Origin of the sequence: Sphingobacterium sp. UGAL515B_05 (genome assembly GCF_033097525.1) — a bacterium.
GTDB lineage: Bacteria > Bacteroidota > Bacteroidia > Sphingobacteriales > Sphingobacteriaceae > Sphingobacterium.
In genome coordinates, this window is the sequence record NZ_CP109907.1 from 1,730,146 (window position 1) to 1,787,816 (window position 57,671).

The following is a 57,671-nucleotide window of genomic DNA, read 5'->3' on the forward strand; positions in this document are numbered from 1 at the left end:
ATAGGTTTCCATAAGGGTCTTGATTCTATATTATCTTCTAATAATTTCAGTCTTAACAGCTCCCTTGATACACCAGTTTTAGTTTCATCTATAGTAATTGCTGTTAACCAATGATTAGAATAGAAATCATCGCTTGGTTCATTTAGAACACTCACTCCTTCAATACCTGAAAATAAATTCAAATAAAATCTCGTCATATCTCGGCGACTATTAATTCTATCTCGTAAAACTTCCATTTGTCCTCTCCCTATTCCAGCGCAAATATTCGACATACGATAATTAAAGCCTATATGTGAATGTTGATAATGCGGCGCATTGTCTCTTGCTTGAGTAGATAAAAAAACAGCATTGTCCTTATCGTCCTGAGTATGGCAAACCAAAGCGCCTCCTCCTGATGTCGTAATTATTTTATTCCCATTAAAACTCAATACACCGAACGTACCCAAGGTACCACAGCTCCTGCCCTTATAAGTAGAACCCAATGCTTCCGCAGCATCTTCAATAATAGGAATATCAAATTCTTGTGCGATAGTTAATATCTCATCCATCTTTGCGGGCATACCATATAAATGCACTACAATTATTGCTTTTGGTTTCTTACCTTTAAGAATACGATCAGTTACAGCTTCTTTTAAAGCTATTGGGCACATATTCCAAGTGTCCTTTTCCGAATCTACAAAGATAGGGGTAGCTCCTTGATATGCAATTGGATTAGCCGAAGCTGAAAATGTCATGGATTGACAAATTACTTCATCACCATAACCGACCCCGCATTCAATTAGTGCAATATGTAGCGCAGCGGTACCTGATGATAGAGCTGCAACTTTTACGTCTGCATTCAAGAATTTCTCTAAATCTTCTTCAAAACCATTTACATTGGGTCCTAATGGAGCAACCCAATTTTGGTCAAAAGCTTCGTGAATATACTTTAATTCACTCCCTCCCATATGGGGAGATGAAAGCCATATTTTATCTGACATGATATTTTAAATTAATCGTTCATTTTCCTAATTATCTTCCCAGGGTTGCCTACTACAGTGCAACCGTCAGGAATATCCCGAATTATTACAGCACCCGCTCCAATTGTACACCACTTTCCGATTCTTATACCTTGGATAATACACACACCTATGCCAACATGAGTTCCTTCACCAATAGTTACGTTACCTGCTAAAGCAACATTAGGAGATAAATGTACATAATCCTCTATTAAACAATCGTGATCGACTGACGCATTCGTATTGATAATACATTGTTGTCCAATATTAACGTCTACATTAATAGTCGCACCAGCCATAATGACGGTTCCTGCTCCCAATAATGTTCTTTTTGAGACGGTGGACATTTTATGAATTATAATGGGATATTTTGCGTCTATGTTATTATCAACTATTTTTTTTCGAATCCCATTGTCTCCTATTGCTACGACCAATGACTCTGTAGTTGAAGGTAATTCTTTAAAAACCGGATAACCTAATACTGACTTTTTGTTATCATCACAATCGATAAAACCATCAATAACTATTCCACAAGTTTCTGCAATTTCTGCAATTACCTTTCCGTGCCCACTCGCTCCAAATAAATACATAATATCAATCTTAATTTTGTCCATTAAAAGGCTCTATCGTCGCATGTCCTTCAGCAGATATGCCTTCACTTTTAAAAACCTTTTTAAAGGTCATTAGGAAGATTCTCAAATCTGTCAATAAAGAAAGATTGTCAACATACCATACATCCAATTCAAACTTTTTCTCCCACGAAATAGTATTGCGTCCATTAACTTGGGCCCATCCTGTAATCCCAGGCCTTACCTCATGGCGCCGCCGTTGCCTTTCGTTGTATAAAGATAAGTATTGAACTAGAAGTGGTCTTGGGCCAATTATAGCCATATCTCCTTTTAGTACATTGATGAGCTGAGGGATCTCATCCAGTGACGTCTTTCTTACAAGCGAACCGATAGATGTTAATCTCGTTGCATCGGGGAGAAGATTTCCATTTTGATCTTTTTTATCATTCATCGTCTTAAATTTAATGATATTAAAAACACGTCCATTTAATCCCGGCCGTTTCTGAAAGAAAAATGGTTTTCCTCCATTGGAAAAATAAAGCCCTATTGTGATAATGAGAAAAATTGGACTTATAATAATCAAACCGATAAGTGCAATAAGAAAGTCAAAAAGCCTCTTGAAAAAATTTCTATACATCGTCTAATTCTCTATCTTTTAATAAACTTTTATATTCTTTCAATAGTGCATCCCAAACAATCTCTTGCTCGTAACGCTGTATTATCATATTTCTAGAATTTGCTTTCATCTGTGAATAAAATGCTTTATCGGTCACCATGATTTCCATAGCATTTTTAATCGCATCCGCATTCTTAACTGGAATAATTATCCCATTGTTTCCTTCTACAATTATTTCATTACAGCCATTTATATTTGATACAATGGCTGGCAATTCCATTGCTCCGGCTTGCATAACTACATTTGGAAACCCTTCTCTATAGCTAGGGAATACAAGTGCATGGGCAATAGCAAAATAAGGCCGAACATCTTTTTGAAATCCTACAGAAATTATATGAGGATTAATGGCAATTTCCTTTTGAGTATTCTCATTTAATGGATCAAGATCAGGTTCTTGCGGTCCGACTAATAATAATTTTACATCTGATCTTTCTAAAGTTGAAAATGCTTCAATCAGCTCATTTATTCCTTTGTCGCCAACTAAACGGCCTATAAAAACGAAAACAAAATCTTTCTCTTCTATTCCTAGTGTTGATCTCAATTCGGCCGATATGCTAGGATCAACATTTTCTTTTGAAAAGATTGATGTATTAATACCATTTGAAGAACCGTTCCCTAACACTTTAAGCTTCTCTTTAGAAGTATACTGATAACGAAGGATAAAATTGTATAATCCAACTGAATTTGGATAAATTTTTGTAGCGGATTTATAAGTCAATTTTTCAACCCAGTCTAAAACTTTACGCTTTATACCATTTGCTTCCATCAATGGCATACCTGCAACAGTATGTAAACGTATAGGTACGCCAGCCAATTTGGCGCCCAACATACACACGATCCCAGCTTTTGGGGTATGTGAATGTACAATAATAGGATTTTCACTTTTACATAATCTATAGAATTTCCATAAGGAGACTAAATCAGCAATAGGCGAAATTGTCCTTGTCATATTTATCTCTTTTATAGAAATTTTTTCAAGAACTTGAACATCTCTCAGGTCCCTTCCACCTGAAGAAACACCGATTACATCAAATCCATTTCTATTCATAAAAGAAAGTTGTCCCTTTAACAACACCTTAAGTGAAATCGGAACAGTAGTTGCTCGGATTAGTTTATGCATTTAAATGAATATTAATTTTACTTATGAAATTAGTTATCGATCGTTCTTCTAAAAAGGAGTCAAAAATTTCGCGATTTCCTAAAGTATCATTCATTAATGTATTTTCTATATTCATTGCTAGTTCGCTACTATCACCAACAACACAAGTAGAAATTCTAGGAATATCTTCTATCCCACCCGCACATAATGTAGAAATCACTTTCTCATTCTGTGACATCATTTGTAAAAGTACATTAGGGAAGCCCTCTATTATAGAAGATACAACACATGCTTTTGCTTTTCGAAAATATGGATATACGTTACTTTGAAATCCCAATAATTTAACATCATCAAATACGCCTAGATCTACTGCTAACTGCGTTAAATCATCCCTTAAATTTCCCTCTCCGAGAATAACCAATTTCATATTCATTCCCCTATTTTTCAATATTGAGAACGCTTTAATCAAAATATCAAATCCCTTCTCGGGAATCAGACGCCCCGCCGAAACAATAAAATTCGTATCTAATAATGAAGAATCTATTTCTCCATGATATATACTGGCCAAATTTATAGGATTGGGTATTACCACAATATTTATCTTTTCATCCAAATGTGGTAAAGCAGAAATCAATTGATTTTTCATAAATTCAGTTTGACAAATAAGTAGACTTACCTTGCTATAACCAACCTTATATAAAAACCTAAAAAAAGCCAGCTTTCTACCAGAAAATCGCTTAAAAATTGACGTAGATTCTCTAGCTATAAAATTTTCAACCTTTATGAATTTAAACTTAATCATTAAACCTGCAAAGGATGTCAGATGAACATGAGACGTATATACAAAATCGTAGACTTTATTATTATTGGAAATAATATTCCTAAAGAATTTGACTATTCCATTTTTTTCTGCTTTTGCATTTGTAAAAATTAAATTTAGATTACCACGCAAGCGTCGCCAAGCTCCTGTCTTTTCCTGAGTTAGAAATCTTACCTCAACATAAAAATCTCTCTGTAAATAATAATTTGCAACATTCATTAAGTGTTGCTCTGCGCCACCTAACTGATCATTAGGAAGTAAAATAAGAATGCGATTACTCATAAAAAAGGTTTAAAATCATTTTTTACTACCCCAAACACTCTATCTTTATAAGACCCAACATCCATCATATCCTTTTCTGTAACGTAGTCATCAATCATTTTTTGATATAATTCTTTATAATCTCCAATTAATTTAGCCGGAACGCCAGCTACTACAGAGCCTGCCCTTATGGATTTTGTGACAACAGAACCTGCAGCAACAATAACATTGTCCTCAATTTTCACTCCCGGCATTATAATTGAATTAACACCAATGAAAACATTATTACCTATAGATATCTTTGCATATAAATATCTTCTTCCGTTATTATCTCTAGCCAACCAAGCTGAACCATCATGAGTTAAAAATCGAACTCCATCTGTAATTGTTACATTATCTCCAATATCAATAAGAAAAGGTTCGGTGCCCCATTTTGTTGTAATTATCCTACATTTCTTTCCTATTTTAACGCCAACATACTTAGCATACTCCTCCCTACCTTTGAATATTAATATTAGATATGATGATATCTTATGGAATGATGCTCTAATATTCATATTACTTAATATTTATATTTTCTCTAGATGTAGCTCTATATTTAAACTTCTTAAATTCAATCTCATCTATATCCCCAGACGTTTTATTAAATACTACATTATCAAATTTTACGATCGGCCCATTTTTATAATTTCGCCCAAGTTTTATTGGTAATTTTGAGCCAATAATTTTTGCATTTGTAATTTTGATCTCACCAGAAATTTTTCCGGCTGTATTTTTCAAATACAGACCTCCAACAACAATACCACTTTGAGAATTCTCCGTGTAAATATCATTAACATTAATATTTATTGATTTATCAAAATCGCCCTGCAAATTACTTATTCCAATCTGTAACCCAGAAATAATATTATTAATGGATTTATAATTTGAAATACTTATATTACTAATATCTGCTTTATCATTGTTAGGTTCAATATCTATCCCTGACATAGGACTCTTACCATAAGTGTTACTTATTACTGCATTTCGAATACTAATATCTTTTCCAGAAACTATTGTTATACCGTTTCTCCGATTATAATCCAAAACCGGATTTGTAATAGTTATATTAGAAGAATTTAATTTGGTAGAACCAGATATATAAATGCCATCACCCCAACATTTCTGAATTAACGGATTAAAAACTTTAATATTTTTTGAACCAGTTATTCGAATCCCCATGCCCCATTCTCCAACATTATTTAAATGTGTTTGACGATCCCCAATGATTTGAGGATAATACAACTCTATATTTGATACATCTTGAATCAAGATGATAGCATAAGACGATTTTGATGATGATTTTAGCATAATTTTAGAATTATCCTGAAAAATAAGCTTTTGATTAGACTTCAAAATTAATCCCGTATCATTTATTAAAATTGGAAAATTAGGGAATATGATAATCTCATTTTCATCTATTGCCTTTTGAACGAATTTTGTATAATCGTACTTACCTTGCTTATCAAAATTATTTGGAAGGTAATTATCCACTTTAGTAGCTTTACTTTCTAAATAAGAGATATTGTCCCGTTTCTTATTATATATTAAAAATGAACTTTTCGGCTTGGTATAGGTAAAAGAATTTTGAGAAAAAATGCTTAAAGAATAAGTTATCAATATAATTACTATAAAAAACCTTTTTAAAAAGATTATTGAGACATTTTTCATATTACTCGTTTTATGTGTTAATTTTTTGAATTTCTTTACAAAGAATATCTTTAAACGCCTCAGATGATAAAAGATCTTGATAAGTTGATAGACAGTTTTCTTTGTAATCTATGGTCGATTCGCTGACAACATATTTTTCTAGAACTCTAATTAGACTATCTATATTATTATCATCAAAAATAAAACCATTATAACCTTCACGAATGTAAAACCTTGTTCCACAGTCATTGGAGCAAATCGCAGGTACACCATTGGCAATTGACTCCAAGACAGATATGCTGGCTGGCTCATTTGTCGCTGGTAAAATAAATAAATCAGATGCTTGATAATAATTATCCATCAACTCATGTGAGACATTAACTAGTATCTTTGTAAGATGATCAATCCCTCTCTCCTTTATAAAAAGTACAACCTTTTCATAATACTCTTTGTGCGCTTCATTGCTAACTTCTCCAATAATTGTTAAATTTAATTTATATCCCTTTGCAGACAGCTTGGTTATAGCTTCCAACAAAAGAAGTAAATTTTTACGCTTTACAAATTTACCGATAGTTAGCAACCTCAATACATCATTTCTTTCTTTATTTAAAAGTTCAACCTTTTTTTGGGGTATAACGAACGGAACGAACTTTAATTTTTCGGGAATTTTGTATTCCTTATTTACATAACCTTCCAATGGCGATATCCAAATTGATTTAAATAACATATTTACTAAATTAATACTGAAAAGTCTAAATTTAGAATACTCTTGATTTACAATAATTTGAGAATAGATAATAAGCCTAATACCTAAAATTCTTGAACATATCGCAGCAAGTAAAGAAAAATATCGAGAAACATCCCTAACTACAATATAGTCAGGCTTTTCTCTTCTTAAATAATTGAAATAAGAAACAATTTTTGGAAAAGATTTGGGAGAGTTTGCTTTATGATCACCAAAAATGCGAATTAAAAATCTAGAAAGAATACTTTGTTTAAATACAATTGGAATTACTTCCGAATAATTTTCGGTATGTCCTTTAAGAGTTGAATGCACTTCGATAGAGCAGTTCAAATCATATTTCAACGTTTTAACCCATCCTACCATATTTGTATGATATCGGGGAACAATAAAAAACACCTTCATATATTAAAATAAGAGATTACCAATATTTAAATCATCATCTATAAACGAATAGATCGTGAATATGTTGGAAAGCAATTTGCCAATCCCTACCAACGGAAAAATATATCGTAATACATTTAGGCAAAAGGCTAATAAAATCATTATTTTTAAAATTGTTATATATTTCTGATGCTCTTGAAATTTAACTTCAAGCTTTGCAACGATTATTATTAAACTTCCCCAAATAAATGACATTCCTATATAAATGAACCTACCGACACTGGGTACGTTGCTAATTAAATTGAAAAATCCAACAAATGCGAAAGAAAACAAAATTACTCTATAAATATTCCTATCACTCTTTAGTATAACATTATATTTTTTTAGAAGGTATAAAACAAAAATATATAGGCTCAAATTATAAATAGTATTAAACAACCAAATTATTCGCCCACCTTCTTGAACTGATGCATCTGCGTTTAGATAGGCAGAAGTTCTACTTGAAAACATCTCAGGCAAAAAATCTAAAAACTGAAAAAAAAAAGTAAAATCGAAAAAAAAGCTAAATAAACTAAAATAAAATAACGCGAAGACGGAATTCTCGAATCTAATAAATATCAACAAAAATGCAGTTATTATAATCAGAAAAAGAAATGAAAAATGAATAAATGGTAAAACAATCAATAAATACAATCGATTATATTTTTTTTCAAAAATAACTGGAAGCATCATATATATATAGACTTGGGTAGCAAACCAGAAGTCAAAGCCATTTATATACCATACAGGTATAGTAAGTATAAATCCTCCCAATAACCAAGTAAGATCATAACTCGAATTTCTAATAATCTGAATGAAGTAATTTAGGTTTCTGGACTGGAAATAACCAAAACAAAAGCCATAAGCAGCATATAGATAATGATAATCTCGCGTAAATTGAGATACAATAAAGCTTATTAAGTCACTGATGATTTCTATATGATTTCTATTACTTAAAAAATTAGAAAATAAATAGTCAATGGTAACGTTATTATCATACAGATAATAAAATCTACCGACGTAAACTATAGCGTCATTAGTACCAGATTGAAAATTTAAATCAATACAAAATCCAAAAAAAGCACAAAACATCCAAAAAATATTTTTGACACTTGGATTCTTATACTTCTTTAAAGCGATAAAAAGCGAGAGTATGGGGCTTACTAAAAAAAATAGTAAATAATTAAGATATCTAGATTGTCTCATTTCCTATATTAATGAATTTTTGAGAAATTTTGTGAATATCAAATAAATCTAAATCGACCACCGTCTGTTCTAAAAAATTCTTATTCATAAACTGTTCTAGTCTATAGTCCACCTTATTATTCTCCAATACCAAAATTGGGCGGCCTGCAATAGCATAATCAATTAATTTACTAGGGGATTGCACACCGCCATCGTTGTTGATTGAGATTAAAAAATCTAATTGACTAAGTTTATTTATTAATAAATCTCTATTAATAAATCCAGTTAATATAAATCTTTTATCATCCGCTGGAATATAGTCTCTGACCCATTTACTATTTGTATAAATATAAAATTTAAAATCTTTATTAGATTTGCTCAAATATGTAAGTAATTCTTTCGGATCTCTCTTATCTTTATAAAAATTACCCGCATAGGCAAATGATATAGGCGAATTTTCAACATATAGCTCTCTAAACTTCATGTCTTTTGCTACATCAAAACCTTGTGGGATAATATGAAATTTGTTTAAATAAATAGGATCATATGAATTCAAAGAAATGTCAACTGGAACAGTAACATAATCTACCTTCTTGTAAAAAAGATTATCAAGAGATTTAAATATAGATGAATATTTTCTAAATGGATTGTTATAAAAAGGGTCTCCACAGTCAGCGATCCATTTGGTTATTCTATTTTTTCTTTTATCTCGAAGATATGCGATTCCCCAATTTATCGAGTGAGGTTTTGCTATACTAATAATAAAATTTGCAGAAACGATCTTTCTAGCGTTTAGCAAAATGGTAAAGAAAATGAGTGAGTCTGGGAAATTTAACTTTTCAGATTGTCCCAATTTTGTTAGAGCCCCATTTAAGATTTTCAATAAATACTTCCCTGGACTAGAAAATAAATATGAGCTAAAATGATTAATCTTAACACCATTTTCTGCACTAAAGTTTGCATGTTCTTTATTAAAGAATGTTAGAACCTCCACGTCGTGACCATTTGCAGATAGGGCCTTCGCCAATTCTGTAGCCCTAAAAGATCTTGGGCCAAGTTGGGGGAAGAAAGACTTAGTTACGATTAAGATCTTCATTTGTAATTTTTTAAATAAAAATCTGATTTCTCAAATTCACTTTTCGGAATAAATCCATAAAACTCATATTTATCTTTCCAAGGTACGAATTTATCCTTATCTAAATACTTAATTACCTTTGCTGGAACACCTCCTATTACACAAAACCCTTCAGGAAAACTCTTTGTGACAACACTTCCAGCCGCGACTATAGTGCGTGTTCCCAATTCCACCCCCGGTAAGACGACACTATTCATTCCGACCCAACTATATGCCCCTATTACTACAGATTCTTTATTACTTATTCTTTGGTCATATAAATCATGGTTTGAACTTAAAATTCCTACATTAGGAGCTAATTGAACATAATCTCCAATATAAACCTTTCCTGCTCCTTGAATATAGTTTCCAGGTCGACCAATTATACAATTAATACCAACAAAAACGTTTCCAGGATTTGCTACTAAACAATTTTTATGTTTTGGCCAGTAACGATTTTTTCTTAATAAACCAAGTTTATATTTAAGCAAATCGAAATATCCAACCTGAATATTAGATTTGCAAAATTTCTTATAAAGAAGAAAATATGGGATAAGATGGCTTATAGCATTTTTAATCATATCTATCTATATTTTTTCATTAAGGGTTTTACAATTGATAGATAATCTATATTTCTGTATCTGCTCCATAAAATAAAAAAGATGAGATAAAGTAATGACCCTATAATTATTACAGCAAAGTTTTCCAATTTAATAAAGCTGATTAGATATCTAAACAAAAATAGAAAAGATAAAGCTGGGATAGCTAAATCAAATATCAATTTTATTGGAAACAGATCTTTTAATGAAACCTTAAAATATTTGGAAATAAAGACTAATATAGCAATAATTCTACCAATTTGTGATAAACAGGATACTATACTAATTAACACAGGGTTTGTGGTAAAGTGTACACATAAAAAATCAAGAGTAACTAGTATTATGGCACTTATCATATGAACCCTAAAATAATGTTTCTCACCACCGATAGTAAGCATTAATGGTCCGTAAGCTATTAGATTAAAAAAACTTCCGATTAATTTTACCTGAAAGTAAATACTTGATGCTTGATATGCATCACCATATAAAAAAACTACTATTAGATCTGAAAAACAAAAGAAATAAATCAATATTGGATAAACTAACATTGCTGATTTCTTAAAAACTGAATGCCATATTCCTAAAATTTCATTATTCGAGCTACTTTTATTTTCAAAGACTTTCTTTGAAAATATTGGATATAATACTACAGAAGATGCAGAAATTATCATAGAGATAAAGGGCAATTCTATAGAACCATTTGAAAATTCCGCAAAAACCTCATTCCCATAATATCTACTAATAAAAAACTGATCAGTAGAACTGATAATTACCCCCCAAATACTAGCCCCCATAATAGGTAGAGTATAGGAGAAAATATTTTTATATGAAAGATTCGTGTTCCTCTTTGTTAAACCTTTTAAAGGCAAATTTTTGAAGTAAATAGCTACAACAAAGTTAATTAGAGAAGCAAAAACAAACCCAATAATTGCATGCTTAACTGTTCCTTTAAATAGAATTACTGGTAAAACCACACATATCAACATAAACACTTTCGACAAAATATTATAGATTGCTAAAAATTTAGTCTTTCTGTATGTTGATAATATACCGTCTAATCCCATGGTAGGAAGCATTAAAAAAGGTACTATACTAAAAATTTTCAATAAATCATTTAACTCTTCATTACCCAAAAACTTTGAAATATACTCTGATAAAAAATATATAACAAAACCAAAAAGCGCTCCATTTAAGAATAAAATTGAATTCAATTTATTAATAATAGTTTTTGCCTCCTCTTTATCAAATCGAGGCAAGAAATAACTGAAGGCCTTTGGAACTCCTAAGGTAAAAGCGATAGTTAATGAATTGTATACATATATTACTTGTTTATAGGTACCATACTCATCTTTTAAGAAGTAGCGACTCAAGATCATCGAACTAACGATTGTAAATCCGAATGAAGCTAAACTTCCCATCATTATCCAAAACGTTTGGACTGTATTATTTGACTCTTTTGTCATTTATTATTTTAATCAACTATTATGTATTCAACATTAATTTGCATTATTTTAAATTTTCAAATTTTTATAGCACTGTTCAATTTTAAATAGGAAAATAAAATTGAAGACCAAACGATAACTTTTAAAATGTTTATTTTCAATTAATCTGTATTTAGAAATTTGAAAAATTGTATTTTCATTCGGTTTTATCAATAATAGTTGATTCCTATCCAAATTACCTATTATAGATGAACTCCACAAAAATCCAAAACAATTTTATCACTAGAAATACTCATATTCTTAAATTCCTTGTGCGCAACCAGAAATACAATTATATCCGATCGATCGACGGCTTCTTGATAATTTGTTAACTTAAATAAGCTATGTTCACTAATATTTGGTTCTACAATATAATATTCCTCATCATTTGCGTCTTGAAGAATTCGTTGAACAATATATTTGGCAGGTGACTCTCTTAAATCATCGATGTTTGGTTTAAATGCCATGCCCATAAGTGCAATCTTAGGTTCTCTACTGTTTTTAAGTTGAAATTTCTTCCGCTCTTCCCTAACTTTTTCGGCACACCAAAAAGCTTTATGGTTATTAACCTCACGTGCTTTACTAATTATTCTTGATTCCAAAGGAAATTCAGACACAATAAAATATGGATCGACTGCTATACAATGGCCCCCCACCCCGCATCCAGGTTGTAAAATATTAACTCGAGGATGTTTATTTGCCAATTTTATTAACTCCCAAACATTAATGTCCGCTTTATCACAAATTAAAGATAATTCGTTTGCGAAAGCTATTTGTACATCACGTGATGAATTTTCAGTGAGCTTACACATTTCGGCAGTGCGTGCATTTGTAATATGTAGTTCACCTTTGACAAATTTGCTATAAAAAGCTATTGCTTTCTGAGACGACTCCTCATTAATACCACCAATCACACGATCATTATTTACTAACTCATACATTACATTTCCGGGCAAAACCCTCTCTGGGCAATAAGCTAAATAAATCTTACCTTCTAACTCTGGTCTCTTCGAAAAAATAATACTCATCATTTTTTCGGTTGTACCTACTGGCGACGTAGATTCAATGATGTACAAATCGCCTTCCTTTAAAAGAGGTATAATCCCTTCCGTAGCAGCCTGCACATAAGATATATCTGGTTCGTGATCTCCTTTAAAAGGAGTAGGAACAACTATCAAATAGGTATCAGCTAAGATAGCAGTTGTTGAAGCTTTCAAATAACCTTCAGCAACAGCTGAAGCTACCGCCTTATCTAAATCCGGCTCAACAATATGGATCTTTCCAGCATTGATTGTATCTACTACATTTTGAGATATATCAACTCCATGTACAGGAATTTTATTATTTGCAATTAAAGCTGAGGTTGGCAACCCGATATACCCTAAACCTATTGTAACTACTTTGGCATTCATATATTATTGAGATTATTTGGAAGTTATAAAATTAACAATGCGTTGGCAGGCTTTACCGTCTCCATAGGGATTATGTAAAGCTGTCATTTTCAAATATCGATCCCTATCGTTTAATAAAGATTCTGTTTCTTTAACAATTAAATTTTTGTCAGTACCAACTAAAATTACTGTCCCCGCACTAACTGCTTCTGGTCTTTCTGTATTATTACGCATAACTAAAACGGGTTTCCCTATGCTAGGAGCTTCTTCTTGCACTCCTCCCGAATCTGTAATAATCATGTATGACTCATTCATCAGCCACACAAACGTGGGATAGGACAATGGTTCTACTAAGTGAATATTATCTACGTCAGATAATATTTCATATACTGGTTTTTTTACATTTGGATTTAAATGAACCGGATAAATTATTTGAACATTCAGATTATTAATAGCAATTTCTTTTAATGCTTGACAAATATTTATAAATCCCTCTCCATGATTCTCTCTCCGGTGTCCAGTAACTAGAATAAGCTTTTTTGATCTGTCCACTAATTTTTTCAATCTTCCAATTTCTATATTTTCTAGATTTTTAACCCTATCAGTACTTTCAAGTAAGGCATCTATAACTGTATTACCAGTAACCAGAATATCAGATTCGTTCACTCCTTCTCTTAAAAGATTGAGTTTAGCAGCTTCAGTGGGCGCAAAATGATAATCAGCAATCCGCCCAGTTAACTGTCTATTGATTTCCTCAGGAAAAGGAGATCTTTTATTATTAGTACGTAGGCCAGCTTCAACGTGACAAACTTTCGCTCCCCCATAAAAAGACGCTATACTGCCTGCCATTGTTGTACTAGTATCTCCGTGTACGTATACATAATCCGGCTTGTACTCCTCTAGTATTGGCTTTAACCCTAAAATAATATCACATGTTAATCCAAAAAGATTTTGATTAGGTTTCATTAAATCTAAATCATAATCTGGAACAACATTGAAAAATAGTAAAACCTGATCAAGCATTTCTCTATGCTGAGCCGTTACACACACCTTAACATCAACATTGGTATTTTTCTTAAACTCGTTAACTAAAGGAGCCATTTTTATTGCTTCGGGTCTGGTCCCAAAAATTATTAAATTTTTTTGTTTCATTATGAATAGTATTGCTTAAACCAATCAACGAATTGTCTAACCCCATCATCCACGGATGTAGAGCTTTGATACCCTAAATCATTTAATTTTTTTGTGTCAGCCCATGTCTTCGGTACATCACCGTCCTGCATGGGCAACATAATTTTTTCTGCTATTTGCCCTAGGCTATGCTCAAGCGACTTAATAAATTCTAAAAGCGATATAGGAGAACCATTGCCAATGTTAAAAATTTGGTATGGAGGTTTATCTTCTAAAGGAACAGGGTGATCCAAAGCAATTTTTATCCCACTTACAATATCATCAATATACGTAAAGTCACGACTCATGTTTCCATTATTAAATACCTTAATAGACTTTCCAGCAGTGATAGCATTTGCAAATAACATTGGAGCCATATCAGGCCGCCCCCATGGACCATAAACTGTAAAAAAGCGTAGACCAGTTGTTCGAATATTGTACAAATGACTGTACGAATACGCCATCAATTCATTACTTTTCTTAGTAGCAGCATACAAACTGATGGGTTTATCAACGACATCATCTTCTGAAAAAGGGACTTTCTCATTCTCCCCATATACCGATGAACTCGATGCGTAAACCAAATGAGCTATTTTGTTATTACGGCAGCATTCAAGAACATTCAAAAACCCAACAATATTACTATCTATATAAGAAGTGGGGTTTTCGATGCTATAGCGCACACCAGCTTGAGCGGCCAAATTAATAACCGAATCAAATTGATATTTTTCAAATAATACAGGTAAATTTATACGATCTTGCAGGTTTAACTTGACAAATGTGAATCTTCCTTGGTAATTATTTGATTCCAAAATTATATTTTCAGAAGATATATCTACATCATAAACCCCTAGTTGCCTTAGACGATCTAACTTTAAATTAACATCATAATAGTCATTAAGATTATCCAATCCAACGACAACATTTCCGTTGTCTAAAAGTGAACTTACTAAATGAAATCCAATGAATCCCGCAGCTCCGGTAACAAGTATAGTTTTCATATTGCTTTTATTTTACATTGCTACCTATTGAGTAATAGGTAAAGTTTAAAGAATTCATCAATGAACTGTCCAATAAACCGCGCCCATCAAAAACGAAAGATGGACGTTTCATTTTATTTTTAATAAGTTTCCAATCGTAACCTCTAAATTCATCCCATTCCGTTAAAACAGCAATAGCGTGTGCATCTTGTATCATGTCTAAGGGGTCATTAAAAACCTTTAATAACCGCCGATTTTCTTCAATAGAGCGTGTGCCTAAGGAATCTAAATCTCTATAAATCTGCTCAGCTGAAACTTTTGGATCATAAACAACTATACTGGCCTCTTCGTCCAACAAATGATCGGCTACATACATAGCCGGCGACTCGCGAGTATCATTTGTATCTTTTTTAAATGCCCATCCTAAAAAAGCAATTTTCTTCCCGTTCACGGTATTATACATTGTCTGGATAATTTTCTCCGCAAATCGGCTTTTCTGATGATCATTCAAAATAATAACTTGTTCCCAATAATCAGCCACTTCTTTTAGGTTGTATGATCTAGCAATATAAACTAAATTTAGAATATCTTTTTGAAAACATGAGCCTCCAAATCCTACGGAAGATTTTAAAAACTTTGCACCTATGCGGCTGTCTTGACCAATTGCTCTTGAAACCTCGTCGACATTTGCCCCAGTTACTTCACATAATTCCGAAATAGCATTTATTGAGGATACACGTTGGGCTAAAAATGCATTAGCTACTAATTTCGCTAATTCAGAAGACCATAAATTGGTTCTCAAGATTCGTTCCTTCGGTACCCAAGCTTCGTATAAACTAACTAAAGCATTTATCGATTCTGCATCTTCACCACCAATCAAAACACGGTCTGGATTATGAAGATCCGCTATAGCAGTTCCTTCAGCTAAAAACTCTGGATTTGACAGAATATTGAAGTTAACACCATTTCCAGTATTCTCTAATATATTCTTCAATGCTTCAGCCGTCCTTACTGGCAATGTAGATTTTTCAACAACTATTTTATCGCTCTTGGATATAGAAGCGATTTGACGGGCACATAATTCAATATATTTTAAATCAGCCGCCTGCCCTTTTCCTTTACCATATGTTTTTGTAGGTGTATTAACCGATATAAATATCATATCGGCTTCATCAATCGCTTTATTAACATCAGTAGAAAAAAACAAATTTCGCCCACGTGCCTCAGCAACAACAGCGTCTAGCCCAGGCTCGTAAATAGGCAAATTAATTAAATCACTATCATTCCAAGCATCAATGCGTTCCTGATTCAAATCTACTACAGTAACCTGAATGTTTGGATTTTTCTGCGCAATTACTGACATAGTAGGTCCGCCTACGTACCCTGCGCCAATACAGGCTATTTTCCTTATTATCATTATCTGTTATAAACGATTATCAGCTTTATCAGAAATTATTCCCTTAACGTCATAAATAATAGCGTTATCATTTTTAATACGATTAAACTCTATTGTCAAAAATTCGCTATGAGCCACTCCAAGCACGATAGCGTCATATTTATCATTAGGCAACTCAACAAAACTATGAATACCATATTCATGTTTTACTTCCTGAGGATTAGCCCATGGATCAAAAGTAGTTACTTTAACTCCATAATCTTCTAACGCACGAATCACATCCACAATCTTAGTATTGCGAACATCGGGACAATTCTCCTTAAACGTAATCCCAAGCATTAATACTTCGGCACCATTTACATTAATTCCCTTTTTGATCATTGTTTTAACAACCTGAGAAGCTACATACTCACCCATAGAATCATTCAAACGACGGCCGGCCAAAATAATTTCTGGATGGTAGCCATGCTCTTGTGCTTTTTGAGCCAAATAATAAGGATCTACACCAATACAATGCCCGCCGACCAATCCTGGTTTGAATGGTAAGAAGTTCCATTTCGTACCAGCAGCTTCTAAAACGGCATGTGTATCAATATTTAAGATATTAAAAATCTTAGCCAACTCATTGACAAACGCAATATTAATATCACGTTGTGAATTTTCAATCACTTTTGCAGCTTCAGCAACTTTAATACATGGTGCCAAATGTGTTCCTGCGGTAATCACTTCTTTATAAACGGCATCAACTTCCTCCCCGATCTCAGGAGTAGAACCTGATGTCACTTTTAATATTTTCTCAACGGTATGTTGCTTATCACCTGGATTGATGCGCTCGGGTGAATAACCGGCAAAGAAATCTTCGTTAAATTTCAATCCCGAAATTTTCTCCAATACAGGAATACACTCTTCTTCTGTAACACCTGGATATACTGTTGATTCGTAGACCACGATATCTCCTTTCTTTAATACTTTGCCGACTGTCTCTGACGCTTTATATAGCGGTGTTAGGTCAGGGCGATTATTTTTATCTACCGGTGTAGGAACAGTAACCACATAAAAATTTGCATCTTCTATATCGGCCAGTTGGTTTGAGCAGTACAAACCATTTGTATTTGTAGAAAATGGATTTTCATTCACTAAGACTGCCTGAAGAATATCATCTTCGACTTCTAATGTTAGATCTTTCCCTGAACGCAGTTCATCGATACGTTTTTGGTTAATGTCAAAACCCAAAACCGGAAACTTAGTTGCAAATAATCTTGCCAAAGGCAGGCCTACATATCCTAGTCCAATTACAGCTATTTTTTTCATTTCTTTTTTGTCTTTTTAATTGATTAATTCTTATTTCAGATTCTCCCAGTACCACTTCACAGCTTCTTTCAACCCGTTACGGATAACATGAGTTGGCTCGTAGCCTAACAACTGGCGAGCCTTATCAATCGACGCCAGTGAATGTGGGATATCTCCCTGTCTATTTGGCCCATGAACAATCTCCACTTTAGCAATTTCAGCATCGTATGCTGTCAAAAACTCTTTTAGGTAACCAACCAATTGATTCAATGTCGTACGGTCGCCAACAGCCGTGTTATATACCGTGTTAATTGCATCTGGATTGTCGGTAGTCATCGCACGCTCATTCATTTGAATGACGTTGTCGATATAAGTAAAATCGCGTGAGTAATCGCCAGTACCATTGATTACTGGACTTTCGTGGTTCATAAATTTCTTCACAAACAATGGGATAACGGCAGCGTAAGCGCCGTTAGGATCCTGACGGCGGCCAAATACATTGAAGTAGCGAAGCCCAACCGTTTCTAAGCCATAAGTCTTCGAAAAAATATCTGCATATAATTCATTAACGTATTTTGTAATTGCATAGGGAGATAATGGCTTTCCGATAACATCTTCAACTTTGGGAAGACTTTCAGAATCGCCATAAGTGGACGAAGATGCTGCATAGATAAATCGCTTTACTCCAGCATCTCGAGCTGCAACTAACATATTCAAGAAACCTGTCACATTTACTTCATTGGATGTTTGAGGATCTTTAATCGAACGTGGAACTGACCCCAAAGCAGCTTGGTGCAATACATAGTCAACACCTTCAATAGCCTTTTGGCAATCTGCATTATTCCGAATATCACCTTCGATTAAGGTGAAATTTGGATTGCTATCATGCTGTGCGATATTGTGGCGATGGCCTGTAGCAAAATTGTCTAGTACCACAACTTGATGGCTTTTACCTAAAAAATGCTCTACGAGATTTGAGCCTATAAAGCCGGCTCCTCCTGTAATTAATATTTTACTCATCTTTTGACGTAATTATATGGTAGAATGATTTGTATACAAAATAATATAACGCTGTTCTTCAATAGTTTTCTGAAAAGAAAGATTGACCTGCTTTCCCAATTTTTTCCCAACCTTGTCCGCTAACAGCAATAAATATGCCTGATTTATATTTTCACCTAAAACTAATACGTCAATTTTTCCTGAATCTACTCCTCCAGCATAATCCCCAACCAAACTAACTTCTTGAATATCTCCCGCTTGCTGTAGTATATTATCTATAATTTCATCAATTCCCAAATAGGTATGAATTAATTTTTGAAGAGGTGCAAATAAAGAATGTTTTGTGTTGGCTCGGTATAGGATTTTATTTTTTTCTGTACTCTTTTCTAAATACCCTGCTTCGGACAATTGGTTCAGTTCTTTTCGTATGGCATTGGTTGATTCTTGAAACTCATCCGCAAGACCTCTTAAATGTGATTGGTTACTTGCCGATACAAAAAACTTGATCAGTAGCTTCAGTCGCGTCTTGGATGTAATTAAAGAGTCTAGCATGGTATAGTTCAGATTGAGTAACAAAAGTACTCAATCTGATTTTATTTATCAAATTAAATTATTGTTAAACAATGATCAATTGTCTATTCGCCAATTGCATAATAGTCAAAGCCTAATTTTTTCAGTCCAGCGCTATCCAATAATTTCCGCCCATCAAATACAAAGGAAGGCTTCTTCATTTCTTTCTTGATCATCGCCCAATCATATTCCTTAAACTCATCCCATTCTGTTAATACCGTAGCAGCATGAGCCTCGCGTAGAGCTTCATAAGGATCATCAACAACCGTTACCAAACGGCGATTTTCCTCAGCTGAGCGAGTTTTTAAATAATCCAGATCCCTATAAATTTGTTCAGCCGACACTTTTGGATCGTAAACCACAAGATGTGCCTCCTCATCCAACAGATGATCGGCTACATAAATAGCAGCAGATTCCCGCGTATCGTTCGTGTCTTTTTTAAAAGCCCAGCCTAAAAAGGCAATTTTCTTCCCGTTTACGGTATTATACATGGTCTGGATAATCCGTTCTGCAAATCGCGATTTTTGATGGTCGTTTAAAATAATTACCTGTTCCCAGTAATCAGCTACAGCAGCCAGGTTGTAACTTCGTGCGATGTAAACAAGATTGAGAATATCTTTCTGGAAACAAGAACCTCCGAAACCTACCGAAGCCTTCAGAAACTTAGGCCCAATGCGGCTATCATGGCCAATCGCTCGAGACACTTCATCCACATTGGCCCCCGTCACCTCACACAACTCCGAAATCGCATTGATAGACGAAACACGCTGGGCCAAAAAAGCATTTGCAACTAATTTAGATAATTCTGAAGACCATAAATTAGTCGTAAGTATACGTTCTTGTGGAACCCAGGCGGCATATATCTGCACCAGCGCCTGAATAGCATCTTCGTCTTCACCACCAATAAGCACTCTGTCTGGATTGTGTAAATCCGCAACGGCTGTTCCTTCAGCTAAAAATTCCGGATTGGAGAGAATAGCAAAGTTGACGCCGTTCCCTGTATCGTCCAATATACTTTTTAGCGCTGCAGCCGTGCGGACTGGCAAAGTGGATTTCTCGACAATTATTTTATCGCCCTGAGCAACCCGAGCAATCTGCCGCGCACATAATTCAATATATTTTAAATCTGCAGCCTGCCCCTTCCCTTTACCATAGGTTTTTGTGGGCGTATTGACGGATATAAAGATCATGTCCGCCTCATCAATAGCCGCTTCAACATTTGTCGAAAAAAACAAATTCCGCCCGCGAGCTTCCCCTACCACAGCATCAAGACCAGGCTCATAAATTGGAAGCAGGCTAAGATCCTCGTTATTCCACGCATCTATGCGTTGTTGATTCAGGTCAACAACCGTTACCTGAATAGCAGGATTCATCTGCGCAATAACTGACATTGTTGGCCCCCCTACATATCCCGCTCCTATACAAGCAATTTTCTTTATTTTTTTCATTTTTCTATATGCCTAATTTCTATAATTCAATTTTCTTTTAATCAGCAAACCATTATTCTGCTAAAGATAGGAATATGCCCCGAATTTGCGGCCAAAAGAAAGTGACGATAATAAGCTTAACGTAAAATCCACGTGGAACATCATCATGAATAAGAATAAAGAAACCCCGGCAAGCAGGGTTCCTTTGAGTTAAATAGGTATTTAATATGGAATAAAAACACGTAAATTATTTATTGACCAAATCACCCGGCTTTTCGGAATGATTATGATATACGCCCATCATGGGAAGAACAGTACTAAATGCTTTCTTTTCCCCATCCGTATAGTTAATTACACCTCGTATCCTGACTTTATAATTAGTTAGATCAATTTCTTTTGTTTTATCCGATACGATCCGGAAGCGTACAGATACTTCAAAAGAAGTATTTTCACTTTCTTTAAAAGGTAGAAATAAAGCTGCTGCAGCTTTATTTCTACCTTGGAGTCTGTTGATCGGACGTCTTTCACCACAATATTATTGACATCCTCCCGAAATCGCTCGCCCCGAAACACCAGCGCCCCGTGGGTTGCTCGGAAACTACCACTATACTGTCCAGGATGATCCTGAAAACGGTAGTAAACATACATGGATACATCAGTAGGTTTTTTCTTTCTAGAAGAAAAAAACCGAAATAAAGCATACGCTACTGCAATAAACAGAAATATATAAAAATACATCATAATCAACTCGTCATTCTATCTGAATGTCAATATCCTTGCGTTCGTAGATATTCCTCTAAATGCGTATAACAAAAGTAACAAGTAATTGTGGACAGAAACAGAGACCCTAGGGTCTTATTTACAATTAGGAAAATAAAAGCTTATTAGGTTTAATGAAAATAATGCATTTTTGTTTGCCTTATGAAGCCAAATATTATTGTCACCATCTTAATGTTGCTCTGCATAGCAACCATCCGTTTCGGAGGAGATGCGATGATGGCCAATAATCAGGTTGCAGTACAGACTTGCATCGCCAAAAACTCGCCTCTACTCATTGCAAAGGAATCCGCTGAGTATACCAATCCGATATATTACTATCATCATTCCGTCCTTTTTGCTCCCCTCAACCGAATTAAAAGGGAAGTTGATCAAGAAAAAGGCATTTTCTGGCTCAAAAAGGAAATAAGTCTTTCAGACAGCTTAACAACAGGCAATTATGTCTTATCCTTCGACAATTTAACGTATGTCAATCTCACCGTAATCGATTCAAAAGGTGAAATCGTATATAAAAAGAAATCAGGTTTGTTCCGTAAACGCAAGGATCTGGATCCGCGAGATGGCCGTGATCATTTTGTTTTAAACCTGGAAGCGGGAAAACCCTATACCATATTGCTCCGGGTAAAACATAGCAAAGGCTACACACCGCTGTATAATTTCCATTTACAGAAAGAACTGGATTATGTTAAAAAGAAACAACATAGCCGAATTGTCCATGCATTTATGGAAGGTGCCATTATTGTACTCCTACTGTATATGGCATTGGCATGGATAGTATCACGCTACCGACCCTATATCTGGATTTTTCTGTTCTTGCTATCTATTGGTATATATAGCGTTGCGCTTCAAAACATCTTTGTCGATTTTATCTTTTATGACAGTCCCCAACTGGGCTGGAGCATGGTATCGCTCTTTAGCAGATTTGCTGCTATTAGTTTCTATCTGTTGACCATAGATTTTCTTCAATTAAGGAAGCTGCATACCCGTTATTATAAAGTAGCCTGTTACATTATTTTCACGATTGGCATCACGGCACTATTTACATTTGTCAATAATTTTTATTTTGTCAATTATAAACAAAGTAACTGGGTAAATATTACGCTCGGCATTATTCATATGCTTTATTTTTCTAACGTTTTTATTTCACTCTGGAAAAAGATAGACCTGATGCAGCGCTTCTTAGCGTATGGAAGTGTGTTTTTTGTGACCGGTATCACTGCCATGGTCTACTGTGCACTCACTTTTCAAGAGCAGGCCATACAATATGTTTCCATGCTGACGCAGTTTTTTGCCCTGTGCATTACCATGTTGCTATTGATCGGTATACGCTTAAAATTGCGAAAAAATGAACTGGACTATCATCAGTCGACCGAATCAATTGTGCAGGAAAGGACAAATGAACTAAAGAAAGCAAATAATGCACTTTATGAACAGCAAATCCAACTGCTTCAAAAGAATCACTATATTGAGACATTGATCGATGAAGTTAATCATCGGGTAAAAAACAACCTGCAGCTCTTATATAGTCTCGGAAGCCTGTACAAAACAGGTGAAAGCCATGGTGTTCAATATAATCAGGCCATCCAGTCGATGCAAGACCGTATTCACGCCATGATGCTGGTCAACCAGCTACTGGTGTATAATCAGAACAGCCAGCTGAAATTAAAAACGTTGGTTATTGAAACGGTCAATTACCTTAGACAGATGCATGATCCAGAAAAAAAGGTCAGCGTTAACGTCGATATTGAACAAGACTGGTTGATATCCACAAACACGTCGATCCCGCTAGCGTTGATCATCACAGAGCTATTGACAAATAGTTATAAATATGCTTTTCCAGAAGGAAGCACAAGCACTCCAGTCATTAGCCTAAGTATCATCAAGAAAAAACTTGCGACAATGATGCATTTTGAAGATAATGGCATTGGCGCCACCCAAACTGTTTTATCAACTTCTTTCGGAATTGGTCTGGTGAAAGACCTAACCAGGCAGATTAAAGGAACCGTGACCATCCAGCAAGAGCGAGGATTTCAGTATAAATTTGAATTTAACAACATGATATGAGCCTAAAAGTTTTAATTGTAGAAGACGAAATGATTATCGCCCGATTTATCGAATATCAACTTCATTCCCTTTATTCAGGATTGGAATTGCATATTGCGCTCACGGTTGACGAGGCAGATCAATACATGGCGCAAAACTCACCAGATCTAATACTCTGTGATATTCAGCTCAATGATCGACTAGATGGCATTGAGTTAATGGAAAAATATGCCGCAACCAAACTTTTTAGCCTTATTTTTATTACTTCGTATCAATCGAAAAGCAGCATAGACCGCGCAGCAGCACTAAATCCTGAAAATTACATTATTAAACCGTTGGGAGAAAATCGGCTCTATGCTGGCACACACTTGGTTATCCAGCGCCTACAACAACAAAGGGATAAAAACCAAACGGTGGAAAAATTAAAAGCATTGACTCCGGCAGAGTTAAATATCCTTAAGCTGATAGCCCTCCGACATACGACTAAATATATTGCCGAATCACTATTCCTCAGTCCCTACACCATCAAAAACACCAGGCACCGCATCTGCCGGAAGCTTGACCTCCAGGAAGAAAACAATGCGCTCTTATCCTGGGCTATCGAACATCAACATTTGCTGAAATTCTAAGTAAAAAAATAAGGGTTTGTTCCATTACAAACCCTTTCCCATAAAATAAGAATTAATGCAAATTATGTCGTCTGATTCGATTGTTCGTTTGATTGATAAAGCTCTCCTATCTTCAATACTGTACTAAACGTTTTTGGTTTTCTGTTGGCATAATTCAACACACCAGCAATGCGTATCCCTTTACCTTCCAATGCTGCTATTTCACCTTTCTTTCGTTGTAATTTAAACCGCACCGATACATCTGAATCGCCTTTTTTGCTTTCGAAAGGCACAACCACAATCTGTTCCAGATTGACGACTAAAGCGGGATGATCGGGTTTGACCTGTTTGATTACCATATTTTTAAGCTCTTCGTCTTTGGACTTCGTCCGAAATACAAAAACACCACTTTTTGTCCGATAGTCGCCACTGTATTGTCCGGGCCTATCCTGAAACAGGTAGTTGACCTGCATCGAAACAGCTTCTTTAAATAGCTTTTCCCGCTGCCTTGATTGTAGAATAAAATAAATAATAAATAAAACGATAACTGAAACTGATAAAATAAGTACCATAATAAAATAGATAATAGGACTAGGCGTTACACAATCTTATGATTGCATTTAACTATATCTCAAAATTAGGGTAATTGGCGATAGATGGCTAAAATTGACAGGGGACAAATTGGGGACAATCACATACTTAGCTAAAAATCAATCGTATATTGTATTTTTATATTGGGTTTATTGAATAACTTACTTAAGGGCTATACAAATTCGAGTTTTGCATTTCTTCCTGAGAGCAGGAATCAGCTACACGCTAAATTAGCTCGTGTAGCTGATTATATCGATCTGAGCTTACAAGGAAATAGTTTAACTTGTAGCTAGATTGAAATTAGTCGATCAGTTTGGACTGATGACGTTCCAATGTATTATAAATTTTCTTGACATCCTGGGATTTCTCTTTTTGTAATACCAGTATCGCATCTTTTGTATGTACAAGAATACTATCGCGCATCCCCACAAATGCCGTATAGATATCAGTACCGATAACCATATTGCCATTCTCATCAACCGGATGACCCGTCTGTTTCAAATAATCATACATCGACTCAAAGGAACCGAGATCGGACCATTGAAAACTGGTGGCGACAACACGAATTTTCTTGGAGCGCTCCATCACCGCATAATCAATGGAGATTGATGGAATCTCTTTAGATAAGGCCAAATCCAGCTCACCATCCTTGCGATGCTGCCATGCGTTGAATGCTGTTGCATACACTTTTGGTTCAAAGGTCTGTAACTCGGCCAGAAACGTATCCGCTCGAAAACAGAACATCCCAGAATTCCATAAGAAATTGCCGCGTTCAATAAAATCCTCGGCCGTATCTTGATTCGGCTTCTCGCGGAAAGACAAAACTTTATCATCCTTATATTCGATATAGCCATACCCTGTTTCAGGACGTGTCGGCTGAATACCAAACGTAACAATATAACCTTTATTAGCCTTTTCTATCCCAGCTTTGATTGCTTCGGCATAAGCCTCCTCCCCAACAATCACATGATCGGAAGGTGTGACGATCAAAATATCATCCGGCTGTGCTGCAAAGGCAGCGAAAGCAATAGCAGCAGCTGTATTACGGGGTGTAGCCTCGACAATGTCAATATAGTCTATCTTATTGTTTTCCATGACTTCACGGCTCAAACTATGATTATCACAGTTACCTACAACAATCACTTGTCCGCAAAGGGATTGATTACGTTTAACGGTCATTTCAAACAATGAGCCATCCTTAAATAAATCAAGGTATTGCTTGGGATAGCTTTTACGTGAAAGCGGCCACAAACGGCTACCTACTCCACCTGTTAAAATAACATGTATAATATTGCTCATAATAATTAATGTTTCTCCGCCTCTTTATCAGCGACAACCTTTCGTAATCCTGCACTTGAAAAACGATGTGTACGTTTGTTATAATAGATCTCTATATTTTCTTCCACACAATATGAACGCCCCGAAAAATCTTTGTCACGATATTCCTCGCCAATAATACGGATATGAATAGGAAGTGCTTTGATCATATCAATCAAGTCTTGCTCCGTCTCATAGGGGATAATTTCATCGACATAACGACAACCTTCCAATTGTACATACCGCTCGACAATTGTTTGCGTCGGTTTAGCTTTCTCAGGAAATACCTCTGAAGGATCTGTATTTAAACCAACAATCAGGTAATCACAATTTCTTTTTGCTTCTTCAAGCATCATAATATGGCCAGCGTGTAATAAATCGAACACGCCAAAGGTAATTCCAATTTTCATCGTATAATCTTTTCTCTAATGGTTGATTAGATCGTTTAGCTAATTACTATTTATAATGATTAGACTATTTCTAGAGCCGTTCCATCTTGTGAATTGGCGTCTGCAACAATTCTCCGCAAGCCCGAGCTTGAGAAGCGGTGGTCCCTGCTATTGAAATAGAGCTCAATACCTTTTTCCTCACAATAGGTTCTTCCAGTAAAGCTTTTCTCGCGGTATTCATCGCCAACAATTCGCACATCAATATTGAATGAGCGTAAGATATCTTCTAAATCTTGCTCAGTTGCATAAGGAACGATCTGATCGACATATTTACAGCCCTTGAGCTGTATATAACGTTCTACAACAGTCTGAACAGGTTTATTTTTTTCAGGACGGTCAATAGTTGGATCTGTCTGCAGGCCACAGATCAAATAGTCACATTGTCTTTTTGCATCTTCCAACATTTTAATATGCCCAGCATGCAGTAGGTCGAATGCACTGAAAGTAATACCAATTCGCATTCCTTTTTCTGGAATTTTTATCATAGTCGCATTGATTTTAATAGAATAGAAATTTTATTGTATTCATATACCAAAGATAAGATATATCTAATAACAAACAGAGGGAAGATTTGGTTCGAAAATTATATAATTATTGATTTGAGGAGATCTAACGACATTAATTAAGATTCTTAATAAAATTAATAATATGAGTTGCCGCTTTCCCATCACCATATGGATTATGTAATTCACTCATCTTATTATAAAGTACTTTATTACTCAATAAATTATTCGTATTCTCTATTATTTTGATCTTGTCGGTTCCAACTAGGATAACAGTTCCAGCGGCTACGGCTTCAGGGCGTTCGGTTGTATCACGCATAACTAATACTGGCTTACCTAGGCTCGGCGCCTCTTCTTGTACCCCACCTGAATCAGTAATTATTAAGTAAGACTCATTCATCAACCAAACAAATGCTGGGTATGAAAGGGGATCAATTAAATAAACATTATCAACACAGGAAAGCACATCATATACTGGTCTTTTAACATTTGGATTTAAATGAACAGGATATACTAACTGAATATCGGGGTTCTGCAATGCAATTTCCTTTAATGCTGCACAAATATTTATAAACCCCTCTCCGTGATTCTCACGACGATGCCCAGTAACCAGAATTAATCTTTTTGAACGGTCTACAATTCTTTTAAGAAAGTTTATCTCTTCATTATCTAAGTTCCTAACACGGTCAACACTATCAACAAGCGCATCAATCACTGTATTTCCAGTAACCAAAATATTAGATTCTGAAATATTCTCTAACAATAAATTTCTTTTGGATATCTCAGTAGGGGCAAAATGATAATCACAGATTCGTCCTGCTACCTGCCTATTGATTTCCTCAGGAAATGGGGAGCGTCTATTGTTGGTCCGCAGTCCAGCTTCCACATGACAAACTTTCGCCCCAGAATAAAAAGCAGCTATTGATGATGCCATGGTTGTAGTTGTATCGCCATGAACATATACATAGTCAGGATTGAATTCCTTCAAAATATCTTTTAATCCTAAAATAATATCTGCGGTTAAATTATAAAGGTTTTGACCAGGGCTCATTAGATTTAAATCGAAATCAGGCTTTATATCAAAAAAATCTAGTACTTGATCGAGCATTTCACGATGCTGCGCGGTGACACAAACCTTAGTCTCAAATGTTGGATCTGATTTGAATGCTTTTACAAGTGGTGCCATCTTAATGGCTTCAGGCCGTGTACCGAATATAATTAGGTTTTTCTTCATAAAGAATTATATTAAGAATGTAGCTAATGCGATCAATAGCTAATTAAACAAAAAGAACTTTTAATAGATTACACGAGTGATGCAACATTTTCATGTTTGAGATATAATTGCGCACAGGCTCTAGCATCAGAAAGGGCTTCATGGTGGTTAAGTTCAATACCAAGTACTTCACAGCATGCATTCAAACGGGCAGGTTTAAAGCCCTTGCCCTGATATATTTTAAAGGTGCACTCCCATTTTTCCTGCAAACCAAGGTGTTCGTAAGGCAGATTGTAATAATGCATGGTTTTGCGAAGCACTCCACGATCGAACAACTCGTTATGCGCGACCATAATTCGATTATTGATAAGCGGATAAATCTGTGGAAATAAGTCTTTGAAGGTAGGAGATTGCGCAGTATCCCTGGGTCTGATACCATGCACCCGTGTGGTCTGCCACATGTACTGATTTTGAGGAGGCTGTATCAATGAATAAAATTCTTCAACAATAACTCCCTGCTCTACAACAACCAAACCTACAGCGCAGGCTGAATTTTGATTCGCTGTAGCTGTTTCGAAATCTATTGCTGTAAAACTTAATCCTGATTGCATAATCACTCTTCCTAAAGTTGCGGTAAAATTACTACTTTTTTCATTTTACCCAAACTCCGCGTGCTAAATCAGACGCCACGTTGCATTAAGGTGCCGGCAACCTCTTTTTGTGGCATTTCAATTACTTTTGTTTCTGGTGTCAACTTAACTTGGGGTAGAAGAGCTTTTTTCCTTCTTCTATGTGCTTTAAGCTGCTTTAACCGACGGTGACGAATGGCATAACGCTCCTCTCCTTTGATATAATAATTATTGAAAATAAATTGCTTCCACACAAGATAAAATGCACTCAATATAGATAACGCAACAATAGCAAAGGACCACTGAATGGATGCTCCAAATTGCACAATATAAATAACGGTAGCGCCAAGACCCAATTGAACCAGTCCATACCCTAGAGAAACAAATAGACTATTATATCCAACTTCGTTACTTAGCATATGTAACAAAAAAGTGCGGTGTGGCTCGAAAATATGGTAACCTTGATAGACGCGGCGTGCTACAGACCAACCTATTTCTATACCGTAGACAGCGAGGAAAAGAATATAGCTAAATTCACCTGTTTTTAAGATAAGCTTTCCTAAAGCAAACAACAACATAAAGGATAAAACCGCCGGTCCCACATCGCCCGCAAAGCAAGCCGCTTTTTTACGGAAATTAAAAAATCCGAAAACGACAACCCCAGTAAAGTATAGATCAAGAAATCTTGTTCGATATAGTTTATTTTGGTATTCACATAAAGTAAAAGTCCGCCCATAACCAATGTACAGCTAGCCGTCATGCCATTGATACCGTCCATAAAATTATAAGCATTAATAACACCTATGGTAAAAACAAATGCTAAAACAAGGTAATACCATGGATAGTTAAGCACACCAAACTGATATCCCATCAGTAGCACAGATGCCAAGTGTACTGCTAATCTAGCCGCGGGATGTACTCCACGAATATCGTCCAAGAAAGATATATAAGTTAATAGCGAAAGCCCCAGAAAAAACCATGGATATTCGAAATCATGGCTAACAAAATATAGCATTGAAGCAACATAAAAAATAATTCCTGCGCCTCGAATGGTCACCTTGGTATGTGAGGAACGCTCGTTAGGCTTATCTATGATGTTAAACTTATCTGCAATCTTCAAATAAAGTAGCTCTAGAACAAAAAGTATTATCAGCGTAAAGATATAAATCATAAAATATAATTAGTGAGTCAAATAAAGCTGTGCAAATATAATAATATTAAGTTTCATTTAACGAACGTTAACCGTATTATAAACGCTACACTTTTGTGTGCTTTTTTTTAATTTTTATATAATACCAAATATAATACCAAGTTTCTAACCAAATAAAGTTTTAATTTATCTTAGTCAAAACACTACTAATAAAGGATATATATTATGATAGAACATAGCCCTCACTCCTAAAGATTAATCTATTTCTCGATAATATAATTCACCTGATTCTCCAGATAATTCTTACGATCTAGCATATAACGATTTCTCAAGATATTTGTCTTAATTGACTTATAAAACTCTTGATCATCAATCAATCTGCGTATTGCAACGGCTATGCTTTCTGAATTATTTTCCCTAAGAACAACTCCATTTAAGTCATTAAAAACAAGATCGTTACAACCCCTAGAATTTGCTGTAATAACTGGAATGCCCATTGCTAGCGCTTCTATTATACAAACAGGCATCCCCTCTTTTTCACTCGGGAAAACAAATAAATCAGTAATACTTAAAAATTTTTCAACATCACTTCTAAATCCTAGATTGATGATATTTTTGCACCCTTCCATTTTTATTGTCTCCTCTTTAGACAAACCTGTACCATGAGCTGGGTCCTCACCACCTATCAACAACAGCTTAATGTTTTTATATTTATCTTCCTCAGTTAACTTTAAGATGGCCGCGACAAGTTTACCGAATCCTTTAAAAAAAACAAACCGGCCTGTAAACGAGATCACCATATCCTGATTAGAAATATTCAAGGAGGCACGGATTTCACCTTTCATTTCTGCGGAAAATCTATCTGGATCAAATCTTTCTAGATCGCACCCTAACCCCGCTGTCGATAAGAGGTTAATATCTCTATTTGGAAATTCTAGTTTAAGCGCATCCTTATCCGATTGATTTAAAACCCAAACATCGTCTATACGACGAACACATCTTTTCTCAATGAACTTATACATCCAATGCTTAAAAATACCACTCACCGCAGGGTAGCCAAGTCCATGAAACATCCCAGCCGTATGATACTGAAGTCGCCCTGTGAATGTTGCAGTGAACATACCAGTCGTAAAATGAATAAAGACAAAAGAAGGTGATATTTCTTTCAATATCTTTTTAATTTTATTAGATATCGAAATATGTTTTAAAATATTGAATCCCCTAGGAAAATCTACAAAAAAGAACTTAACCCCCTCATTTCGATAATTATACTTATCATCTATATTAATCACTTTATCAGATGAACAAATTACACTTACATCAATGGATTTACGACACAATTCGACTGATAACTCCCCTAAAAAATTGTTAAAACCACCATAATCTGTGATTATAAATACCATTTTCATAAAAACCTCTCTAAATAAAACTATTCAGTTTACCTACTACTCCGCGCCACCTTCCGACCGGATATCTCAATTTAAGTTGCAAAAGTGGATAAAAAAAAGTCATATTTTTACTATTAAAACCTCCATAAAGTTAACTAACCCACTATAAGTCAAAGTTTAATATATCGTTTTATAAAAAAAAATTGAAGTATAGTGTGGACAATATAGCTGATCAGATAGGCTATACTAAGACCCCATGCCCCTTGTTTAAGTACTAGAATAAATAAATAGGCAGAAACAATCAAAACTAATCCCCAGATTAGATTAAACATAAAACCCAACCACATTTTTCCTTGACTGGCTATTGCTTGGCCTACAACATTATTAACCGCTACAAATCCTGTCGTTATAAACATTACAATCATTGGCATTAGCGCATCATCATATTGCCTCCCATAAAAATGAATAATTAAAGGAGATGCAAAAACGAAAACTATTACTAGCAATATACTTAGATATATATTTATTTTAAGATTTTTCTCGAAAATAAGATTATACTCAGATTTACTGTGAGCACTCGAGGCCAACAATGGCAATACAATTTGAGCTAACGCAGAAGGTATAAATAATACCGTATTCCGCCATTGATTTGCTATATCAAAATTAGCCATCTGCTCATATCCTTTTAATTGATTCACAAGCAAATAATTACAAAACCACACCACAGGACCAACTACCAGACCAGCCAAAATTGCTGGGAGGCTGAACTTCCACAAAACGGAAAATTCATCGAAGTTTTGTCTTTCAAATAGATTAACTCTAAATTTTGAATAAAACACCTTTTTTAATGTAATATAATTTAACAGAAAGAGAATGACGAAATTGGATCCAAATGCAACCACTACTGCTTCCAAACTATAATACTTTGAAGAAAAGATTAACGCTAAGGAGGAAATAATTCCGGCAACCACGTTATTAATTGATGCCTTTTTGAATTGTTCTAGTCCAGCGAGAATTCCATTTTGGATCCCATTCAAAGAAGAGAAAAACAAAATAAATGAGCTAATTCTAATTTCTTTGGAAAGCACTTCGGCATTAATTTCTAAGGCAATGTCGTCTGCAAAAACAAATATTAATATTGAAATTAAAACACTAATAATCAATGCAGATAGATTAGACAAGCCGACTATTTTCTCTACTTTTGTCTTATCAATATCTTTATACTGAGAAATATATTTGGTTGCCGTTAAACCTAATTCTAGACCGGTAAACATAACAAAAGTAAGTATTGTTGATTTTATTATCCCAAAATACCCATATTCCTCCTTTCCCAAAAAACGAGTCATCAAAATCGTTGCGAGTAATAAAACTGATTTCGACAATACATTGCCCGCAAGGATCCAAAAACTATGACTAAATATTCGTTTATTTAATTCAGATGACAATGCACCGGTAAGTTTATCTTTTATTCTCATGTACTTTATTCTTTTAATAATATTCGCCTCTATTTTGTAACCCCACAACTATTTGTGATACACAAAACTTTTAAACAATAGGCCTTAATACATATTAGCAAATCGTCCCCTCAAAAAACACTCTTGCTATATTATATCAAGAGAATAAGCTATTTAAAAATCGATAAACTACCAAGAATAGGGGCATTTGCCAACCCGTCCTCTTATTCCATCAATAATTCCGAAAAAGCTATATTTAAGATATTTTAGTTTTTCTTTAGACAAACACATAAAAACCACAAACCGCATAAAATTAAATGTAATCTCACGTAACTTGTAACCAGAATCGATAGATTTATTTCTAAGCATAAAAATACTATTTCTGTAAAGATAATATCTTCGCAATGGACTATGAACCGATATTTTCCTCCCAAATACAGATGTACGACTATCCCCTATATTATGCTCCATCTTTGCTAAAGGTGAAGCATATATTGTATACCCCTTTGACTTTGCCCTAAAAGCCCATTCAACATCAATATAATCGATAAATAATCTTTCATCCATATTACCAACCTCATCAATAACTTTATGCGAAATTAGACTTCCCGATGCAATTACAAATGTAGCTTCTACAGCCTCCGAAGAAGGAATTACCCGTTCAATAAATGGTCCCCAATATCTTGTTATTGGATAATTCTCACCAGTTTTTTTATTATAATAACTTGCTCCAACAACACCAACTTTAATACCGGACGCAATTAAACCGGCTTCCGAAGCAAGTAGATTAGTAACAAAACTAGATTCTAGAATTGAATCTTGATCCAGTAATAAGAAATGTGTATCTCCGATATTTTTAGATAGTGCTATTCCTTGATTCTGAGCTGCAGCCAGACCAACATTCGCTGTATTGAAGTGAGTCAATATGCGTAAAGAGCCTTGTATTTTTATCGAAGCTAACAAAGATTGTATCTCGTCAATATTAAAAGAACCATTATCAACCAATATGATATTCTCAACCTGGCCAATAATAGAAAAAATTTGTCTTTCAAGCACTTTAATATCAGGATTATAGGTAACTGTAATAGCACTAATTTTATTCATCGCAACAATTTTTAGATTCAAAAGCTTTTATATATGTGAACATTAGGAAAAGAAATAAAAACAACGAAGAAAGAACCGGATTCGAAAAGGCGACCAAAAAATACAAAAAAAGCGCACCATTCAAATAGTAGATTTCCTCGTCTTTGACCAAAAGCGTTCTAAAATAAAATACCATAAAAAACAGGAAAGATATTAACCCATATTTTCGGATAAACTCCAATTGGCTTATCTCGATATTTGTAGCCATTTCTTGGAATCCGGAAGAATAAAATTCGGAACCAGGACCAAAACCAAATAGCATATTTATAGGGCTAGAACCAAATTCCCTCAAAACCGAAGATAAATGACCTAACCTTATACTTCCACCATCACTTTCGCCATTAAACAATGCTAATATTTCCTTTCCAAATGCAAAATTTTCTAAGATAGACATTCCTATAATGAAAATAAGAGGAATCCATAACAACCTCTTATAAGATCTCCTAAAAAATAAGAATAAGAGCCACATAACCAACACCATTACGCCAAATCTCGACGGAGCCAATATTAATGAAATCAAAATCAAACCAAATGTCCAATAAAACTTATAAGGAATACATAAGGCTCCACAAATAATTAAACTCAAAGTCCCTTGGAAGTAAACATTTGGCAAAACTTCTCCGCTTAGAAAGTTCTTTGATCCAAAAAAACCGTTAGACCTAGATTCAATAAATTCATTAATAGTGATCACAAATGGAACTTGCAGGAGACGTCCAAAAAATAGAACTATAACGAGCACTGCGAAAAAGCCTCCTGCTTTAATATAATCTTCAACCTTTAAATCACTACCCTTAACATAAAAATAAAATATAGGGATACATAAGTAAGCAAAGATCCAGCTGAATACAGTAGCAATGCTAATATTATTTAAAAGAGCAATAACCAGTGACGGTAAAAGAGACAGAATAAAAAGAAAATATGGAATCAGGAATTTAGTGGATATTTTATCCTTTCGCAGTGATTTTATCGCATAAAACAACATTATCAAAAAAGATATTGGCCTCAACATCAAGCCGCCGCCAGAATCCACGATAAGCAATAAAATACATATTGCATTCAAACTCATTTTCAAATATCTAGTCATTTACCCACATACTATAAAGCTTTTGCTATAATTTCTTTGACAACCTGATATCTGCTTTCCCAGTTATTTGATTCACAAAATTTACTGCAGTCTGAAAACGATTTTTTGGAAACAAAATTATCTTGCTTAATATGTTCTAGTAAGTGAAAATAAACCTCAAAAGAATTATACAACCAAACAAACTCCGAAAATTTTTCCGTTTCTGGATAACCAACAGATATAACAGGTTTACCAGAGTATATATACTCATATAATTTAACAGGATTAACAGATTTGATTAAATCATTTACTATAAATGGCATAATCAGAATGTCTGATTGGTTCATTACAGAAAAAACCATACTGTGGTCAATACTCCCATAGTAAATAATGTTTTCGTGCTTAGGTCCATTAAACTCTATTGGACCTACAATATGATATAAAAGAGACCGATCTTTATTCAAAGACGCCAAAATCAAATCCCAATCCATCCATTTAGAAACAGTTCCAATATAGACGAGATTAACTTTTGTATTATCAAGTTTCAGTATATTTGAGGAACCATTGCCCACACTAGTATTAAGTGTTAACCCATTATTGACGACATGAATCTCTTTATTCAAGCTATATCTTTGATTTAAAACGTTTCGTAGATGATTGGAGCTACTCAATATAATGTCACTATCAGCAAGTAGCTGTTCCTCAGCAGCTTTGTAAAACCTATATATATTTGAATTATTCTTTATTCCGTCGAAAGACAACATGTCGTCCATGCAATCATAAATTAACACTTGACCAGCTTTCCGTTTAGGCAGTAGAAAATACAACTCAGGGCTAGTAACCCAAACGATTTTGGAATTATAATATATTTTTGAATAAAATAATCTTAAAATAATTTTATTCAAAAATCGTATAATTGAAGATCTGGAATTATACGGTAAAATCGATAAATAAATAAGCTTAATGTTTTTCAACAAATTTCCACTATAATTCTCACTTCTATAATCCCTTTTCTGAACTACATTTACTAAATAATCGTCACTAAGGCATTCCGCTAAGAATTGAGGTCTCTGTTTTGCCCATTTCCAAGAGATATGCATAAAATAGAACACTTTATTTTTTTTATTATCCATATTTAATAAAATCAATCGAAATTTATAACATAATCTTATTAAATACCCTGACACAAATGAGGCATAGTGCTGTAAAAATAAAGGAAACTATTGCTCCAAGAATTATACCTTTAGTTCTACCCAAGGTAGTCTTTTTCAAAGGAAAAACTGGCTCATCAACAACTTGTATCAGCGGGGTCTCCTTCATTAATGCCATTTTAGACATTTCTAAATTTTGAACTAATTGCGCCAAGATAGCTTTATTTGTTTCTGCCGAGAACTGGGAACGTTGGGTTGGAACTAATCGCTGTGCTTGTCGAGTAGGATTAAGATTCGGTGTGGCATCGATTGCATAGGCGGATTCAATAATATTACCATTCATTAACGCCCGTACTGAATCTGTTTTTAGCTGTAAGATCTTAACATTATCCAAAGATTTTTTGGTTTTAGTATTTATATAAAACTCATTTACAACCTGAACCAAAGTTTCATTAAATGCTTTTGAGAAATTCTCATCTTGTGACATAACATCAACTTTGAAGATCGATAACTTTTTATCAAGCTTCTCAACTTTTAGAATATTTTTATTTATATCCTCTACAGCATCATTTAAAATACTATCTCTAATCCTTAACAATTTATCATTAAGCTTACCTTTATTATAAAAAATTAATGTTTTATCCTCGTCACCATTTTTTAACTTTTTTAGCTTTAGATAGGGTATTATCAATAGCTTAGAACTATCTTTTTCAGATGATTTCAAAAGAGCCTCTTTAATCATTTTTTGTGATTTATAAAGTTCCATAAGATTATCTCCTTGAAATATGCCCTCTCCTTTTCCTCCCAAGTCTATTCCAACCAAAGCCGCCATACCTGCATATTGTCCAATACCACTAGCTTGTTCCGTCGATTCTAATACAAATGTAGTCGTAGCTGTATAAATATTCTTTTTAAGTTTAGAATAAAAAAAGCCTCCAACTCCACCAATAGCACTTATTATCAAAAGAAAGAGCCATTTTGATTTCAAATATTCCAACCATTCTCCGATTTTTAAAATCAGTTCCTTTGGCGTTACTTCTCGCTTATTTTTCGTTTCGCTCATACCTATTTAAACAAGCTAATAATAATCGCCAATGTTGAAGCAATTCCAGTTCCTATACCGATCCATGCTTGCGAACTCAATTTCTCTCTTGGAGCTCTTTTAGGCACGACAATCTCAGCTCCCGGCTTCACTTCCGGATAACCTCCATCTTTGCCCTTTACAGCACCATTTGCATATTGAACAAAGACACGTTTCTTTAAGGCATTGTCGGTAAATCCACCGGCTTGGTTTACATAGTATTTAAGGCTCTTGCCTTTTACATAAACCACATTGTTTGGATTCAAGACTTCACCCACAACTTTCACCGTCTCCAGTTCCTTTGGCACATTGATAATATCGCCGTCTAGAACTAAAAGGTCTCCCTTTTCATACGGTTTTTCTAAAATTCTATTCAACTCAATACCCACAAGGTCGCTCGGTTCAATATCAGAAGCTGAAGTTCCTTGTTGTGATACTTTTGCCAGAGCTGCACTTTTTGCTTTCGAATTATCTACATTCTCTTCCTCGGCATCTTTATATTTTGCAGTTTTGCCATCTTTTTCCTCAACATCAAGGCTGTCTTTTTCAAGCTCCCTTTTCAAACGCTCTTTTTCTTTCTTCTCCTCGGCTTTCAATTTAGACATTCCGGTGCGTTTTAATGAAGCCCCCTCGGTGTAGGCATACGTTGTCAAACCGCCTGCGCGCTTTATAATATCCGAAATACGCTCATCTTCGCGGGAGATCGTATAGTAGCCTGGATATAGCACCTCCCCTTCGATTTTTACCTGACGTTGAGTGCGGAAACCAGCATCGCCCAAAATAGAGATAACATCATAAGGTTGCAAAGTCATATTAGGATCCATGAGCACGCCATCTTTAATATCAACCAATACAGTTTGCGAAGAACGATGATCTGTCACATCTAAGTTTTTAATACGGCGAGCGATTTCTACGCGAGCATTTTTCGCCCCTTCGGTCAATCCCCCGGCTTTCTGAATGATATAGCCCAACGTTGCATTGCTGGCAAATGGAAAATCACCCGGAAAACGGACCTCTCCTTGAACAGTGAATTTATATTCATCCCTTAAATCAAAAATGGACGAAATCTCAATCTTATCTTCTCTTTTTAGGGGGATATCCGCAGCTGTACCGGCTAGGATATCGCGTACATTAAAACTAATTAATTCCGAAGTATTATCTGCTTTAAGACGATTAATGATACCGCGCTCCAAGAAGGCATCTTCACGCACGCCATCGGCCATCTCCAGAACCTGTTTTAACGTCATGCCTGGCTCCAAACCGAAAATACCGGGACGGAATACCGCTCCTAATACACTAATACGATTGGCAAAACGTTCCAAAATGGGTTCTACAATATATTGATCTCCACCTTTGGGTGTATAATTTGCAAACTGATCGGCATAGATATCTTGTACACTACGTTCGCGACCTGTTGTTTGAAGAACTTTAATTTTTGCACTATAGGCATTCTCTGTAAAGTCGCCAGCATAGCGCAAAATATCCGATAGCGACTCTCCGGGCACCGTTTCAAATATGGCGGGACGCTTAACTTCTCCTTCGAAGTGCACTCTGGCTCCATAAACGGGTATATGAATAATATCCTGATCCTGCAGACGGATATTTCCTTGTTGTATGCCATTGGCTAAAAAGTCGTACACATCAATCGTACTCACCACACGATTGCCGCGGATCACCTGAATTTTGCGATAAGTTCCGTTTTTATTCGGTCCTCCTGAGGCATACAATGCATTGAATACAGTCGCCAAGGAAGGCAAGCTGTAAGTTCCCGGCTTAGTAACTGCCCCTGTCAATGTCACCCGAATCGTACGAATATTGCCAATATTAACACTCACTTGGGTTCTTCCCGAACGTAAAGCTGGATAAGTACCACTCAATCGTTGTTCTATTTTACTTTTTGCTGCGGCAATGGACAAACCAGCCACGTTGATCTGCCCCACATATTCTACTTTAATCGTTCCATCGGGACTTACGGGCAGTTGATAAGATGCTTCATTGTCTCCGGTAATATCTAACAATATTTCATCGTCTGGACCAATAATATAGGAGCTAGGTGTAGCCATACGCAGATTGGGTTCAAAAGTGATGGCATTATTCCTAAAAAGGTCTGAGCCAAAAATCTTGAGCTTGCCTTCTTCATTATCAATCGAATCTCGTGTATTCCTCTGCTTATTTTGCAAAGAATCCGCGTTGGAGTAACCATCCACCTGACGACCATTTAAACGACTATTACGCGATTGGTTTGAAGAGCCTTGTAATTGATTTGGTTCTTGTTTTTTACGCTTGATTTTCGCTAGACGATCTTTTAATTTCTGAACTTCTACAGCTGAAACACCCTGTGCACGTGCGAAACCGTCTAACTGACTTTCGTCATAACCCATTAAAGCGGCTTGTTTCACATACTGTTCAATCTGTGCATCACTTAGATTGTCTACTTTTATATTGGCAGGGTTGGTCTGTGCGTGTACTGCACCCACAAATCCTGCAAGGCATAACCATAATATTATTCTTTTCATCGACACCGCGGTATTTGCCGCAAAATTAGTAAAACTATTTAATTAAATGATTGAAATATTTCTTGAATCGGCTTTTCAACTGTAATTCATTTGTTATTAAAGATACTTTGCCAAAATACATTGTAACGAACGTAAAAACGAGTAATGTTGCTACACTACAGGATAGCGGCTTATTCATTGATCTATTTTCTTATTTAGTGAAATAGTTATTTCAACAAGAAGGCCTATATTTGCGCATGCGCCAAATTATTTACACAAAAGCTATTCTTATTACGTTAGGATGCACCCTATTATCTTCTTGCCTAAAAAAAGATCTTTACTCTGGCAGCAAGAACGAAGATGGAAAAGAAGTATCACCGCCCGATAACAGCGGAAATACAAATCGATATAGCTATCCATTTGGTGAGGAAAAGACAGGACAAGAAGCGGAACTCATCATCGAATTTCATTCCGGACAAGGAATAATCCATACTCCGACTGTGAGTATTCCGCCGCTGAAATATAATAAGAGCTTATTGTTTATGCTAACACAGGACGATTGTAAGCAGTCGGCATTCAGCATGACCTGGGCTGCCATTAATGGCAAACCAATTGATCGCTCTGATATTAAACGAAAATATTACTACGATATTGAACACCTGGAAGCAGATGACCTCCCTCCAAATAGTTACACGTTGGGAAAAACACTGGGTAGTACCGATGGTTTTGGGAATGAAGTGCGGTTCCACTTTACAACTACTCTAGCACCCGAATGGGATTTTATGGACGCCCCGACAGCAGTAAAGAAGAACTTCACAGAAAACTTTTTCCGCTTTTATATGAAATCTGGCCTACGCTGGAATAATGTAGTCGAAATGCTGAACGATGGCAATGCGATTGCATTCCACGACTTGAATACAGCCGCTATCACTAATGTGGACTCGCTAATCAAGCATTTTGATCGGGCTCAACAAATCACAAATAAAAGATTAAATGGCCGGAACATCAAATTTTTGGCGGAGCCTAATGGAAATAAATCCTACCTCCAGGCGGCACTTGGGTTTCCAACAATTCAGACTATGACGGCGCAGACCGGTGCCGATAAGCTTATTCCATATCAGGTCAACTACTCTCTCTACCAAAAGACCTTAGCCCGTGTGTTTGTTAATCAAGCTGCTGAGGTGGAAAAGCTGGTCAACAATGCTGCTGCTCAAGATGTGGCTAACCGTGAGGCCGTTCATATTGGTGTACACGAAACAGATCATGACTGGGCTCAGCTCCTCCTCTGGCTGAATAATACCTACGGAAAAGACGGCAAGGACATCCTCTGGTTTCCTTCACAAGAAGAATATTATGAATACAATTATAATAGGCAAAACAGTTTAATCAGTAGCCGTATCGAAGGGAATAAATTAATCGTGAAAGTCAAATTCCCCAGTCTGCCGGATTTCTACTACCCTGCGCTCACACTAAATATCAACGGATTGCACATGAATAGCATTAAATCAATTTCTTCGAATGAAACTATAACAAGTTTGACATACGGCAATTTTGAAAAGGGAATCAGCGTCAATATAGACTGCCGTCGATTTATACAGGATCATGCAACGCAGTATGTTAATAGGTATCTATCTAAAAAATCTGCCGCAAACCTACTAGACGCAAAGTATCATATCAACGCACTAAAAGATTCGCAAGAGAAAAAAAACTTGCTTAACACCCTCGGTATAGAGTAAAGAACTTTTAAAAATGTATCGTCCTGAAAATTTATGATTATATTGTATTTCACTCTTTCGGATTGGAAAAAATAAAGTGAAAGGATTAACTTTACGGGTGCTCTAAACTGATAAAAAATTATAGATAAATTAAAAAATGAAAATTATTTCGATTTTTCTACTGATACCTATTAGCGCGCTCTCTCTTTTGTTTTGGTCTTGTACCAACACCACCAAAGAAAAGCATAAAAAGAATGAGGCAATGTCCCAAAATATGGCGTCTATTAGCTCAGCAGACAGCACCTTATTTCATTTCTGGGATAAATTTGACATGCAGGATACTGCACTGGTAAAAAATCCAGAAAAAGGCGAACAACAGCTTGCTGATTTTCTTCAGCTCTTGGCCCAGCATCCAGATTCTGCAACAAGAGATAAAGCGATCGATCTCATGCTGGACAAGGCAAAAGTCAATCGGACAAGCTTTGACTATTTCATTAAACAATATGAACATTATCTGTATGATGGCAATTCGCCGATGCGCAATGATATCGTCTACGAATCCGTATTACGCTATCTGATCAAAACGGATTTACTTTCCGATCTGGAGAAAGAAGCCTATAGGCCGACTTACAAATTGGTGCTCCGAAATAAAGAGGGAAAAACTGCCGAAGACTTTACTTATGAACTAGCAAATGGGAAAAAACAAAAATTATCGGACACGAAAGCAAACTACACGTTCTTGATCTTTTACGATCCGGATTGTTCACACTGCAAGGAAACCATACAGCAACTCCGTGATACTCCGCAATTGGTGCAACTATTTGCACAACTAAAGGTACAGGTAGTCGCTATCGACCCCTGGGGAGATCGCACGAAGTGGAAAAATTATCAATCACAGCTGTCCGACCAATGGATCAATGGTTTCGACAGCGAAAGTAAAATACTGTCTTTCAACTTATACGACCTCAAAGCTTCCCCAACGATTTACCTGTTGGATGAAAATAAAAAGGTCCTATTAAAAGACACCTATTTGCAGCAGGTCATTGCTTATTTTGTAAAAACCAATTCTTAGTTGATGGCTGAAAACACAAGCAACAACAAAACACGGGTTATTTCAAATGAAGACTATTTTGCCGAGGTGCAACGCGTCCTTCGTGAAGGCAAGGAGGTCCGCATACGCGTGAAGGGAAATAGCATGCGTCCATTTATCCAGGATGGGGATACAGTATTATTGCAGGCTTATCGTGGACAACCGCTTGCTTTAGGCAGCAATATACTAGCCAAAGACAAAGATAAATTTGTCTTTCACCGTTTTGTCGGCAAGAGAAACAACCAATATGTATTAGCGGGAGACGGAAATCTTGTACTCCGCGAATATATAGCTGTTCAAGACATTATAGCCATTGCTTATATGCATTATCCACAGGATAAAGATAAATCCATAGCTATAGACCGCCCTTGGGCAAGGTTACGTGGCTTATGCTGGTACCATATTCGGTTGTTACGTCGTATAGTCGCCAAATTGAACCACTAAGACAAAAAATCGTTAACTTCGACTTAAAACAACAAAAAGAGTATACAATCTGGTTGCTATGGTTTCGCGATAAATAAGTTTATTGGTAGGTAGCGGAAGGATCGATAAACTGCCAAGCTATCCCGATTGCTCCAGAAGAACAGATAAGAATGAATAATTACTTTTATATGTTACGCAATTATATTGCATATAAAAGTAATTTATCTAAGTTTGAAAGAATATGCTTTACTTTATACATAACAATGACATATCGCGCATCCAGCATTAAAGCATAAACAAGTTTTAATTATCTGGACGCTGCTTATGCCCATTAAAAACACATTATTAATATGAAATTAAGATCGGATTTAGTTTTGAGAACAATTGGTGCAGATCATTTGATTGTGGATCCTAGCCAGGATATGGTTGACTTATCAACAGTTTATACGCTAAATAGCTCTGCAGCATGGCTGTGGGAACAACTCAAAGGAAAAGAATTCAATAATGACACAATCGTTGACTTACTTTGTGAGAATTATGACGTAGACATCGAACAGGCAAAATCCGATGCAGAAATCCTTCTTCAAGACTTCCAAAAACAGGGATTATTGGAAAAATGAACAACAATAGCCTGAAGCAACACCTGCGCTGGGCTTGGTCGGTTAGCCAGGGATACCGAAGCAAATTGGTCCTTTATTTCATACTGGAACTGATATGTATTGGACTTTCCCTAGCTTTCGTTTTTCTGTCCAAAAAAGCGGTAGACACGGCTACATCACATGCAGATTTACCCCTGAAATGGCTGCTTATTGGCATTGTGGGCAGTATTGCGTTAAATGTTGGCATCAAGGGGTACTCGGGGCGCATGATGGAGCAGATCAAATTGATGCTCACCCTTCAATTGCAGCGAACAATGCTCGATGCCCAAATGCTCTCTGTTTGGAAATTAATTAAAAACTGGCATACGGGTGACATTCAGATCCGTATTCAGACAGACTGTGAGGAAGTCGCCAATACCATTGCCAATACATTTTTGTCTTTTATATTGACCACAATCCAGCTATTGGCGTCAGTTGGTTTTCTTTGGTATATGGACCCGATGTTGGCGTTGATGATCCTGGCTATATCCCCTCTTTTTGTCTTTTCAAAATTGTACTTCCGCAAAATGCGGAAGCTCAGTAAGGAAGTCAAGGAAGAGGAAAGCAATTTCTCAAAGGTTTTACAGGAAAACCTACGTTTTCGTCTGCTCATTCGGGCAATGGGCATCTTCCCAAAAAGAAGAGAGAAACTCTTGGCGAGCCAGCACCAATTATTTTTGTTGAAAATACGCCAGCTTAACTTCTCTACATATACACAGGGAGCCATGAAGGTCGCCATGAATGCCGGTTATTTGGTTGCTTTTATCTGGGGTATTTACCGATTGCAGTCTGGCCAGATTTCATTCGGAACAATGACTGCTTTCCTACAATTGGTCGCAAGAATACAGTCACCCATTCTCGCATTGATTGCCTATATTCCGGGCTTTGTGCGATTCCGTGTATCTGCAGATCGACTGTTGGAATTGCAGGCAGGAGAAATCGAACCACAGGTGACGCAGCAACGCCTTCATGAGACACAGGAGCTTCGGATCAACGACCTCTCCTTCCGTTATGAAGATAAATGGGTTTTACAAAATTTAAACCTTTCCTTAAAAGCTGGCGAGCCCACTGCTATCATTGGACCAAGTGGAAAAGGGAAAACGACGTTAATACGTTTGCTGCTCGCACTGCTTAAAGCAGAGAAAGGAGCAATTACACTCATCGATCGGAAAGGCGAGCAGGAATTAACGGCCAGCCATCGTATCAATCTTGCTTATATTCCCCAAGGCAATTCGCTCTTTAGCGGTACCATTCGTGAAAATTTACTTCTCCATGTTGAACAAGAGCGAACAATGGATATGCAAAAAGCATTGTGGCTCGCCTGTGCAGAATTTGTATTCGACCTACCCGACGGAATCGATACCGTCGTCGGTGAATCTGGCATAGGCCTATCGGAAGGACAGGCACAACGCGTTGCCATTGCGCGGGCACTTATGCACGACGGTGATATTTGGCTCTTCGATGAGGTGACCTCTGCACTGGACAAAACAACAGCTGACACGTTAATACAGCGACTATTAACACATGGAAAGCACAAAATCTGCTTGTTTGTAACACATGACCTACACTTGGCCGAAAAATGCCAGCAACGTATTTATCTAGATTAAGTATTGGCCGGACAAACATAGCGGATCAACAAAACGAGTATTCATACAGTAAACATTAACAAATAAAAAATAGAAGCTGAAGACAGCAATAACATAAACAGATAGGACAGGTAAAGACTAAACCTGAATATTTAAGAAATTTTTAAAAGACAAATCGGGCATAGCGAGCTCACGAAATAATTATTTAGACATGAATTTCACGACATCATCCGAATTATCCCAAACACGCTACCGCATCGCAGAACTAATACTGGAATTTAACCATCCTTCGGATTTCACTTTGGCTCAGCTTCTCCCTTCCTTTCGGGACTTCCAATGGCTAGATGCTACAGAAAAAACCGACATTAGAATCGATATCCGTTCAGAGCAAGCCCCAATATCTAACGATATGGGTGCCCTTCGCACAGACGAGTCTATTGCATGGGGAGACCGATTCCGCTTTTATGAAAAAGAGGATACTTTTATCACAACAATCCGCAACGAAGAGGGCAATGCGGTTTGGTACCTCCAAAGTGACCGAAACTTTGAACATTCTATACTCTATGTTCCCGCAAGCACGGCTGATGAACAGAGCGGTGTTATTACCTGGATGGCCATGATGATCTTCGGACAAGCAAGTCTTTTACACAATACGATCATGATCCACGCGTCAGTTGTCAACCACGAAGGCAAAGGTGTGGCATTTCTTGGCAAGAGTGGTACAGGAAAGAGTACGCATAGCCGATTGTGGTTAAAACATATTCCAAATACAGTTTTACTTAACGACGATAACCCTGCCGTTCGCATTACAAACGAAGGGGTGTTAATTTATGGAACACCTTGGAGTGGCAAGACGCCTTGTTATAAAAATGAACAACTACCCTTACAAGGATTTGTTCGTCTGCAACAGGCTCCAATGAATGAGTTCGAATGGCAAACTGGGCTTAAAGGCTTTATCGCGGTATTGCCCAGCTGTACTTCCATACGATGGAACAAGGAATTATTCGCAAACATGAACACCATTCTGGAAAAAATCATTGCTCAGATTCCTGTTGGCTACTTAAAATGTTTGCCGGATGCTGCTGCGGCAGAACTATGTCATTCGGCTCTATTTCCGGACGAATAATACCATAAAAAACCCCCAAAGTCTCGTCAACAATTGGGGGTTTACAACTATCTTTTGATTGACATCTGAGAATTAACGCTTCTTTATCATGCCACGGTCTGGTCGTATATTAACCTCGCCTTGGTCAAGCGTGCGGTAGCCCTTTCGGCTTACTGCATTGATAGAAGCTTTGGTAGTAATACCCGGTGCAGCATCGTTCAGTGCTGTCGCTAACATCGTTTCTTTCTTGTCACCTACATCGACAAATACATAATCCGTTATATTGCTTTTGTCTGGAACCAACCCATCCCAATAGTCTGAAAAATTCGCTGAATTCTTCAAAAGAAAGGAAACAGGCCAGAAAGATACTTTGTTTTGTACAACCTGTTCGAAAAAACCTACGGGTTTACCATAAGTACGTATACCAGATGCAATAAGCTGCACTTGTAAATAAGGTTTCAACACATTAATTAACATTTCGGCTGCCGATGCTGTACGGTCACTCACCAGGAAATAGACCTTATTTAAGCTCAAATTGCTCTTGCCTTCAAACTTTGTATCCTGAAACATCCTATTGATGCTCGGCGTCGCTTTAATATAATCGTTCACCTCATAGGTTAGCATCAGCTTTCCTTTCGTAATGGCTCCCCCAATCTTATCAGCAACATAAGCAGAAGCATCCACGTAACCACCGCCATTGTAGCGCAAATCAACAATTAAACTTTTAATCTGCTGAGCCTGGAATTTATCAAAAGCTGCATCGATCTTTTGTTGATTGGCATTGTTATTCTCAATTTCTTCAAAAGACGATAAGGCAAGGTATCCAACATTATTTCCATTATAGGTATAGATAGAATCTTTATAGACGGGATCAATAGTATAGCCATTCGCGTATGCAAGATCTTTTGTTGTTGATGTTCCATCCTGATGTTTAACCTGCAATTTAAGCGTACCTGCATCTAATGCCGTATTCAACTTATTCATCATCTTGTCCCGCGCACTTGCATCATTAATCGTACAGCCAGTCGTCGTACAAGTGACAGCGATCGAGTAATCGGAATCACCGTTGACAGCTGTAATAAAATCAGAACGCTTGAAACCCGCTTTTTGCGCCGGGGACCCACCCTCTACGAAATAAATAATAGGCTGTGCAGTTTTCCCATCTTCGGTTCCCAATTGAACATAGATGCCATATCCATCGTTCGTATCCATTTTAAGCCTGCCAGAAGCAGTTGTTCCGGTATTATAACCATCTAGTCCCAGCATATAGGAAAATCGGTCGAAGACACCATTTGCGTAGGCGGCATGTGCCGGTGTCATCTTCTTCAACGCATCGAGCACCAAGTCGGCTGAACCATATTTATCCGTGAATTGAGCCGGATCGCTCGTATAATCAGGAATGGACTTGTCCCAAAGTGAATATAGTTTATAATACTTGTAGATATCATCCTTGATCAGCTGCGCTTCGGTACGCTCCACTGGTTCGGGCTCAGGCTCCGGTTTTGGGGTATCCTTTTTGCAAGAGAAGACTAATAGTCCTGTCAGTGCTATAGTGGCCAAACGTCCGGTTTGTTTTAATGGCGCTAAGTTCATAGTTGAAACATTTGTAAAACAAACATAAATAATTTAAGTCGATCTACAATAAAAAAAACACGCTGGCCTCGGGGGGAGTGCTAGCGTGTTTACTACCTATTGAAAAACATTATAATAACAATCGCAAATAAATACGGTTTTAAGAAAATAACATTTTTTAACAAATGATTTGTCAAAGAGAAGATTATTATTACATTTGCACTGTTTATAATTAATCTAAATAAATATATTTAAATACATAAACGATCATCTGATCAATCTATCATGAAAAACATAAGGTTCCATAGTATCCTCTTTCTACTCTTTATCACCTGCACGGTACAGGCACAACAATTCACAGCCTCACTAAAAGGATTTGTAAAAACTCAAACTCAACAAAGCATTGCGAGATCAACTATCCGTGTTGGGAAAATAAATTTATCGACTGATGAAAACGGATACTATGAGATCAAAAACATCAAAGAAAGAAGTATTACAATCAGCGTTTCGGCTGTAGGCTTCCAAAACTTATCAAAAACCATTGTTCTTAAAATGGGCGAGAATAGCTTAAACCTTGAGTTGACATCGGATCAAAAAGAAATTGATCAGGTCGAAGTATTTGGCCGCACCAAAGCCCAAGAGGTGAATCGACAAGCCTTTAATGTCACCGCGGTCGATGCAACAAAACTTTATAATACCACAATGGATATTTCAAGTGCCTTGGACCGTGTTGCAGGTGTACGCGTCAGAGAATCGGGTGGTGTTGGGTCTAATTTCAATTTGATGTTAAACGGCTTTAATGGTGATCAGATCCGTTATTTTATCGACGGTATTCCAATGGAGAACTTCGGGTCGGCATTTCAAATTAACAATATTCCAATCAATATCGCCGAAAGGATTGAGATTTATAAAGGTGTAGTACCTGTATGGCTCGGTTCGGATGCCTTAGGGGGGGCAGTTAATATTGTTACAGGTGACCGGATGAACAGTTATGTAGATGCAAGTTACTCATTTGGGTCCTTTAATACACACCGCACTGTGATCAATGCGGCTCATACAACAAAGAAAGGCTTATACTTCCAGTTGAATGCATTTCAAAATTATTCGGACAATAATTATAAAGTCACCGTCGACGTAGCTGACATCAATACTGGGGTTTATAAAGAAGGAGTTAAACTTAAAAGATTCCATGATACCTACCATAACGAATCGCTTATCGCGAATATCGGTGTGGTTAATAAACCTTACGCAGACAAACTCCTTTTTGGCATTGTCCTAGGGCAAAGCTATAAAGAAATACAAACAGGAGCCCGCATGGTGTCTGTCTTTGGTGGCTGGCACAATAGAGGGACCACGGTAATGCCAACATTTAAATATAAAAAGAATGACTTCCTTACCAAAGGACTTGATGTGATCGTTAATGGAAACATCAATTTGGGAAGCAACCAAAATATCGATACTGTTCATGCCCGTTTCGACTGGTATGGCAATAGAAAAAATCTCGACGGACCGGGCGGCGAACGTTCTTACTCAATGTATAAATACAAAAACAATGCTGGAGTAGCGAATGCCATTATTAATTATAAACTTTCGGAAAGACAAAGTCTATCACTGACAGACGTATTTAATACCTTCAAACGCAGCGGTCAGGATGAGGTAAACCCACAAAACGCAGCGAACGAACGCGCCCAGTTAAGTCAAAAAAATGTTCTTTCTTTTGGCTACCAATATGATATCAAAGATAGATTTAGTTTAAATGCCTTTTTGAAACATTACAATCAGCATAATGCGAGCGGCAATAACGAGTTGGAAAAGAACATTTCGAAATTAGGCTATGGGACCGCACTTTCTTATTACCTAGCCCCAACTTTACAGATCAAGGGATCTTATGAACTCACCACCAAAATGCCTACCCCAACAGAACTATTTGGTGATGTAGAAAATTACGAGGGAAATGCCAGTCTGAAACCCGAGAAAAGCAACAACATGAACTTGGGATTACTCTACGATTTCCATCTTAATCCGGACAACCGTTTCGCCTTAATAGCAAATGCTTTCTATCGTCATGCGGACAACTTTATATATCAACGGTTGAACAACAATCAGTCAAAATATGTATCGGACAATAGAGATGGCGTACAATCAATCGGAGGTGATTTAGATCTTCGCTACTCCTACAAAAGATGGTTTATGGCCGGATTAAATGCTACTTATCAATCTGTCAAGAATATGCAAAAAGTAGAGCCTGGTTACACCGGCATAAGTCCACTATACAAAAATCAGATGCCAAATATCCCTTATCTATTTGGCAATCTAGACGCGTCAGTCATTTTTCCAGAGCTTGGCGGCAAAAATAACCGTTTAAATGTTGGAGCTAACCTCCTTTATGTGCATGAGTTTTGGTTGTATTGGCCAGGCTTAGGTTCAACCGATGCAGATGCCGAGAAAAGAAAAATTCCTACACAGTTAAGTCTAGATGCCAACATCGTATACTCCATCGCAAATGGTCGATACAATATTGCTTTGGAAGGCAAAAATCTAACGGATAATCGTTTGGTCGACAATTTCAGCTTACAAAAACCAAGCCGTGGCTTCTACCTCAACTTACGTTACTTCTTTAACAAACAAAATAATTTATAAATATTTTAATCATGAAAACAAAATCTCTATTCTCCCTATTAGCAGCTGCTATTTTATTCGGATCTTGCTCCAAAAGCGAATCTTCTGGAGGCGAAAGCACTGATGGTGGCAGCAAATATATCGTTGCAGTAACTCCAATTGCAAGCACAGGCGTAGCAGACTATCTGGTTACAGCCAATAGTCTTGATGAGGGAACAGTTTCGATCCTCGGTAATGGAATCGAGCAAGACGGGACTTACCGATATTATTTGACAACTAACAACAAATTCTTCAGCTTCTTATACGGACAAGGTAATCCAGGAGCAGTAACGGCATATAATTTAACCGATGGCAAGTTAAAAAAATTGACAAATTTCCAGTCGGAAACTGTAGCAGCATTTGCAGCGGTAAAAGAAGACGTATTAATGACTAAAATGTCTAGAAATCTGGCGACACCAACACATACCTGGTACAGAGTCAACACCAATAGCCTGTCTATTGTGGGAGAAGGATCCCTGAATGCGCTGGAACTGGCCAACAATGGCGAAATTGGCTATTTCAGCTGGTTGACGCAAGTAGGCAATAAAGTATATGCCCCATTCTTTTGTATTGAGAACTCTTCGTTTACAACAAAATATCCAAACAAAGCTTGGGTTGCCGTATTCTCTTATCCCGATATGAAGCTTGAAAAAGTTTTCACAGATGAGCGTACAAGCTATATAGGTCAATACTTTACCAACGGCCTTGGTACAGTGGAAAATGGTGATATCTACGCGTTTTCAGCTGCCAATGCTAAAAAATTAATAAGTTCAACACCTTCAGTTGTAACGGAAATCTCTACAACTAATCCCTCTGCAATCTTACGTATACCTTCAGGCACGACGGAATTTGACAAAAACTATTTCTTCAATGTGGCTGAAATTTCTGGTGGTTACAACATCGTTAACTGGACCTATGTTGGCGGGAACAATTTTATCGTAAGTTCAAAGAAAAAACAATCTGATGGTACTTATAGTGCAGCGACAACAATTGCAGCTGTAAACGTCGTAGATAAAACATTTAAAATTGTATCGGGTTTACCAAAAGCAGAAGAGGTAAAATCATTTACCCAAAGAAACAACTATAGCAAGAAAGATGGCAAAACAGGCTACATTGGCGTAAACCTAACTTCTGGAGAAAGCTATGTATATAAGATCGACGCTTCGGCTGCAACAGCGACCAAAGGCTTAAAAGTTGAAGGTGGTACGATTACCGCAATCGAACACTTAGACTAGTCTTTTTTATACGGACAATCACATACCCGATATGCCAATACATAGCATATCGGGTATATGTATAAATTATTAGACCTCATTATGTACACATTTTTACTCTTGCTCGTTTTCACCGGGAGCTTTTTCTGGTACTGTTCTTCCGAAAAAGTCAATATAAAACAAGGTCCACCATCCATACTCATTCTTGTAAAAGATAAAAACCGCTCAAGGATACTGGCTATTGTCCTGCTCGGTCTCGCCTGGATATTGACCATATACTTACAAGGCATCCTTTCGGGAACGCTAGCTTTCGGTGCTTATACCATGGGATTTTTCAGCTTGATTGTACTCTTATGGCCTTACCACTACTTTCAGCGGAAACAACTGACAATTGTTTTTCTAATTGCACTTATTTTTGAAACCCTGATTTTCTAAAACATGCCAGCCAATAAAAAATACTTAAGCAGCCCACTGCAACGTGCACTCAAATTGACCGCCGGATTCTTTGGTGGTTATTTTGTGATGTTATACCTCCATCTTTGCCTAACCAAAGTATTTGATAAAACAGATATTTTGATTACAGCCTATGTTACTGGTTTTATCGCTTGGGGAATATTATTGCTTGTCGCCTTTCTTTCACGAAACGGTTGGCTGATATGGGGTATCTATTTAATCTTGATTGCTGTATTCTATAGCATCTTTATGTACCTATAACCACCTTAATCATGAATCTAAGACGTTACAACATCTATTTCAATACCCATACGATTTCAGGGATAATCATCTGCGCCATTTTGTATGTGATTTTCTTCGCTGGTTCTTTTTCATTTTTTAAAAATGAAATCAATGCCTGGCAAAAAAACGAGTCCGACAAAGGCGGAACGTACCGAAATCTTGTTTTTGATCACCTTTTGGACTCTATTGGCCAGATCAAAGAACTTAAGGGTAGGGATATTACGTTTTATATGCAACACAATGGTCATTCGAGTTATGTCAATATCGGCGCATCCCAGGATACTATAGTTGCGAACAAAGCGAAAGCAGTCGCTGCGCAAAAAGAATTGGCCGAAAAGAAACGGCTTGCGGTGACAAATAAAGGCGCAGCGGTAAAAGATGAAAAAAAGAAAAGACGTGGCCGCGGTCGAAGGGGAAATGACGATTCCATGTATTTTTCTTATGACCTGACGACGAAAAAACCTTCGGACTACAGCGATGGTTATACCATGGGTGAATTTTTGTATCGTCTCCATTTCCTTGCTCCGCTCAACCAGATCGGAATCAATATCGGGCGTCCCTTTGGTTATACGTTGGCTGGACTAGTTTCTTTTATCTTCCTATTCGCATTGATCTCCGGGCTAATGCTTCACTGGGATAAAATCAAATCCAACTTCTTTGTATTTAGGCCCGGAAACAAATGGAAAACGGTATGGACCGATATGCACACGGCACTCGGTGTGATCGGATTCCCTTACCAGTTTATGTATGCACTTACGGGGATCGTATTAATTGTGAACTCGGTACTGATTATTCCCTTTAGCAAGTACCAATACGATGGCAAAGAAGATGAGGTGTATGCTGCGCTCGGTTACAACGACAATACAAAATATACTTATTTGTATGAACCGCTCACCACAACCTTTAATATGGGCGATTTTTTGGATAGACTGGAAAAAAAATGGCCAAACAGCCATATGAACCGCATCTTTATCAAAAATTATGGCGATAAAAGCATGCATGTCGTAGCACTATACGATGCCGACATTGATAAAAACTTTGCTGGTTCGGGCAGGCTGATCTATCGCGTGGCTGACAACAAGATCCTCTTTGAAAAATCTGCCGCAGAAAATGGCTCTTATCTGGATTATATGAAGGGTTTCATTTACCGTCTGCATCTGGCAGATTTTGGAGGCTATCCCGTCAAAATTATTTATTTTGTCTTAGGTATCATGGGTTGTTTTGTCATCATTTCGGGCATCCTAATCTGGCTGGTGGCACGTGACAAAAATAATATCCCAAAGCGCAAACGTGTCTTTAACTTTTGGGCAGCCAATGTATTTATGGCCAGCTGTCTAACGATGTTTCCCGTCACCGCAGGAACTTTTATCGCCGTTAAGCTTGCGACTAAAGTAGACCAGCCCTTTATATTTCATGTCTATTTTTATAGCTGGCTAGTATTAGGTGTTTTTTATATCATCCGCCGTAACATAGGGAAAACAAACTTAGAAACACTCTTACTCGGCTCGGTATTGGCTTTAGCAGTACCTATTGTGAATGGGATAAAAACGGGTAACTGGATATGGGAAACTTATCGCTCAGGCGCGAATGACATTTTACTGGTGGACCTTCTTTGGTTGTCTTTAGGAATCATCGGCCTACTCATCTTTACAAAGATGTTACAAACGACAAAAAAGGAAAATGCGAATGGCAAAAAAGTTACTGGAGCAACTAACAAAAACCATACGAAGTCGGGCAATAGCAGCGATGGCGACAGTAAAACAGGTACAGGTAGTCCATTGCCGCCTAAGAGAGCGTTCGCCCTAAAAAACAAACCTGCGACAGAGATCTAAAATTCGTTGTTCATATTCGCAAATGGCGGGCCTAAAAGCTCGCCTTTGCTATTTTATGCGATCTCCTCTCTTTAATACCGGTATTTCTCCTTCCATTTATCCCGTAAACTTTGTCTTAATTTTTCCTCCTGCGAATTTTGCCCTGGTTCATACAATTTGACACCGCTGATTTCTTTGGGCAGAAATTCCTGAACGACAAAGTTTCCCGGATAAGCATGTGCATATTTGTATTCGGCACCATAATTTAAATCCTTCATCAGTTTGGTCGGCGCATTACGGATATGCAAGGGTACTGATAGATCGCCCGTTTGTTTCACCAAAGCCTGTGCCTTATTGATTGCTTCGTAGGAAGCGTTGCTCTTGACAGAAGTCGCCAGATAGATCACCGTTTGCGAAAGAATAATACGTGATTCGGGCCACCCGATAACATTGACCGCCTGAAAACAATTGTTGGCCAGCAACAAGGCATTCGGATTGGCATTGCCAATATCTTCAGAAGCCAAAATCAACAATCTCCGCGCAATAAAGGACGGATCCTCCCCGCCTTCGATCATCCGTGCAAGCCAATAGACTGCTGCATTTGGATCAGACCCACGGATGGACTTAATAAAGGCCGATATAATATCGTAATGCTGCTCGCCTGCTTTGTCATAAATGGCCATATTTTGCTGTACCTGTTTCAGTACAAACGCATTCGTAATGGGCTCTTTATGTAATACCGCTGCATTAACGACCAGCTCAAGTACATTCAACAATTTACGTGCATCGCCACCGGACAGCCGCAACAAGGCCTCATATTCTTCTACAACAATAGCTTGTTTTTGCAGGTATTCATCTTCATGTAATGCTTTTTGAATTAATCCAATAAGATCTTCTTCCGAAAGATGTTCCAATACATACACTTGGCAACGCGAGAGCAAGGCAGAAATCACTTCGAACGAGGGGTTTTCTGTTGTTGCACCAATCAGTGTCACCAGCCCGCGTTCAACAGCCCCTAAAAGCGAATCCTGCTGCGATTTGGAAAAACGGTGAATTTCATCAATAAATAAAATGGGCTGATCTTGGTTGAAGTTCATCAGCCGCTCGGCTTTTTCGATGACTTCACGAATATCTTTCACCCCTGCCTGAATTGCACTTAATGAAAAGAAGGGCCGGTCCAGCTCCCTTGCGATCAGCAAGGCCAAACTTGTTTTTCCGACACCTGGAGGTCCCCACAGGATCATAGATGGAATATTCTTCTGCTGGATTGCATGATAGAGTACTGCATCTGGCCCCACAATATGTTGTTGTCCCACGTAATCGCTCAATTGCCGTGGTCTAAGTCGTTCTGCTAATGGAATTCGTGTCGCCATAACACAAAGTTAAAAATTAAACGGCACAGCGACTAAATATTTTAGCTTTATTCATTCAAAGTCTTCCATGGAGAGTTCTGCAAAGCAATAAGCATCAAGCTTTCAAAAGCATAATTATGAGGGGCATCATTCGCCATTCGATATTACTTTAACATTTTTTCACACAATTTTTCGTCATATTTGCTCTATTATATATGTAAATTGCTTTTGGCAGCGCATAACCGAGCTTGCAAGTTTATCCGAAAGAGCAATAGTTTGCTCAAAATGCCATATAGCTAAGTTTATAAAAAACGTTAAATATGACGTAATCATTTATGAGAATGACAAAATACTGGATTTCTATATTTTCCACCCTGACCATATTGATGAATGTCCCCAGTCAGGTTGTGGCACAAAGCGCCGATAAGGATTATACCGGTGCGATAAAAAAATATGACCCCTCGTTTAAGGGTATTGGTCCGGAGGTTTATTTTTTACCGCCGCCCAAAACAGCCAACGAAATACTGGCGGAGAATTATGCCGACAAGAAGTCTTTCAGCAAAGAAATTGCCAGGAAACTCCTGCTCCAACGACTGCTTTTACAGCTACGGAGCACCAATAATTTGGGGCATTTTCAATATTTGATGAATCCCATGCCTACGGCGGCAGATAACTGGAATAGCGCTATAGAGGCACAAACGAAGGCTGAAAACTGGATTGCGGGTTATGCTCTTGCCAATGAAGCAGCCTTATTTTCAATTAAAAATAGCGATAGCAGCAACGCCTCAAAATTTCTATATCAGGCGCTTTCCTTGGCAAACCGGACAGATAACAGAGATGATATCGCGACCATAAATATGAACATCAGCAATTTCCAGCTGTATAGTGGAGACTTTGTACGCGCCGAAGAGAGCGCACAAAATTACCATACCTACGCGATGAAGAGCAAAAGCTATGCAGAGCAAGCCAACGCCTGGCTTTTAATTGCTATGGCACGAGCCGGCCAAGGAAATTATAAAGCTGCCGAAAATAATATTATCCGCAGTGCGATCCCTTTATTCAATAAGGCCAAAGCCTATGAAGGAAAAATCTTTGCATGGGAAATGCTTGCTGAAATTTATTTTAAGCAAAATAAATTTACCGAGGCGCAGTGGTTTTTATTACAAGCCCGCGACTTGGCCAATGCAAAAAAATTAAGTAGCGAGCTTGCTGAAATTGAATATTTACTAGCTTCCTCCAAACAAAAAGATGGTAACTATAAGGTTGCAATCAAAGAATTTGTGCAGGCGGCAGAACTAGCTTCAGATGAAAATAACAAACAACTGTCGCTCGCTATATTGGATAAACTTGGCGAGGTGTATCTTGTGCTAAAAGATTATCCGTCGGCTGATCAGACCTACAAGGCCTATACGCAGCTAAAAAATGAATTGTACAATTGAAACATTTAAAACAATCTACCCCTTCTAGTGGTCTGTTGAAAGAGCAGTCTACAAAGAGATTTTAAGCTTTTTGTCAATATTGAAGGATAAATCAAATAAATTTTTAGATTCTGCGATAATGTGCTACGAATTTCACTAAATTTAGCACGCTTATCAATAAGAGCTGAATATTTTTTAAATAAAAATGATTATTAAAACCGTCGAAAATATGTTTAGGAAACTCATATTTGCACTTTTTGTTGTATCCATTGTTTCTTGTGGCTCAAAACCACGGGTAGCGCTTCCTGATGATGGAGGGCTTAAACCGAGCACGCAACATCAGATTATTGCTAAAGAAGTCTCTGGATTATTGGAAAATGCGAGCTACAAAAAGGTCAAAATGAATGATTCGATATCGGG

52 protein-coding genes (2 of these 52 only partly in view) are annotated in these 57,671 nt (G+C 36.7%); 15 read left to right on the top strand and 37 right to left on the bottom strand.

What is annotated here, in order from left to right; genetic code table 11:
- The 20 genes from OK025_RS06945 to OK025_RS07040 form a co-directional block, all read right to left on the bottom strand.
- Positions 1-980, bottom strand: the 5' portion of a protein-coding gene (locus OK025_RS06945; RefSeq protein WP_317668862.1) for a DegT/DnrJ/EryC1/StrS family aminotransferase. The gene continues 157 nt to the left of window position 1, outside the view; 980 of the gene's 1,137 nt are visible here — the first part of the coding sequence; the start codon lies at positions 978-980; the stop codon falls past the left edge of the window.
- 11 nt (positions 981-991) lie between these two features.
- Positions 992-1,612, bottom strand: a complete 621-nt coding sequence (locus OK025_RS06950) for an acetyltransferase (protein ID WP_317668863.1) — start codon at positions 1,610-1,612, stop codon at positions 992-994.
- Positions 1,599-2,204, bottom strand: coding sequence for a sugar transferase (locus OK025_RS06955; RefSeq protein ID WP_317668864.1), 606 nt, complete (start codon positions 2,202-2,204; stop codon positions 1,599-1,601). The genes OK025_RS06950 and OK025_RS06955 overlap by 14 nt, the downstream gene beginning before the upstream one ends.
- Positions 2,197-3,363 carry a glycosyltransferase family 4 protein gene (locus tag OK025_RS06960; protein WP_317668865.1) on the bottom strand — a complete coding sequence of 389 codons (1,167 nt, stop codon included), beginning with the start codon at positions 3,361-3,363 and terminating at the stop codon, positions 2,197-2,199. The genes OK025_RS06955 and OK025_RS06960 overlap by 8 nt, the downstream gene beginning before the upstream one ends.
- Positions 3,356-4,444 (bottom strand): glycosyltransferase, encoded by a 1,089-nt coding sequence (locus OK025_RS06965; RefSeq protein ID WP_317668867.1) that lies wholly within the window; start codon positions 4,442-4,444, stop codon positions 3,356-3,358. The genes OK025_RS06960 and OK025_RS06965 overlap by 8 nt, the downstream gene beginning before the upstream one ends.
- Positions 4,441-4,980 carry an acyltransferase gene (locus tag OK025_RS06970; protein ID WP_317668868.1) on the bottom strand — a complete coding sequence of 180 codons (540 nt, stop codon included), beginning with the start codon at positions 4,978-4,980 and terminating at the stop codon, positions 4,441-4,443. Before OK025_RS06970 ends, OK025_RS06965 begins: the two co-directional genes overlap by 4 nt.
- Before the next feature lies 1 nt (position 4,981).
- A complete protein-coding gene (locus tag OK025_RS06975) occupies positions 4,982-6,133 on the bottom strand; it encodes a right-handed parallel beta-helix repeat-containing protein (RefSeq protein WP_317668869.1) in 1,152 nt (383 codons plus the stop codon).
- A 10-nt stretch (positions 6,134-6,143) separates the two neighbouring features.
- Entirely contained in the window at positions 6,144-7,199 is a 1,056-nt protein-coding gene (locus tag OK025_RS06980) for a glycosyltransferase (protein ID WP_317668870.1), read from the bottom strand.
- A gap of 1,270 nt (positions 7,200-8,469) precedes the next feature.
- Positions 8,470-9,558, bottom strand: a complete 1,089-nt coding sequence (locus tag OK025_RS06985; RefSeq protein WP_317668871.1) for a hypothetical protein — start codon at positions 9,556-9,558, stop codon at positions 8,470-8,472.
- Entirely contained in the window at positions 9,555-10,157 is a 603-nt protein-coding gene (locus OK025_RS06990; protein WP_317668872.1) for an acyltransferase, read from the bottom strand. Before OK025_RS06990 ends, OK025_RS06985 begins: the two co-directional genes overlap by 4 nt.
- A 2-nt stretch (positions 10,158-10,159) precedes the next feature.
- Positions 10,160-11,638: an oligosaccharide flippase family protein gene (locus OK025_RS06995; RefSeq protein WP_317668873.1), complete on the bottom strand. Its 1,479-nt coding sequence runs from the start codon at positions 11,636-11,638 to the stop codon at positions 10,160-10,162.
- A 221-nt stretch (positions 11,639-11,859) separates the two neighbouring features.
- Entirely contained in the window at positions 11,860-13,068 is a 1,209-nt protein-coding gene (wecC, locus tag OK025_RS07000) for a UDP-N-acetyl-D-mannosamine dehydrogenase (protein WP_317668874.1), read from the bottom strand.
- 12 nt (positions 13,069-13,080) lie between these two features.
- Positions 13,081-14,199, bottom strand: coding sequence for a non-hydrolyzing UDP-N-acetylglucosamine 2-epimerase (gene wecB / locus OK025_RS07005; RefSeq protein WP_317668875.1), 1,119 nt, complete (start codon positions 14,197-14,199; stop codon positions 13,081-13,083).
- Positions 14,199-15,218: an NAD-dependent epimerase gene (locus OK025_RS07010; protein ID WP_317668876.1), complete on the bottom strand. Its 1,020-nt coding sequence runs from the start codon at positions 15,216-15,218 to the stop codon at positions 14,199-14,201. The genes wecB (OK025_RS07005) and OK025_RS07010 overlap by 1 nt, the downstream gene beginning before the upstream one ends.
- 7 nt (positions 15,219-15,225) lie before the next feature.
- A complete protein-coding gene (locus tag OK025_RS07015; RefSeq protein ID WP_317668877.1) occupies positions 15,226-16,614 on the bottom strand; it encodes a nucleotide sugar dehydrogenase in 1,389 nt (462 codons plus the stop codon).
- A gap of 6 nt (positions 16,615-16,620) precedes the next feature.
- Positions 16,621-17,904, bottom strand: a complete 1,284-nt coding sequence (locus tag OK025_RS07020; protein WP_317668878.1) for a nucleotide sugar dehydrogenase — start codon at positions 17,902-17,904, stop codon at positions 16,621-16,623.
- Between the two features lie 30 nt (positions 17,905-17,934).
- Positions 17,935-18,903 carry an SDR family oxidoreductase gene (locus tag OK025_RS07025; RefSeq protein ID WP_317668879.1) on the bottom strand — a complete coding sequence of 323 codons (969 nt, stop codon included), beginning with the start codon at positions 18,901-18,903 and terminating at the stop codon, positions 17,935-17,937.
- 12 nt (positions 18,904-18,915) lie between these two features.
- Complete coding sequence (locus OK025_RS07030; protein ID WP_317668880.1) at positions 18,916-19,434, bottom strand: ArsR family transcriptional regulator; 519 nt, start codon at positions 19,432-19,434, stop codon at positions 18,916-18,918.
- A gap of 83 nt (positions 19,435-19,517) precedes the next feature.
- Positions 19,518-20,900, bottom strand: coding sequence for a nucleotide sugar dehydrogenase (locus OK025_RS07035; protein WP_317668881.1), 1,383 nt, complete (start codon positions 20,898-20,900; stop codon positions 19,518-19,520).
- 360 nt (positions 20,901-21,260) lie between these two features.
- Complete coding sequence (locus OK025_RS07040; protein ID WP_317668882.1) at positions 21,261-21,620, bottom strand: hypothetical protein; 360 nt, start codon at positions 21,618-21,620, stop codon at positions 21,261-21,263.
- Between the two features lie 180 nt (positions 21,621-21,800).
- Between OK025_RS07040 and OK025_RS07045 the strand changes: the two genes are divergently transcribed.
- Positions 21,801-23,720: a 7TM diverse intracellular signaling domain-containing protein gene (locus OK025_RS07045; protein ID WP_317668883.1), complete on the top strand. Its 1,920-nt coding sequence runs from the start codon at positions 21,801-21,803 to the stop codon at positions 23,718-23,720.
- Positions 23,717-24,328, top strand: coding sequence for a DNA-binding response regulator (locus OK025_RS07050; protein WP_317668884.1), 612 nt, complete (start codon positions 23,717-23,719; stop codon positions 24,326-24,328). Before OK025_RS07045 ends, OK025_RS07050 begins: the two co-directional genes overlap by 4 nt.
- A 62-nt stretch (positions 24,329-24,390) precedes the next feature.
- On the opposite strand, the gene OK025_RS07055 is transcribed toward OK025_RS07050, so the two are convergent.
- The 15 genes from OK025_RS07055 to OK025_RS07125 all read right to left on the bottom strand — a co-directional run bounded on the left by OK025_RS07055 (position 24,391) and on the right by OK025_RS07125 (position 39,955).
- The gene (locus OK025_RS07055; RefSeq protein ID WP_317668885.1) at positions 24,391-24,879 is read right to left on the bottom strand and encodes a hypothetical protein; all 489 of its coding nucleotides are present in this window, start codon (positions 24,877-24,879) and stop codon (positions 24,391-24,393) included.
- 319 nt (positions 24,880-25,198) lie between these two features.
- Positions 25,199-26,197 carry a mannose-1-phosphate guanylyltransferase gene (locus OK025_RS07060; RefSeq protein ID WP_317668886.1) on the bottom strand — a complete coding sequence of 333 codons (999 nt, stop codon included), beginning with the start codon at positions 26,195-26,197 and terminating at the stop codon, positions 25,199-25,201.
- Between the two features lie 5 nt (positions 26,198-26,202).
- Positions 26,203-26,625 carry an adenylyltransferase/cytidyltransferase family protein gene (locus OK025_RS07065; RefSeq protein WP_317668887.1) on the bottom strand — a complete coding sequence of 141 codons (423 nt, stop codon included), beginning with the start codon at positions 26,623-26,625 and terminating at the stop codon, positions 26,203-26,205.
- Between the two features lie 59 nt (positions 26,626-26,684).
- Entirely contained in the window at positions 26,685-27,149 is a 465-nt protein-coding gene (locus OK025_RS07070; protein WP_236590157.1) for an adenylyltransferase/cytidyltransferase family protein, read from the bottom strand.
- A 133-nt stretch (positions 27,150-27,282) separates the two neighbouring features.
- Positions 27,283-28,401 carry a non-hydrolyzing UDP-N-acetylglucosamine 2-epimerase gene (gene wecB / locus OK025_RS07075; RefSeq protein ID WP_317668888.1) on the bottom strand — a complete coding sequence of 373 codons (1,119 nt, stop codon included), beginning with the start codon at positions 28,399-28,401 and terminating at the stop codon, positions 27,283-27,285.
- Between the two features lie 68 nt (positions 28,402-28,469).
- Positions 28,470-28,991, bottom strand: a complete 522-nt coding sequence (locus OK025_RS07080) for a 3'-5' exonuclease (RefSeq protein WP_317668889.1) — start codon at positions 28,989-28,991, stop codon at positions 28,470-28,472.
- Positions 28,992-29,059: 68 nt separating this feature from the next.
- A complete protein-coding gene (locus OK025_RS07085) occupies positions 29,060-29,587 on the bottom strand; it encodes a hypothetical protein (RefSeq protein WP_317668890.1) in 528 nt (175 codons plus the stop codon).
- Positions 29,569-30,129 (bottom strand): hypothetical protein, encoded by a 561-nt coding sequence (locus OK025_RS07090; RefSeq protein ID WP_317668891.1) that lies wholly within the window; start codon positions 30,127-30,129, stop codon positions 29,569-29,571. Before OK025_RS07090 ends, OK025_RS07085 begins: the two co-directional genes overlap by 19 nt.
- Positions 30,130-30,419: 290 nt before the next feature.
- Positions 30,420-31,568, bottom strand: coding sequence for a glycosyltransferase (locus OK025_RS07095; protein ID WP_317668892.1), 1,149 nt, complete (start codon positions 31,566-31,568; stop codon positions 30,420-30,422).
- A gap of 149 nt (positions 31,569-31,717) precedes the next feature.
- On the bottom strand, positions 31,718-33,022 hold the full coding sequence (locus OK025_RS07100; RefSeq protein ID WP_317668893.1) for an oligosaccharide flippase family protein: 1,305 nt from the start codon (positions 33,020-33,022) through the stop codon (positions 31,718-31,720).
- 168 nt (positions 33,023-33,190) lie between these two features.
- Positions 33,191-34,105, bottom strand: a complete 915-nt coding sequence (locus tag OK025_RS07105) for a glycosyltransferase family 2 protein (protein WP_317668894.1) — start codon at positions 34,103-34,105, stop codon at positions 33,191-33,193.
- A complete protein-coding gene (locus tag OK025_RS07110) occupies positions 34,098-35,210 on the bottom strand; it encodes a hypothetical protein (RefSeq protein ID WP_317668895.1) in 1,113 nt (370 codons plus the stop codon). Before OK025_RS07110 ends, OK025_RS07105 begins: the two co-directional genes overlap by 8 nt.
- Positions 35,211-35,239: 29 nt before the next feature.
- Positions 35,240-36,340, bottom strand: a complete 1,101-nt coding sequence (locus OK025_RS07115) for a hypothetical protein (RefSeq protein ID WP_317668896.1) — start codon at positions 36,338-36,340, stop codon at positions 35,240-35,242.
- A 22-nt stretch (positions 36,341-36,362) separates the two neighbouring features.
- Complete coding sequence (locus OK025_RS07120) at positions 36,363-37,421, bottom strand: lipopolysaccharide biosynthesis protein (RefSeq protein WP_317668897.1); 1,059 nt, start codon at positions 37,419-37,421, stop codon at positions 36,363-36,365.
- A gap of 2 nt (positions 37,422-37,423) precedes the next feature.
- On the bottom strand, positions 37,424-39,955 hold the full coding sequence (locus OK025_RS07125; protein ID WP_317668898.1) for an SLBB domain-containing protein: 2,532 nt from the start codon (positions 39,953-39,955) through the stop codon (positions 37,424-37,426).
- 236 nt (positions 39,956-40,191) lie between these two features.
- On the opposite strand from OK025_RS07125, the gene OK025_RS07130 reads away from it, so the two are divergent.
- The 6 genes from OK025_RS07130 to OK025_RS07155 all read left to right on the top strand — a co-directional run bounded on the left by OK025_RS07130 (position 40,192) and on the right by OK025_RS07155 (position 46,512).
- The gene (locus OK025_RS07130; protein WP_317668899.1) at positions 40,192-41,670 is read left to right on the top strand and encodes a hypothetical protein; all 1,479 of its coding nucleotides are present in this window, start codon (positions 40,192-40,194) and stop codon (positions 41,668-41,670) included.
- Positions 41,671-41,806: 136 nt separating this feature from the next.
- On the top strand, positions 41,807-42,721 hold the full coding sequence (locus tag OK025_RS07135; protein WP_317668900.1) for a DUF5106 domain-containing protein: 915 nt from the start codon (positions 41,807-41,809) through the stop codon (positions 42,719-42,721).
- Positions 42,722-42,724: 3 nt separating this feature from the next.
- The gene (locus OK025_RS07140; protein ID WP_317668901.1) at positions 42,725-43,183 is read left to right on the top strand and encodes a S24 family peptidase; all 459 of its coding nucleotides are present in this window, start codon (positions 42,725-42,727) and stop codon (positions 43,181-43,183) included.
- Positions 43,184-43,512: 329 nt separating this feature from the next.
- Positions 43,513-43,782 (top strand): PqqD family protein, encoded by a 270-nt coding sequence (locus tag OK025_RS07145; RefSeq protein ID WP_317668902.1) that lies wholly within the window; start codon positions 43,513-43,515, stop codon positions 43,780-43,782.
- Entirely contained in the window at positions 43,779-45,407 is a 1,629-nt protein-coding gene (locus OK025_RS07150) for an ABC transporter ATP-binding protein (protein ID WP_317668903.1), read from the top strand. Before OK025_RS07145 ends, OK025_RS07150 begins: the two co-directional genes overlap by 4 nt.
- 190 nt (positions 45,408-45,597) lie before the next feature.
- Positions 45,598-46,512, top strand: a complete 915-nt coding sequence (locus tag OK025_RS07155) for a hypothetical protein (protein ID WP_317668904.1) — start codon at positions 45,598-45,600, stop codon at positions 46,510-46,512.
- Between the two features lie 72 nt (positions 46,513-46,584).
- Here OK025_RS07155 and OK025_RS07160 read toward each other — a convergent pair whose 3' ends face one another.
- Positions 46,585-48,084 (bottom strand): S41 family peptidase, encoded by a 1,500-nt coding sequence (locus OK025_RS07160; protein ID WP_317668905.1) that lies wholly within the window; start codon positions 48,082-48,084, stop codon positions 46,585-46,587.
- A 264-nt stretch (positions 48,085-48,348) separates the two neighbouring features.
- Here OK025_RS07160 and OK025_RS07165 point away from each other — a divergent pair, with 264 nt between their 5' ends.
- From OK025_RS07165 to OK025_RS07185, 5 genes are read left to right on the top strand one after another with little or no spacing between them, the layout of a single operon-like run.
- Positions 48,349-50,703 carry a TonB-dependent receptor plug domain-containing protein gene (locus OK025_RS07165; protein WP_317668906.1) on the top strand — a complete coding sequence of 785 codons (2,355 nt, stop codon included), beginning with the start codon at positions 48,349-48,351 and terminating at the stop codon, positions 50,701-50,703.
- A gap of 11 nt (positions 50,704-50,714) precedes the next feature.
- Entirely contained in the window at positions 50,715-51,956 is a 1,242-nt protein-coding gene (locus OK025_RS07170; RefSeq protein WP_317668907.1) for a DUF4374 domain-containing protein, read from the top strand.
- Positions 51,957-52,013: 57 nt separating this feature from the next.
- On the top strand, positions 52,014-52,370 hold the full coding sequence (locus OK025_RS07175) for a hypothetical protein (RefSeq protein ID WP_317668908.1): 357 nt from the start codon (positions 52,014-52,016) through the stop codon (positions 52,368-52,370).
- 3 nt (positions 52,371-52,373) lie between these two features.
- A complete protein-coding gene (locus OK025_RS07180) occupies positions 52,374-52,649 on the top strand; it encodes a hypothetical protein (protein ID WP_317668909.1) in 276 nt (91 codons plus the stop codon).
- Positions 52,650-52,660: 11 nt separating this feature from the next.
- A complete protein-coding gene (locus OK025_RS07185) occupies positions 52,661-54,502 on the top strand; it encodes a PepSY-associated TM helix domain-containing protein (protein ID WP_317668910.1) in 1,842 nt (613 codons plus the stop codon).
- A 71-nt stretch (positions 54,503-54,573) separates the two neighbouring features.
- On the opposite strand, the gene OK025_RS07190 is transcribed toward OK025_RS07185, so the two are convergent.
- Positions 54,574-55,854, bottom strand: a complete 1,281-nt coding sequence (locus OK025_RS07190; protein ID WP_317668911.1) for a replication-associated recombination protein A — start codon at positions 55,852-55,854, stop codon at positions 54,574-54,576.
- Positions 55,855-56,168: 314 nt separating this feature from the next.
- Here OK025_RS07190 and OK025_RS07195 point away from each other — a divergent pair, with 314 nt between their 5' ends.
- Both OK025_RS07195 and OK025_RS07200 read left to right on the top strand, forming a co-directional pair.
- Complete coding sequence (locus OK025_RS07195; protein WP_317668912.1) at positions 56,169-57,272, top strand: tetratricopeptide repeat protein; 1,104 nt, start codon at positions 56,169-56,171, stop codon at positions 57,270-57,272.
- Between the two features lie 208 nt (positions 57,273-57,480).
- On the top strand, positions 57,481-57,671 hold the 5' end (the start) of the coding sequence (locus OK025_RS07200) for a carboxy terminal-processing peptidase (RefSeq protein WP_317668913.1). 1,930 nt of this gene lie beyond the right edge of the window; only the first 191 of its 2,121 coding nucleotides appear in the window; the start codon lies at positions 57,481-57,483; its stop codon lies off the right edge, out of view.

What these genes read in the sequence shown, in the direction of transcription:
- OK025_RS06955 (WP_317668864.1), bottom strand. Translation starts at nt 2,204, where the DNA reads ATGTATAGAAATTTTTTCAAGAGGCTTTTTGACTTTCTTATTGCACTT.
- OK025_RS07055 (WP_317668885.1), bottom strand. Translation starts at nt 24,879, where the DNA reads ATGGTACTTATTTTATCAGTTTCAGTTATCGTTTTATTTATTATTTAT.
- OK025_RS07150 (WP_317668903.1), top strand. Translation starts at nt 43,779, where the DNA reads ATGAACAACAATAGCCTGAAGCAACACCTGCGCTGGGCTTGGTCGGTT.
- OK025_RS07190 (WP_317668911.1), bottom strand. Translation starts at nt 55,854, where the DNA reads ATGGCGACACGAATTCCATTAGCAGAACGACTTAGACCACGGCAATTG.
- OK025_RS06970 (WP_317668868.1), bottom strand. Translation starts at nt 4,980, where the DNA reads ATGAATATTAGAGCATCATTCCATAAGATATCATCATATCTAATATTA.
- OK025_RS07010 (WP_317668876.1), bottom strand. Translation starts at nt 15,218, where the DNA reads ATGAAAACTATACTTGTTACCGGAGCTGCGGGATTCATTGGATTTCAT.
- OK025_RS07145 (WP_317668902.1), top strand. Translation starts at nt 43,513, where the DNA reads ATGAAATTAAGATCGGATTTAGTTTTGAGAACAATTGGTGCAGATCAT.
- OK025_RS06950 (WP_317668863.1), bottom strand. Translation starts at nt 1,612, where the DNA reads ATGGACAAAATTAAGATTGATATTATGTATTTATTTGGAGCGAGTGGG.
- OK025_RS07080 (WP_317668889.1), bottom strand. Translation starts at nt 28,991, where the DNA reads ATGCAATCAGGATTAAGTTTTACAGCAATAGATTTCGAAACAGCTACA.
- OK025_RS07160 (WP_317668905.1), bottom strand. Translation starts at nt 48,084, where the DNA reads ATGAACTTAGCGCCATTAAAACAAACCGGACGTTTGGCCACTATAGCA.
- OK025_RS06975 (WP_317668869.1), bottom strand. Translation starts at nt 6,133, where the DNA reads ATGAAAAATGTCTCAATAATCTTTTTAAAAAGGTTTTTTATAGTAATT.
- OK025_RS07130 (WP_317668899.1), top strand. Translation starts at nt 40,192, where the DNA reads ATGCGCCAAATTATTTACACAAAAGCTATTCTTATTACGTTAGGATGC.
- OK025_RS07015 (WP_317668877.1), bottom strand. Translation starts at nt 16,614, where the DNA reads ATGATAATAAGGAAAATAGCCTGTATTGGCGCAGGGTACGTAGGCGGA.
- OK025_RS07140 (WP_317668901.1), top strand. Translation starts at nt 42,725, where the DNA reads ATGGCTGAAAACACAAGCAACAACAAAACACGGGTTATTTCAAATGAA.
- OK025_RS07065 (WP_317668887.1), bottom strand. Translation starts at nt 26,625, where the DNA reads ATGAAAATTGGAATTACCTTTGGCGTGTTCGATTTATTACACGCTGGC.
- OK025_RS07060 (WP_317668886.1), bottom strand. Translation starts at nt 26,197, where the DNA reads ATGAGCAATATTATACATGTTATTTTAACAGGTGGAGTAGGTAGCCGT.
- OK025_RS07070 (WP_236590157.1), bottom strand. Translation starts at nt 27,149, where the DNA reads ATGATAAAAATTCCAGAAAAAGGAATGCGAATTGGTATTACTTTCAGT.
- wecB (WP_317668875.1), bottom strand. Translation starts at nt 14,199, where the DNA reads ATGAAACAAAAAAATTTAATAATTTTTGGGACCAGACCCGAAGCAATA.
- wecB (WP_317668888.1), bottom strand. Translation starts at nt 28,401, where the DNA reads ATGAAGAAAAACCTAATTATATTCGGTACACGGCCTGAAGCCATTAAG.
- OK025_RS06990 (WP_317668872.1), bottom strand. Translation starts at nt 10,157, where the DNA reads ATGATTAAAAATGCTATAAGCCATCTTATCCCATATTTTCTTCTTTAT.
- OK025_RS07030 (WP_317668880.1), bottom strand. Translation starts at nt 19,434, where the DNA reads ATGCTAGACTCTTTAATTACATCCAAGACGCGACTGAAGCTACTGATC.
- OK025_RS07195 (WP_317668912.1), top strand. Translation starts at nt 56,169, where the DNA reads ATGAGAATGACAAAATACTGGATTTCTATATTTTCCACCCTGACCATA.
- OK025_RS07180 (WP_317668909.1), top strand. Translation starts at nt 52,374, where the DNA reads ATGCCAGCCAATAAAAAATACTTAAGCAGCCCACTGCAACGTGCACTC.
- OK025_RS07185 (WP_317668910.1), top strand. Translation starts at nt 52,661, where the DNA reads ATGAATCTAAGACGTTACAACATCTATTTCAATACCCATACGATTTCA.
- OK025_RS07095 (WP_317668892.1), bottom strand. Translation starts at nt 31,568, where the DNA reads ATGAAAATGGTATTTATAATCACAGATTATGGTGGTTTTAACAATTTT.
- OK025_RS06995 (WP_317668873.1), bottom strand. Translation starts at nt 11,638, where the DNA reads ATGACAAAAGAGTCAAATAATACAGTCCAAACGTTTTGGATAATGATG.
- OK025_RS06985 (WP_317668871.1), bottom strand. Translation starts at nt 9,558, where the DNA reads ATGAAGATCTTAATCGTAACTAAGTCTTTCTTCCCCCAACTTGGCCCA.
- OK025_RS07115 (WP_317668896.1), bottom strand. Translation starts at nt 36,340, where the DNA reads ATGGATAATAAAAAAAATAAAGTGTTCTATTTTATGCATATCTCTTGG.
- OK025_RS07170 (WP_317668907.1), top strand. Translation starts at nt 50,715, where the DNA reads ATGAAAACAAAATCTCTATTCTCCCTATTAGCAGCTGCTATTTTATTC.
- OK025_RS07165 (WP_317668906.1), top strand. Translation starts at nt 48,349, where the DNA reads ATGAAAAACATAAGGTTCCATAGTATCCTCTTTCTACTCTTTATCACC.
- OK025_RS07110 (WP_317668895.1), bottom strand. Translation starts at nt 35,210, where the DNA reads ATGAGTTTGAATGCAATATGTATTTTATTGCTTATCGTGGATTCTGGC.
- OK025_RS07050 (WP_317668884.1), top strand. Translation starts at nt 23,717, where the DNA reads ATGAGCCTAAAAGTTTTAATTGTAGAAGACGAAATGATTATCGCCCGA.
- OK025_RS07155 (WP_317668904.1), top strand. Translation starts at nt 45,598, where the DNA reads ATGAATTTCACGACATCATCCGAATTATCCCAAACACGCTACCGCATC.
- OK025_RS07045 (WP_317668883.1), top strand. Translation starts at nt 21,801, where the DNA reads ATGAAGCCAAATATTATTGTCACCATCTTAATGTTGCTCTGCATAGCA.
- OK025_RS07025 (WP_317668879.1), bottom strand. Translation starts at nt 18,903, where the DNA reads ATGAGTAAAATATTAATTACAGGAGGAGCCGGCTTTATAGGCTCAAAT.
- OK025_RS07120 (WP_317668897.1), bottom strand. Translation starts at nt 37,421, where the DNA reads ATGAGCGAAACGAAAAATAAGCGAGAAGTAACGCCAAAGGAACTGATT.
- wecC (WP_317668874.1), bottom strand. Translation starts at nt 13,068, where the DNA reads ATGAATGCCAAAGTAGTTACAATAGGTTTAGGGTATATCGGGTTGCCA.
- OK025_RS07040 (WP_317668882.1), bottom strand. Translation starts at nt 21,620, where the DNA reads ATGATGTATTTTTATATATTTCTGTTTATTGCAGTAGCGTATGCTTTA.
- OK025_RS06960 (WP_317668865.1), bottom strand. Translation starts at nt 3,363, where the DNA reads ATGCATAAACTAATCCGAGCAACTACTGTTCCGATTTCACTTAAGGTG.
- OK025_RS07105 (WP_317668894.1), bottom strand. Translation starts at nt 34,105, where the DNA reads ATGAATAAAATTAGTGCTATTACAGTTACCTATAATCCTGATATTAAA.
- OK025_RS07100 (WP_317668893.1), bottom strand. Translation starts at nt 33,022, where the DNA reads ATGAGAATAAAAGATAAACTTACCGGTGCATTGTCATCTGAATTAAAT.
- OK025_RS07135 (WP_317668900.1), top strand. Translation starts at nt 41,807, where the DNA reads ATGAAAATTATTTCGATTTTTCTACTGATACCTATTAGCGCGCTCTCT.
- OK025_RS07085 (WP_317668890.1), bottom strand. Translation starts at nt 29,587, where the DNA reads ATGTTGTTGTTTGCTTTAGGAAAGCTTATCTTAAAAACAGGTGAATTT.
- OK025_RS07035 (WP_317668881.1), bottom strand. Translation starts at nt 20,900, where the DNA reads ATGAAAAAAATAAAGAAAATTGCTTGTATAGGAGCGGGATATGTAGGG.
- OK025_RS06965 (WP_317668867.1), bottom strand. Translation starts at nt 4,444, where the DNA reads ATGAGTAATCGCATTCTTATTTTACTTCCTAATGATCAGTTAGGTGGC.
- OK025_RS07125 (WP_317668898.1), bottom strand. Translation starts at nt 39,955, where the DNA reads ATGAAAAGAATAATATTATGGTTATGCCTTGCAGGATTTGTGGGTGCA.
- OK025_RS07020 (WP_317668878.1), bottom strand. Translation starts at nt 17,904, where the DNA reads ATGAAAAAAATAGCTGTAATTGGACTAGGATATGTAGGCCTGCCTTTG.
- OK025_RS07175 (WP_317668908.1), top strand. Translation starts at nt 52,014, where the DNA reads ATGTATAAATTATTAGACCTCATTATGTACACATTTTTACTCTTGCTC.